This is a genomic window from Ruegeria sp. HKCCA5491 (genome assembly GCF_013034565.1).
Taxonomy (GTDB): domain Bacteria; phylum Pseudomonadota; class Alphaproteobacteria; order Rhodobacterales; family Rhodobacteraceae; genus Ruegeria.
Genome location: NZ_WQGG01000007.1, coordinates 171,287 through 222,755 on the forward strand (window position 1 = coordinate 171,287; position 51,469 = coordinate 222,755).

General features: G+C 56.2%; 48 protein-coding genes and 1 tRNA gene (1 of these 49 only partly in view). 32 read left to right on the top strand and 17 right to left on the bottom strand.

Annotated elements, in window-relative coordinates:
* The 12 genes from GOV88_RS11310 to GOV88_RS11360 form a co-directional block, all read left to right on the top strand.
* Nucleotides 1-149 carry the 3' portion of a CoxG family protein gene (locus GOV88_RS11310; RefSeq protein WP_171123979.1) on the top strand. Its footprint begins 304 nt before the window's first position, so the window shows 149 of its 453 coding nt (coding positions 305-453); the start codon falls outside the window, past its left edge; the stop codon is at nucleotides 147-149.
* A gap of 118 nt (nucleotides 150-267) precedes the next feature.
* Complete coding sequence (locus GOV88_RS11315) at nucleotides 268-1,263, top strand: hypothetical protein (protein WP_171240496.1); 996 nt, start codon at nucleotides 268-270, stop codon at nucleotides 1,261-1,263.
* Nucleotides 1,264-1,489: 226 nt separating this feature from the next.
* The gene (locus GOV88_RS11320) at nucleotides 1,490-2,689 is read left to right on the top strand and encodes an integrase arm-type DNA-binding domain-containing protein (protein WP_171240497.1); all 1,200 of its coding nucleotides are present in this window, start codon (nucleotides 1,490-1,492) and stop codon (nucleotides 2,687-2,689) included.
* Entirely contained in the window at nucleotides 2,686-3,102 is a 417-nt protein-coding gene (locus GOV88_RS11325) for a hypothetical protein (RefSeq protein ID WP_171240498.1), read from the top strand. The genes GOV88_RS11320 and GOV88_RS11325 overlap by 4 nt, the downstream gene beginning before the upstream one ends.
* Before the next feature lie 76 nt (nucleotides 3,103-3,178).
* Complete coding sequence (locus GOV88_RS11330) at nucleotides 3,179-3,370, top strand: AlpA family transcriptional regulator (protein WP_058275772.1); 192 nt, start codon at nucleotides 3,179-3,181, stop codon at nucleotides 3,368-3,370.
* Nucleotides 3,371-3,373: 3 nt separating this feature from the next.
* Nucleotides 3,374-3,535, top strand: a complete 162-nt coding sequence (locus GOV88_RS11335; RefSeq protein WP_171240499.1) for a hypothetical protein — start codon at nucleotides 3,374-3,376, stop codon at nucleotides 3,533-3,535.
* Nucleotides 3,532-4,143, top strand: coding sequence for a hypothetical protein (locus GOV88_RS11340; protein WP_254449220.1), 612 nt, complete (start codon nucleotides 3,532-3,534; stop codon nucleotides 4,141-4,143). The genes GOV88_RS11335 and GOV88_RS11340 overlap by 4 nt, the downstream gene beginning before the upstream one ends.
* 12 nt (nucleotides 4,144-4,155) lie before the next feature.
* The gene (locus GOV88_RS20495; RefSeq protein ID WP_256368393.1) at nucleotides 4,156-4,413 is read left to right on the top strand and encodes a toprim domain-containing protein; all 258 of its coding nucleotides are present in this window, start codon (nucleotides 4,156-4,158) and stop codon (nucleotides 4,411-4,413) included.
* On the top strand, nucleotides 4,400-5,872 hold the full coding sequence (locus GOV88_RS11345) for a YfjI family protein (RefSeq protein ID WP_171240500.1): 1,473 nt from the start codon (nucleotides 4,400-4,402) through the stop codon (nucleotides 5,870-5,872). The genes GOV88_RS20495 and GOV88_RS11345 overlap by 14 nt, the downstream gene beginning before the upstream one ends.
* Nucleotides 5,869-6,237, top strand: coding sequence for a hypothetical protein (locus GOV88_RS11350; RefSeq protein ID WP_171240501.1), 369 nt, complete (start codon nucleotides 5,869-5,871; stop codon nucleotides 6,235-6,237). The genes GOV88_RS11345 and GOV88_RS11350 overlap by 4 nt, the downstream gene beginning before the upstream one ends.
* Complete coding sequence (locus GOV88_RS11355; RefSeq protein WP_171240502.1) at nucleotides 6,225-6,728, top strand: hypothetical protein; 504 nt, start codon at nucleotides 6,225-6,227, stop codon at nucleotides 6,726-6,728. The genes GOV88_RS11350 and GOV88_RS11355 overlap by 13 nt, the downstream gene beginning before the upstream one ends.
* Nucleotides 6,729-6,981: 253 nt before the next feature.
* Nucleotides 6,982-7,317 carry a YegP family protein gene (locus GOV88_RS11360; RefSeq protein ID WP_171240503.1) on the top strand — a complete coding sequence of 112 codons (336 nt, stop codon included), beginning with the start codon at nucleotides 6,982-6,984 and terminating at the stop codon, nucleotides 7,315-7,317.
* 620 nt (nucleotides 7,318-7,937) lie between these two features.
* Here GOV88_RS11360 and GOV88_RS11365 read toward each other — a convergent pair.
* Entirely contained in the window at nucleotides 7,938-8,201 is a 264-nt protein-coding gene (locus GOV88_RS11365) for a hypothetical protein (RefSeq protein ID WP_170778357.1), read from the bottom strand.
* A 298-nt stretch (nucleotides 8,202-8,499) separates the two neighbouring features.
* Between GOV88_RS11365 and GOV88_RS11370 the strand changes: the two genes are divergently transcribed.
* A complete protein-coding gene (locus tag GOV88_RS11370; RefSeq protein ID WP_170385064.1) occupies nucleotides 8,500-8,793 on the top strand; it encodes a hypothetical protein in 294 nt (97 codons plus the stop codon).
* Between the two features lie 1,400 nt (nucleotides 8,794-10,193).
* Nucleotides 10,194-10,943, top strand: coding sequence for a hypothetical protein (locus tag GOV88_RS11375; RefSeq protein ID WP_254449222.1), 750 nt, complete (start codon nucleotides 10,194-10,196; stop codon nucleotides 10,941-10,943).
* A gap of 319 nt (nucleotides 10,944-11,262) precedes the next feature.
* Here the strand turns inward: GOV88_RS11375 and GOV88_RS11380 are convergent, their stop codons facing one another.
* From GOV88_RS11380 to GOV88_RS20355, 4 genes are all read right to left on the bottom strand, one after another.
* A complete protein-coding gene (locus tag GOV88_RS11380; RefSeq protein ID WP_170803829.1) occupies nucleotides 11,263-12,231 on the bottom strand; it encodes an SMP-30/gluconolactonase/LRE family protein in 969 nt (322 codons plus the stop codon).
* A 63-nt stretch (nucleotides 12,232-12,294) separates the two neighbouring features.
* Nucleotides 12,295-13,254 carry a glutaminase gene (locus GOV88_RS11385; RefSeq protein ID WP_171240504.1) on the bottom strand — a complete coding sequence of 320 codons (960 nt, stop codon included), beginning with the start codon at nucleotides 13,252-13,254 and terminating at the stop codon, nucleotides 12,295-12,297.
* The gene (locus GOV88_RS11390; protein ID WP_171240505.1) at nucleotides 13,232-14,671 is read right to left on the bottom strand and encodes a sodium:alanine symporter family protein; all 1,440 of its coding nucleotides are present in this window, start codon (nucleotides 14,669-14,671) and stop codon (nucleotides 13,232-13,234) included. Before GOV88_RS11390 ends, GOV88_RS11385 begins: the two co-directional genes overlap by 23 nt.
* 391 nt (nucleotides 14,672-15,062) lie before the next feature.
* The gene (locus GOV88_RS20355; RefSeq protein ID WP_217358918.1) at nucleotides 15,063-15,605 is read right to left on the bottom strand and encodes a murein L,D-transpeptidase catalytic domain family protein; all 543 of its coding nucleotides are present in this window, start codon (nucleotides 15,603-15,605) and stop codon (nucleotides 15,063-15,065) included.
* A gap of 683 nt (nucleotides 15,606-16,288) precedes the next feature.
* On the opposite strand from GOV88_RS20355, the gene GOV88_RS11400 reads away from it, so the two are divergent.
* The 3 genes from GOV88_RS11400 to GOV88_RS11410 all read left to right on the top strand — a co-directional run bounded on the left by GOV88_RS11400 (nucleotide 16,289) and on the right by GOV88_RS11410 (nucleotide 19,258).
* A complete protein-coding gene (locus GOV88_RS11400) occupies nucleotides 16,289-17,224 on the top strand; it encodes a serine hydrolase domain-containing protein (RefSeq protein ID WP_371808236.1) in 936 nt (311 codons plus the stop codon).
* A 507-nt stretch (nucleotides 17,225-17,731) separates the two neighbouring features.
* Nucleotides 17,732-18,841 carry an HlyD family secretion protein gene (locus GOV88_RS11405; RefSeq protein ID WP_171240507.1) on the top strand — a complete coding sequence of 370 codons (1,110 nt, stop codon included), beginning with the start codon at nucleotides 17,732-17,734 and terminating at the stop codon, nucleotides 18,839-18,841.
* A 159-nt stretch (nucleotides 18,842-19,000) separates the two neighbouring features.
* Nucleotides 19,001-19,258, top strand: coding sequence for a hypothetical protein (locus tag GOV88_RS11410; RefSeq protein WP_171240508.1), 258 nt, complete (start codon nucleotides 19,001-19,003; stop codon nucleotides 19,256-19,258).
* Between the two features lie 88 nt (nucleotides 19,259-19,346).
* On the opposite strand, the gene GOV88_RS11415 is transcribed toward GOV88_RS11410, so the two are convergent.
* A tRNA-Leu gene (locus GOV88_RS11415) sits at nucleotides 19,347-19,433 on the bottom strand.
* 197 nt (nucleotides 19,434-19,630) lie between these two features.
* On the opposite strand from GOV88_RS11415, the gene GOV88_RS11420 reads away from it, so the two are divergent.
* Entirely contained in the window at nucleotides 19,631-20,614 is a 984-nt protein-coding gene (locus tag GOV88_RS11420; protein ID WP_171240509.1) for a complex I NDUFA9 subunit family protein, read from the top strand.
* Here the strand turns inward: GOV88_RS11420 and GOV88_RS11425 are convergent, their stop codons facing one another.
* The gene (locus tag GOV88_RS11425) at nucleotides 20,615-21,418 is read right to left on the bottom strand and encodes an undecaprenyl-diphosphate phosphatase (protein ID WP_171240510.1); all 804 of its coding nucleotides are present in this window, start codon (nucleotides 21,416-21,418) and stop codon (nucleotides 20,615-20,617) included.
* A 230-nt stretch (nucleotides 21,419-21,648) separates the two neighbouring features.
* Here GOV88_RS11425 and GOV88_RS11430 point away from each other — a divergent pair, with 230 nt between their 5' ends.
* From GOV88_RS11430 to GOV88_RS11460, 7 genes are all read left to right on the top strand, one after another.
* Nucleotides 21,649-23,082: an NAD(P)-dependent oxidoreductase gene (locus tag GOV88_RS11430; protein WP_171240511.1), complete on the top strand. Its 1,434-nt coding sequence runs from the start codon at nucleotides 21,649-21,651 to the stop codon at nucleotides 23,080-23,082.
* 23 nt (nucleotides 23,083-23,105) lie between these two features.
* Nucleotides 23,106-23,540, top strand: coding sequence for a GFA family protein (locus tag GOV88_RS11435; protein ID WP_170786066.1), 435 nt, complete (start codon nucleotides 23,106-23,108; stop codon nucleotides 23,538-23,540).
* On the top strand, nucleotides 23,537-28,069 hold the full coding sequence (gltB, locus tag GOV88_RS11440; protein ID WP_171240512.1) for a glutamate synthase large subunit: 4,533 nt from the start codon (nucleotides 23,537-23,539) through the stop codon (nucleotides 28,067-28,069). The genes GOV88_RS11435 and gltB overlap by 4 nt, the downstream gene beginning before the upstream one ends.
* 111 nt (nucleotides 28,070-28,180) lie before the next feature.
* A complete protein-coding gene (mtgA, locus tag GOV88_RS11445) occupies nucleotides 28,181-28,915 on the top strand; it encodes a monofunctional biosynthetic peptidoglycan transglycosylase (RefSeq protein WP_171123648.1) in 735 nt (244 codons plus the stop codon).
* A 58-nt stretch (nucleotides 28,916-28,973) separates the two neighbouring features.
* The gene (locus GOV88_RS11450; RefSeq protein ID WP_171124273.1) at nucleotides 28,974-29,639 is read left to right on the top strand and encodes a glutathione S-transferase family protein; all 666 of its coding nucleotides are present in this window, start codon (nucleotides 28,974-28,976) and stop codon (nucleotides 29,637-29,639) included.
* Between the two features lie 72 nt (nucleotides 29,640-29,711).
* Entirely contained in the window at nucleotides 29,712-30,749 is a 1,038-nt protein-coding gene (gene queG, locus GOV88_RS11455; protein ID WP_171240513.1) for a tRNA epoxyqueuosine(34) reductase QueG, read from the top strand.
* Nucleotides 30,750-30,821: 72 nt separating this feature from the next.
* A complete protein-coding gene (locus GOV88_RS11460) occupies nucleotides 30,822-32,825 on the top strand; it encodes a hydantoinase/oxoprolinase family protein (RefSeq protein WP_171240514.1) in 2,004 nt (667 codons plus the stop codon).
* Nucleotides 32,826-32,846: 21 nt separating this feature from the next.
* On the opposite strand, the gene msrA is transcribed toward GOV88_RS11460, so the two are convergent.
* The 8 genes from msrA to GOV88_RS11500 form a co-directional block, all read right to left on the bottom strand.
* Complete coding sequence (gene msrA / locus GOV88_RS11465) at nucleotides 32,847-33,356, bottom strand: peptide-methionine (S)-S-oxide reductase MsrA (RefSeq protein WP_171240515.1); 510 nt, start codon at nucleotides 33,354-33,356, stop codon at nucleotides 32,847-32,849.
* Entirely contained in the window at nucleotides 33,353-33,802 is a 450-nt protein-coding gene (msrB, locus tag GOV88_RS11470) for a peptide-methionine (R)-S-oxide reductase MsrB (RefSeq protein ID WP_171212168.1), read from the bottom strand. The genes msrA and msrB overlap by 4 nt, the downstream gene beginning before the upstream one ends.
* Nucleotides 33,803-33,901: 99 nt before the next feature.
* Entirely contained in the window at nucleotides 33,902-34,780 is an 879-nt protein-coding gene (locus GOV88_RS11475) for a DMT family transporter (protein ID WP_171240516.1), read from the bottom strand.
* 181 nt (nucleotides 34,781-34,961) lie between these two features.
* Nucleotides 34,962-35,417: a hypothetical protein gene (locus GOV88_RS11480; RefSeq protein WP_171240517.1), complete on the bottom strand. Its 456-nt coding sequence runs from the start codon at nucleotides 35,415-35,417 to the stop codon at nucleotides 34,962-34,964.
* Between the two features lie 191 nt (nucleotides 35,418-35,608).
* Nucleotides 35,609-35,896: an HU family DNA-binding protein gene (locus GOV88_RS11485; protein ID WP_068341148.1), complete on the bottom strand. Its 288-nt coding sequence runs from the start codon at nucleotides 35,894-35,896 to the stop codon at nucleotides 35,609-35,611.
* A 130-nt stretch (nucleotides 35,897-36,026) separates the two neighbouring features.
* Nucleotides 36,027-37,490, bottom strand: coding sequence for an AMP nucleosidase (locus GOV88_RS11490; protein ID WP_171123954.1), 1,464 nt, complete (start codon nucleotides 37,488-37,490; stop codon nucleotides 36,027-36,029).
* A complete protein-coding gene (ade, locus tag GOV88_RS11495; protein ID WP_171240518.1) occupies nucleotides 37,487-39,289 on the bottom strand; it encodes an adenine deaminase in 1,803 nt (600 codons plus the stop codon). Before ade ends, GOV88_RS11490 begins: the two co-directional genes overlap by 4 nt.
* 142 nt (nucleotides 39,290-39,431) lie before the next feature.
* Nucleotides 39,432-40,307 (bottom strand): LysR substrate-binding domain-containing protein, encoded by an 876-nt coding sequence (locus GOV88_RS11500; protein ID WP_171123951.1) that lies wholly within the window; start codon nucleotides 40,305-40,307, stop codon nucleotides 39,432-39,434.
* 116 nt (nucleotides 40,308-40,423) lie between these two features.
* Here GOV88_RS11500 and GOV88_RS11505 point away from each other — a divergent pair, with 116 nt between their 5' ends.
* Both GOV88_RS11505 and GOV88_RS11510 read left to right on the top strand, forming a co-directional pair.
* Complete coding sequence (locus GOV88_RS11505) at nucleotides 40,424-41,179, top strand: class II aldolase and adducin N-terminal domain-containing protein (RefSeq protein ID WP_171240519.1); 756 nt, start codon at nucleotides 40,424-40,426, stop codon at nucleotides 41,177-41,179.
* Between the two features lie 13 nt (nucleotides 41,180-41,192).
* Complete coding sequence (locus tag GOV88_RS11510) at nucleotides 41,193-42,182, top strand: sterol desaturase family protein (protein WP_171240520.1); 990 nt, start codon at nucleotides 41,193-41,195, stop codon at nucleotides 42,180-42,182.
* Here the strand turns inward: GOV88_RS11510 and GOV88_RS11515 are convergent.
* Complete coding sequence (locus GOV88_RS11515; protein WP_171240521.1) at nucleotides 42,179-43,120, bottom strand: GlxA family transcriptional regulator; 942 nt, start codon at nucleotides 43,118-43,120, stop codon at nucleotides 42,179-42,181. The two genes, GOV88_RS11510 and GOV88_RS11515, sit on opposite strands and share 4 nt — an antisense overlap.
* Before the next feature lie 77 nt (nucleotides 43,121-43,197).
* On the opposite strand from GOV88_RS11515, the gene GOV88_RS11520 reads away from it, so the two are divergent.
* From GOV88_RS11520 to GOV88_RS11530, 3 genes are read left to right on the top strand one after another with little or no spacing between them, the layout of a single operon-like run.
* Complete coding sequence (locus GOV88_RS11520) at nucleotides 43,198-44,358, top strand: acyl-CoA dehydrogenase family protein (protein ID WP_171240522.1); 1,161 nt, start codon at nucleotides 43,198-43,200, stop codon at nucleotides 44,356-44,358.
* A complete protein-coding gene (locus GOV88_RS11525) occupies nucleotides 44,355-46,373 on the top strand; it encodes an acetate--CoA ligase family protein (RefSeq protein WP_171240523.1) in 2,019 nt (672 codons plus the stop codon). Before GOV88_RS11520 ends, GOV88_RS11525 begins: the two co-directional genes overlap by 4 nt.
* The gene (locus GOV88_RS11530) at nucleotides 46,370-47,149 is read left to right on the top strand and encodes a carnitinyl-CoA dehydratase (RefSeq protein ID WP_171240524.1); all 780 of its coding nucleotides are present in this window, start codon (nucleotides 46,370-46,372) and stop codon (nucleotides 47,147-47,149) included. The genes GOV88_RS11525 and GOV88_RS11530 overlap by 4 nt, the downstream gene beginning before the upstream one ends.
* Here the strand turns inward: GOV88_RS11530 and GOV88_RS11535 are convergent.
* Nucleotides 47,146-47,778, bottom strand: coding sequence for a class I SAM-dependent methyltransferase (locus tag GOV88_RS11535; RefSeq protein ID WP_171123617.1), 633 nt, complete (start codon nucleotides 47,776-47,778; stop codon nucleotides 47,146-47,148). The genes GOV88_RS11530 and GOV88_RS11535 overlap by 4 nt on opposite strands.
* 90 nt (nucleotides 47,779-47,868) lie before the next feature.
* Here GOV88_RS11535 and GOV88_RS11540 point away from each other — a divergent pair, with 90 nt between their 5' ends.
* Together GOV88_RS11540 and katG are read left to right on the top strand one after the other, a co-directional pair.
* On the top strand, nucleotides 47,869-48,714 hold the full coding sequence (locus tag GOV88_RS11540; RefSeq protein ID WP_171240525.1) for an SDR family oxidoreductase: 846 nt from the start codon (nucleotides 47,869-47,871) through the stop codon (nucleotides 48,712-48,714).
* A 232-nt stretch (nucleotides 48,715-48,946) separates the two neighbouring features.
* Nucleotides 48,947-51,148, top strand: a complete 2,202-nt coding sequence (gene katG / locus GOV88_RS11545; protein ID WP_171240526.1) for a catalase/peroxidase HPI — start codon at nucleotides 48,947-48,949, stop codon at nucleotides 51,146-51,148.
* Nucleotides 51,149-51,469: the final 321 nt, after the last annotated feature.

Genomic DNA, 51,469 nt, shown 5'->3' on the forward strand with positions numbered 1-51,469 from the left:
AAACTGTGCTGGCTTATACCGCCAAGGTCGATGTTGGTGGCAAGATCGCCCAGCTTGGCAGCCGGCTGATTGCTGGCACGGCCAAAAAGCTATCAGGCAAGTTCTTCACCAAGTTTGGTGAGGTCGTATCGGAACAGGCCGTTTCCTGACGGAATTGGGTTGGTCGGGTCAATTGCCCGGCCAATTCGGACGCAATTCAGTTGACCGTAGGCGCATTCGGCGCAATCACCGTAGTCATGGGCGTGATGCCTGTGGCAGGAGGCTTTGGTGAAAAACAGCGCGGTGCTGGAACAATTGGAAAACAGGATTGCAGTCCGCCCGAATGACTTGCAGGCGATCCGCCGTCTAGTCACACTTTTGGACATGTCAAATAGCGCGCAGGGTGTTTCCGGTGCATTTGGACGGGCCCAATCCAAGCTTGCATCTACACTGCCCAAAGACTGGCAACAGGCGTTTTTGGATCCGTCGGAATGTGCTCTGGCGTACAAAGGATGGCTAAATGTCCTGAAATCCGCAGGCATCAAACACGCGGTGCCGGTCGCTCAGGTATTTTCAGGTCAGGTCCTGAAGGTTCAGGGCAAAGTTCCTTATTGCGACGCGCGTTTGAAGTTCTTTGCAGAAACCAAGGTAATCCCGGCGTTGTGCCACGGTTGTTACAAGGTGCAGATTTTACCCGAATCGCTGGAAAAGATGATCCAGGCGTATCTGGTGCTGCTGAACCTCGACCTTCCCGGTGACAACACCAGAAAGTGCATGATTGAACTGCGCGACGGGATCAAATACCCGTACAAAGGCTACATCTATTGCAACAGCGCGGATGAGGCCAAAGCCTGTCTTGCCGCCTTTGAGGTCAAGTTGGCGGAGTTCGGTGTGTCTGGCCTTCATCAGAAGATCTCTCACGGCTGTTCGGAATACGGGCTTGAGTATCCGGCGTTCAAGTATTCGGAAGACGCAGAGCAGACCGAATTTGAAGCGCCGAAGGATTGGGCCGCAATCGAAGAACAGTACTTCAAGGGCACGAAGTTCCCCAAGCCGCAAATCAAAGCCTACACAAAGCCATTTATCAGTTTGCGTGACGTGTTCGTCTTTCGAACCTGGGCAAAATATGCCCAGTTGATCGGGGATGAAACGGTAACCCCCTACATCGCGCAGGGCGGTCCTGATTTACCAGCTCAGTTCGTGAAACGGGTCAAGGCGCAATCGGCGACACGAAACGCCGAACTGACAGAGCTTGCCGCGATGTCTCAAGGGGCGGCAGGCTGATCCAGAGAGGCCAAAAGCCGTCTAATACAGTGGGTTTTTCAAATTTCGGGGGATTTGGTGCCCAGGAGAGGCACATTATCTTTATATCAAGTCACAACATATAGTATCATCAAATTGCGCATTTTTGGGTAACAAACTGCATTACTTGTATTTCCTGATTGCATCCCGTCTCAATCATTGCCATCAAAGCGCAAGATGTATTGGGGGATAGATTGGGGGAAAGGTTTTGCGGTCTGTTAACAAGTTGACGAATGTAAGCCTGAAAAACCTGCCTGCCGGGAAGCATGAAGATGGCGCAGGTTTGCGGCTGGTGAAGCAACCCGCCGGATCGGGGCAATGGGTGTTTCGCTTCACGGTGCATGGTCGCCGCCGTGAGATGGGTCTGGGGCCTTATCCTGACATTTCCCTGAAAATTGCGCGTGAGATGGCGACAGAAGCGCGTCAGAAGGCGCGACAGGGTATTGATCCCATCGCCCATCGTGAGGCCGAACGGCGCGAAGCCGAACGCAACCTGCATCTTCTGGCAGATGTGGCGCGGGATGCGTATCAAGCGCGTCAGGCAGAACTGAAAGGCGACGGAAAGGCGGGCCGGTGGTTCTCACCTTTGGAAATCCATGTGCTGCCGAAGGTGGGCAAGCTTCCTGTTTCGCAGGTGGACCAAATCGCGGTGCGGGATGTACTGGCCCCGATCTGGCATGAGAAGGCCGAGACTGCCCGGAAAGCCGCCAACCGTCTCAACATCGTTCTGAAACACGCCGCAGCACTGGGTCTGACCGTTGACCTGCAAGCGGTGGACAAGGCGCGGCAGCTTCTTGGAATGCAACGCCACGAAGCCAAGAGGATCGAGGCGGTGGCATGGCAGGAGGTGCCCGCCTTCTATGCGACCCTTGGAGAAGGTGTGACCGAACTGGCCCTGCGCCTTCTGATCCTGACCGGCGTCAGGTCTGCCGCGATCCGCTTTGCAACCTCTGAGCAATTCGATCTCGATGCCGGTATCTGGACGATCCCGGCGGCGCATATGAAGGGCCGTAAGGGTGCGACTGATGATTTCCGGGTGCCCCTGACCGATGAGGCCATGAAGGTTGTGAGCCAAGCCCTGCGCCACGGTGGCGAGGTGATGTTTCCAGGACTTCGAGGCAAACCGATCAGTGACATGACCATGAGCAAGTTTATGAAAGACCGAGGCATGGTTGCGCGTCCGCATGGGTTCCGATCATCACTCAGGACATGGGCAGAAGAAACCGGCCAACCCTTCGAGGTGGCCGAGACTGCGCTGGGCCATATGATCGGCAACACTGTAGAGCGTGCCTATCAGCGATCCGACCTGATTGAACGTCGCCGCCCCTTCATGGCCGCATGGGCCGATCACGTCACCGGCAAGGGTGGTGGCGCAGATGTTGTGCCTTTGAATGAGGTGCGGGGATGAGTGAGGATCAAGTGCCCGAATGGTGGGGCGAAGTGATAGAGGTAGAAATTCGGTCAAAGACGGATGCTAAGCGCATAGTCAAACTTTGCCGAGAGGGTGAATTGCAAGAGACGTGGAAGCCGCAATGGTCAACTTATCTCACATACGATGGGCGCATAAGGCTGGCCGACTTTGAACGCGCCCAAGATGTTCTAATGGGGGTAGCCGATCCCGGTCCCGGTCACCCCCGCGTCTATGATCGCGACCGGATACGAGAACTGGCAATGGAAATTGCTGAGGAGTTGCCGAAGCCAATCAACCGAAGGGAAGTGTGTCGGCAATTAGTTGAGCGTTACAACGACCACCCTAGACTGAAGAACCCTGAAGCGGGTTGGCTTCAAGGGCTTGTCCGCGAACTTTTTCGAGAAAAGTGACCTAGCCAAAAATCGACAGCTATGTTTCCAACCTGCCAGCGTCACACCTGAGAAACAAATCTCAGGAGGTAACAAAATGCCAAAGTGGCTCAATGATCAACAGGTTTCGGAGCGTTACGGGTGGAGCAAGGCGACAACGTGGCGCAAGGCGAAGCAAGGTCTAATCCCCGGTCCGGTGAAGATCGGCGGTCAAACGCGTTGGAACGCTGACGAACTGGACGCCCACGACGCGACCTTAATCGCTACACGGGACGGGGAGGCGGCGTGACCCATGACCAACACATACGAAGCCCCGCGCGCTGGGCATAGCGCAACGGGGCAGGCTGTGTCTGTGGACAACGGACACCGTGAACTTAATGCGCAAACCTGCACATGGCAACGGATTGGAGAGGTGCTGGCCCGCATGGGGTTCACTTTCGAGGTGGCGTCATGAATGCCCGTGACCTGACCCTGAGCCTGTCCGGGCGCTGGCACGGCAGCTATGGTGTTACACCCTGTCCGGTCTGCCAGCCCGACGCGCGGCGCGATCAGTCTGCATTGACCCTCTCAGATAGCGATGATGGCCGACTGCTAGCCCATTGCAAGAAATCCGCTTGCACCTTCACGGCGATCTTGTCTGCGGCAGGAGTGACGACAGGTGACTATCGCCCGCCTGATCCTGCAACACTGGCCCAGCGAGACGCAGAGCGGCGTCAGGAGGGCCAGAAGCGGGCGGATCAGGCGCGCAGGTGCTGGGAGGAAACCGAACCCATAGAAGGTACCCCTGCTGAGAATTATCTGCGCGGCAGGGGAATCACATGCCCCTTGCCACCTTCGCTCAGGTATCATCCGGGGTGCTGGCATGGACCGACTGCAAAGCGGTTCCCAGCGATGGTTGCGCGGATCGACGGCGGCGACACCTTCGCGATCCACCGGACCTATCTGCACCGCGACAACACTGCCCTGACAGATAGCCGCAAGATGATGCTGGGCCGTGCGCGTGGCGGTGCTGTGCAGCTCTCTGACGGCCATTTCCGCTTGGCCGTGGCAGAGGGCATATAGACTGCCCTGAGCCTGTCCTGTGGCCTTCTTGAAGGCCCTGCGACGGTCTGGGCGACACTCAGCACAAGTGGAATGCGCGTGCTGACCCTGCCGAAACGAAAGGGCCGGCTGACGATTGCACCTGATGGCGATGAAGCGGGCAAATCGGCAGCACATGCACTGGCCGAGCGGGCTCATGCGCTGGGGTGGAAGGTGGATCTGCTGATCCCGCCCGAAGGTTACGATTGGAATGATGTTGTACAGGAGAATGTGCGCCATGACTGCGCCTGAACCCACACCATTTACGCCAGAGGGACCGCAACCCCTGATCCGCGAAACCGCTGACGCAGCACCTTATCCGGTACATGCACTGGGGCCGCTGAGAGGTCCGACAGAGGCCATCGCAAAGGTGACGGAAGCGCCACCTGCCATGTGTGCTGCAAGCGTTCTGGCTGCCTCTGCGCTGGCAGTGCAAGGGCTGCATGACGTGGAGACACTGGGCGGGCCGCGTCCTGTGTCCCTTTTTCTGCTGACCGTGGCGGAAAGCGGTGAACGTAAAAGCACCGCTGACAAGCTGGCGATGCAAGGTGTCCGCGCCTTCGAGGCCAAGCTGCGCCCGGAGTATGATGAAGCACTGGAAAGCTATCACCGGGAACATGCCATCTGGGAAAAGCGCAAAGCTGCTATCCTTCGCGGTGCTGGTGAAAATCAGGCCGCAACCCGTGCAGATCTGTGCGACCTTGGACCTGAGCCTGAGCCACCCCTGCGTCCGTCCATTGTGACCGGATCAGCAACGGTGGAGGGGATCGTGAAGCATCTGCCAGTACTGCGCTCGTCACTGGGGATCATGACTGATGAAGGTGGTTTGATGCTGGGTGGTCACGGCATGAAGTCTGAGAACAGATTGAACACCCTCGCGACCTTCACGGCCATGTGGGACGGATCGACACTGGACCGATGGCGGGCAGGTGATGGCATTGCCAGCTATGCAGGACGGCGGTTCTCATCGCACCTGATGATCCAGCCCAGCGCGGCAGAGGAATTCCTGGGCGACCCGCTGGCAAACGGTCAGGGGCTTCTTGCAAGGTTCCTGACCTGCCGCCCCGTCAGTCATATCGGGCACCGCCTGAGACTGACGCAGGACGCCGATGCAATGGCAGAGGTGGACCGCTTCGCAAAGCGGATCGAAGGGCTTCTGTCGCACCCTATGGCGTTTGCAGAGGGACGCAGGAATGAACTTGCGCCGCCGGTGCTGACGCTGGCCGAGGATGCCCGGGGTGTACTGACTGACTTTTCCCGTGAAATGGAACAGGCCCAAGCGCAGGGTGAGACCTTCGAAGATGTGCGCGCCTTCGCAAGCAAAACGGCGGAACATGCAGCGCGTCTGTCGGCGGTTTTTACGTTAATCTGCGAGGAAACTACGGCAACCGTCACCGGTGAGACGATGGCTGATGCAGTCGAATTGGCGCGGTTCTATGCCGATGAAGCAGCCCGTCTGCAAAACGCTGCGGTGACCCCGCCGCATATCGCTGATGCCGAACTGATGAAACGGTGGCTTCTGACTTCTTGGGCTGAGGAATTTGTGACTGCTGGCCTTGCCGCCCAGCGCGGGCCGAACAGCCTCAGGACGGCAGAGAAATGCAGAAAGGTGTTTGCCCTTCTTGAAAGCCACGGTTGGCTTGTTCGTGCAGATGGCGCGACGGTGGATGGCAAACAGCGTAAAGAAGCATGGCGGGTCGTGCGGTCATGAAGCGGTTTGAGTTTGCCCCCTATGAGACCCTTTGGCGTGTCCAGGCGAAGATCGAGGGCCGTAAACGCGAAAACGCAAGTGATACGTTGCTAACCGCTAATCCCGCGAAAGTCGCTAATCAGGAAGGGCACGAAGCGGATGGATTAGCAGGATTAGCGATTAGCAGCATACGGCAGGACAAAATCACCGACGCCGTGGATCACTTCGAAGAGCGCGCCGCGATCCGCGAATATGATGGAGGCCAGAACCGATCCGAAGCCAAGGCGGCAGCATTGATCGAAGCCGCTCGCGCCGCCTGTATCGTAGTGACCGATCTGCGGACAGCTATAGCCGCCAGACGTGAGGGAAAGGCATGGGAAAGGTAGAAAAACCCGCCAATCGCGGGATCGAGGTCAACCGCACCGGCGAAAACGAGATGCACGTAAACGTCCCTGATCCGCAGGTGCTTCTCGATCTGTTCGGCACCGGGGATCAGGGGGTTGCAGGTGCGCTATTGGTGCAAGCCCTAGGTGCCTGCGGCACTAAGCATGAACCACAGGCCCAGCAAGGCCGCGACTTCATGCTGGCGATGATCGAGGACATGGCCCCGCGTGACGCTGTGGAACGGATGCTGGCAGTGCAGATGGCCGCGACGCATGCTAGTCTCATGAGCATATCCAACAAGCTGAACAGTGTGGACAGTCTGCACCAGCATGAAATCTACGAGAGATCATTCAACCGGTTGGCTCGGACGTTTGCGGCGCAGGCCGAAGCCATGCGAAAGCATCGCAACGGTGGACAGTCAAAAGTGATCGTTGAACATGTGACCGTGAACGAAGGCGGGCAGGCGATTGTGGGCCAAGTGCAGAAAAGCTGACATTCGCGGAAATACATCTGTAGGACCGCTTTGAGCCCAAAGGAGACGTTCGATCGGTCTCGTTTCTCTCCCAGCAGTGAATGGCAGACCAAAACCCGGAGCGAGCAAGTTCAATAGTACACAAGAACAATTTGTGCCCGAAACCTCACGTTCGTTTTCTCCTTACCCAGACCGGTTGGAATAAGATTTTTCTTGCCATGTGAACGGCCGTTTCCGAAATTGACCTTCTAAAAGCTTTAGGGAGAAAGCTGTGATGGCTGAGAAATTTGAACTATTCACTGACAAGGCAGGAGAGTATCGTTTTCGACTGAAAGCAGGGAACGGCGAAATCATTCTTGCCAGCGAAGGTTATAAACAAAAAGCCAGCGCAGAAAATGGTATCAACTCTGTCAAGAAAAACGCCAACGACGATAGCCGCTACGAGCGCAAAGACACTTCTGCCGGAAAACCTATGTTCAACCTTAAAGCTTCGAACGGTCAGGTAATCGGAACAAGCGAGCAATACAGCAGCGCTTCAGCTAGGGACAAAGGTATTGAGTCTGTCAAAAAGAACGCGCCTCAGGCAAAGGTCGACGACCTAACAATCTGATAAGCGAGGCCCAAAAGAATTGCATCTGTATTGCTGGGAGAACTTGTCTTAAGGCGAAAAGAAGGCTTGTACTATACCAACGCCAGAGGCTGATTTGTCCGCATAGAGTACGTACGACCTCAAGCTACCATGAAACAAAGGCATGTTTGCAGGGCGATCCAGAGGCATTCCAGATTGATAGACTTGCCGGCATGAAAATCTTGAGAGTCCACCCTACATTTTTCCAATTGCCGTCACTATGCCCCGTTTGAGGCAAGGTAAGTGGACAACAAAAACAATTAAAGGCGGCTCAAAAGCCGCCAGTGTAATAAGAATAGAGGGGGCCAGGATTAACCCAACATTAACAAACTTCATAAAACAATACTAGAAATATGTTAATCGCCGCAGCATCTTTTGATTTCATACCAAAGTCTACATTCGTCAACGCCATTTACATCCAGCCAATTGTTGCCCCGATGTGGAGCAAAAGTGGAACAAATGTATGAGCAGATGGCCCCGCACTGAGTTTTCAGGATGATTGGGGGCAATCTTCGAGTGGCCGAACGAGCACGGCGTCGAACCACCTGATAATGTTTTGCCGACCGGAACGGAACTACGCGGACCGATCGGACACCTTTAGATCAGTTGGTCCCGGTTTCTTCAGCTTCAGCTTTGTGAAAAACCAAAAGCGTTACAAACAGTCCTCCGATCAACAGCATGTGACCGACTGCAGAAACTCCAAATACAAAATAGCTGCCGACCATCAGTGAGAAGATTGCGCTCCACATCCATGCCAGCAGTTGCATCAGCATGTGGGCAGTTGGCAAAGAATACTTTTTCAACGGGTTTTTGGTTTCATCCATCACCGAAGCCCAGGATGATTTTACGTCGAAACTTTTGGTCATGACTTATCTCCCTTCTTTAAGGGGTACGGGTCGAAATGCCCACCGGACCAAAAACAACTTCCCGGACGTTTGCGTCGGAGTGCTCAAATGAAAAAACACGCATGGAGGCGGGATGGAGTAAATCCCGAAAACATCCCGAATGTGGTGTGCGACTTTTTTAGAAGCAAGAATTACAATTTTGGATTCATCGCGAATGGTTTTTCAAGTTCTTTAAGTTTGTCCTCAAATGACGGCTCATTGATCCACTGAGTGATTAGCGGCGTATCTTCTACACACGTCACTGGGAGGAGAATTCAACATGACGAAGGTAGTTTACGCTGCTGTAGCTGTAGTGGTTGCAATGTCGGGTACAGCCGCGTTTGCTGGTGGCAATAGCGCCAATGCAAAAGCAATGACCGAAAACATCAAGACGTTCAACGGAAACACTGCTGCGGCACTGCGCCCCGGAAGTGGTACAGACTTTGAGCAGCTTCCGGGAAACACCGGTTGGGGCAACGCCGGCAGCTTTGCTACTGGGGCGGGTCTTGTCGGCGAAGGATTTACGTCCGGCGGACAAGTATCCAAATCGGGTAAGAGAAAGAACGATCGATAAATTGATAATGTGTTGCGCTGCTGGTAATAGCGGCGCAGCCTTGGCGATTTCGCCCGAGACACGGTGCTGTGTCGACTCCAAACCCCCACTAAACGTTCTTTGCCAATGGAACCGGACATCTCAGGTCCGGTCGGTCACCGTTGAAGACTACGAATGTCGGAAAACGCCCCGTGTGTACCAGCTTTCGTTTTATTGCCACTCCAACCAGCGTTCTATGGATTTCTGGCAAAAAAGTACCCTGCAATGAGGTGGTGCTAACCAGTCCACGTAGGGTTTCAGTGGGCAGCTGAACCCATTATCGATACGCGTCATGTCTAAAGCTGGAATGCGAAAAGAAACTGCACCCCGCACTGAGGCGAGGTGCAGTCACTCACGAGACGATTCCGGATGGGACTGCGGAATCATGATTCCGGATTGGACCTCGGAATCTTAAAGTATACGGCCTATTTAGGAGATCGGATCAGATTGCCCGTACTGCGGTTCAGGGCTGCGAACCAAAGTACGGGCATTGTCCAGTTGATAATGAACCAGACGTACCAATTACGGCTTAAGGTCTTTAGTGGATGAGAAACGTATTAAGGGAGCGTGCTGTTCATCCATCGTCGGCGTCGTTAAAGATACTTACCGCAACCGTCTCAAGATTGTGGGGACTAAATATATCTTCCTCGACCCAAGCCTTGGCGCTCGCTGGGATCGCAAGTGCAGCCGCTAACGCGAATGGTATTATTCTAAGCATAACCCGTGCCCTCACTATATTTGACCGTCATATAAGCCAGATGAGTTCAAGCGGCGTGCGAGTTGATGCCAATTTTTCAGACAGTTGGCAGCTTTCCGGCGCAAACCCTTAAACCCGTGCCACCAGCTGGATAGAGGGGACAAAATTGGCAGCACGGGCCGTTCCGCGAGTGATGTAATAGGAATACGTAAAAGCGGACAGCACAGACGTGCGGCGGACTGTCACTACCAAAACTAAGCCCCGCGCCGCCCGGGGATGGACGATAAACAGACAATAGACGGACGCGGGGCGGTAGTTAGAGGAGCTCAACCTACCAACACATTCCCTAGTCTAAGAACGTCACGCTTTTGTGACAGTTTAACGACAGTCTATTCACTCTTGGAGCTGGCCCAACCATGTCTGGAGCTACAAATTCGTGCATTGCCGCGCAGCGGCGAACGACCAGTTTGTCCGCACTGCGGTCACTGATGCGCTGCGCAGCGAAGGACTGTTCCGAGCCCTTAGCCGCCGTTCCGTCTTGCCGAGAATTTAAACCGAGGCAATACGTCATGAAACGATCAAAAACTTTGAACTCTGCTTTGAAAGCCTATTGTGCTTTTGATCTGATCTTACGGTCACTGCGTATCAAAAAATGTACATGTCGAGTTATTGCTGGGATGGCACTTTGATTGGCAACAAGCGAAGCTTTCGTAGCAAAATGGGGGAAGAGTCAATCGCCCTTATTCTTGGAAGCGCTCCAGACGCAATTCGCGCGGTTACTTGGCCGAAACGAGACAAGTGCAAAATTGTCAGCATAAACAATGCATGGAGAATTCGGGATGACTGGGACTATAGTGTTTATCCTGATGACTTTCCCACACAGTATAGACCTGACCGGAAGAGTCACGCCCAGAGGCTGATTGACTCATCAATTTATGTTCCGGCAAACAATCAGTTTGGTGGCGTTGTATATGCTGGTGCGACAATGGCATTCACGGCTGGATATTGGGCTCTCAGCGCACTGAAACCTACAGTCCTAGCCTACTTGGGCTGTGACATGGTCTACACGGGACGAAACACGCATTTCTATGGGCAAGGCAAACCTGATCCTCTTCGTGAAGACATCACTTTGTTATCTTTGGAAGCCAAATCAGCAAGGCTTATGACGATCGCTGCCCAACAGCACTGCGCGTGCGTCAATCTCTCGGAAGAATTGGAAAGTCGTCTGCTTTTCCCAAGAGTCAGCCTCACGGCGCTAAGCGGTGATTTGCAGCCAACCAACTATAGCGCGGAACTTTCACGCAAAGCCCTGAGCCTTGAAAACGAGGCTGGTTACTTGATCCAGGATGGTAAGTATTGGGAGCACTACGCCTCCTTTGATAAAGACATACTGGCGGAAATAGATCGACTGTGGCTGTCTGCCGTGGGAGTGTAATCGAGTCGTCAGTTCCCCTTTCAGCGAAGTGAACTTTGATTTTTCGACGTTAGCTCGCCATTGCAACAAAACTACACTGTTACCTAGTCACTTGATCTCCACCTCTGACACATAGCCGAAGTCGAAATAGATTTGCTGGCTGATAACTTTCTTTCGTATTTAGGTGACCGCTTGGTCCGCAAAGTAGACGTTAAAGCAAGTTGCAGCGAACGACCGCACCGAGCCCAAAGTTTTCACTTAAAAAGGGAGCCAGGAGATTTGAGAGCGCATTAGGTAAACCGCTATTTTTAATCGCGCAGAAGCACTTCTGAGAGTAGTGTTATCCTCCCGCCATGCCAGCTACGTTGACATAGAGGGCGTACACAGAATGGCTTGCTGCCATGAAAAGCCGGCTGTTGGCACGGCCTCCAAAGCAGAGATTGGCACATCGTTCAGGCAAAGCGATGCGACCTATAGGAGTTCCATCAGGGGCAAAGACCATCACTCCGTCCAGTTCGGCATCACCCATGCCCCAACCGCACCAGAGATTACCGTCCACATCCACGCGGAACCCGTCTGGCGTGCCAGAACCTGCATCGATTAGCACACGCTTGTTCTGGATCGAGGCACCATCCGTGTTCACGTCATAAGCCAGTATCTTTCGAGACGGTTCACCACGCGATTCAACAATGTAAAGCACGGTCTCTTCGGGGCTGAAGGCCAAGCCGTTTGGCCCTAGAATGTCATCGGCTACGACTTTCAGTTTTCCGGTGTCGAGGTCCAGTCGGTATACGTTCTGGCCTAACTCTGGTTCGGCGCGATGACCCTCATAATTGCCCGAGATGCCAAACGGTGGATCGGTGAACCAGACACTGCCGTCGGATTTGACGATCACATCGTTGGGCGAGTTGAGTAGCTTTCCGTCAAAGCTCTCGGCTAGCACAGTGATTGAGCCATCATATTCTGTACGCGTAACCCGTCGTCCACCGTGCTCGCACGTTATCAGGCGACCTTGCCTATCCCGGGTCTGACCATTGGCGAAATTCGACGGCTGGCGAAACGCCGAAGACTGTCCGGTAACCTCGTCCCAGCGCATGATCCGGTTATTTGGAATATCACTCCATAGCAGATAGCGCCCGTCACCGAACCACACTGGCCCTTCACACCAGCGACAACCAGTTGCCAATCGTTCTACGCCGGCCAACGGCAGCTTGTATTTATCAAACCGTGGATCGAGTGTCACAACGGAGGGATCTGGATACCGTTGGGATGGTTGCCAGCTATTTTCGAAGTCATTTTTGTCCGTCATAGATCATCCTCAGTGTGGCGCCTGCTCAAGCTATGTAACTGGTCTTGAATTGAACAGGGCACGCTATGCACTCGGTCCAAAGATCGACCACCCCGTGGCGCGCACCAGCTCTTGAAATGCTATAGTCGCCATATGGGAGTTGCCTTTTTGATCTAGCCCGGGGCTCCAGGCAACTACAGAAGCGATGCCAGGTACAATGCACAAGATTCCGCCACCAACACCGCTTTTCGCTGGAAGGCCAACACGGAAGGCGAACTCTCCCGAGGCATCGTAAGAACCACACATCATCATAAGTGCGGTTACTCTTTTGGCTCGTTGTGGGGACAATACTTTAGCGCCGGTGGCCGGATTTTGACCCGCCGCAGCAAGAAATCGACCAGCTAATGCTAACTGTTCACAATTCATGGCGATGCTACACTGGCGAAAGTACATAGACAGAACATCTTCTACGGATGCCTTTAGATTGCCTTCCGCCTGCATAAAATGCGCAAGAGCGCGGTTTCTGGACCCAGTTCGCATTTCAGACTCTGCAACTGACGCATCGACCTCGATCGAGTTGTCCTGCGATAGCTTTCGGCACAATGCCAAAAGGTCGTTGACTGCTTCATCAGAAGACCGGTCTTCGAGCAGAACATCGGCCACTATGATCGCACCCGGGTTGATAAACGGGTTCCTTGGGATTCCCCGTTCGTGTTCAAGCTGCACGATTGAATTGAATGGATCACCGGAAGGCTCTCGGCCGACTCTTTGCCACAAAGTGGCACCAACCTGTTGCAGCGCCAATGTGAGCGAGAACACTTTTGAGATGCTCTGAATTGAGAATAGCGTACCAGCGTCCCCAGCGGAAATTAGCGGGCCGTCGATTGGTGCAATGGCAATACCGAATTGGTTTAGATCAACTGTGGCGAGTTCTGGAATATATTGCGCCACTTTCCCCCTCTCGGACATGCCGGCAACGCGATCTGCGATATCGTCCAAGATTTCTTGAAGTCTTTCGCTCTCAATGCTTTTGGGTTTCGGCATGGATCTCCTCCGTCCAGACAGTGTGATCTACGCCCTTACCAAGCTCGGGAAATTTGCTTGCAACAAAGCGAGGTTCAAGGTTCTGTCGGCGTTGCGCGAAATAATCCACCGTTAGTTTGTAGACGGTGCCAGACAGCAGTACTATTGCCACCAAATTGATGGTTGCCATTATTCCCATGGCCGCATCCGCGAAATTAAAAACTGTGGCAACAGCTTGCACTGCGCCCCAAACAACCATTGCAAGGCAGCCCAAACGCAAGATGTAAATCGGCAGGTTCCCTTCCAATTTTAAGAACGTCATGGCGTTTTCAGCATAGGAGTAATTACCAAGTATGGATGTGAAGCCAAAAAAGACGATGGCAATCGCTATGAAGTGGCGACCGATTTCGCCGAGATGGACCGCCGCCGCGTCTTGGGTCAGTCGCATTCCGGTAGGTCCATCAATTTCGATTGCGCCTGACAGAAGAATTAGCAATGCAGTTGCCGTCGCGACCAAAATTGTATCCACAAAACACCCAAATGCCTGAACGAAACCTTGGCTGGACGGGTGGTGGGGCTCAGGTGTGGCAACCGCCGCAATGTTCGGTGCTGACCCCATCCCAGCTTCGTTGGAAAAAAGTCCCCGTTTTATGCCGTTAAGGGCAGCTGCCATGACGCCTCCTGTCACGCCACCAGCGGCTTCCTGAAGGCCAAATGCCACTGCAACAATCGACCACAACATAGAGGGTACTTCGGAAATGTTCAGGACTACCACAACACAGGCAAGCAAGAGGTAGAGACCCGCCATGAGCGGTACAACAATCTCTGCGAACTTCGCGATGGTTCTAATTCCACCGAATATGACCACCGCTGCGGCTGCGGCCAGCGCTATGCCAACGACCAATTTGTTCAACCCGAATGCGCCCTCGAAAGCTTCGGCGATCGAATTGGATTGGACCGCGACAAAAACCAAACCAAAGCTGACTATCAGGCAGATCGAAAAAATGACTCCGGCCCAAGGAGCATTCAAGGCCTTGGCCATGTAGAACGCTGGGCCTCCTCTGAATCTGCCGTTGGACGATGTGACTTTATAGAGTTGGGCCAAAGTACTTTCAGAATAAGCCGTGGCCATTCCAACCAATGCTACGATCCACATCCAAAAGATGGCGCCCGGACCTCCTAAGGTCAGGGCCACAGCTACACCAGCCAGGTTTCCAGTGCCGACACGTGAAGCCAAACTGACTGTCAGCGCTTGAAACGGAGTAATACCTCTTTTGTCCGTACTCTTCGAAGACGTGAGTACGCGCACCATTTCCCCAAAATGAAGAAACTGAAGTGCGCCAAGACGAATTGTAAAAAAGATACCCGTTCCAAGAAGTCCGTAAATTAATACGTAGTTCCAAAGAACCGTGTTTATGCCATTAACCAATACTTCCATAGCACGCCTCTTGATAATTCAAGCACTTCCCGGAAGACAAAAACAGTCTGCCTAGATTTTCATCATGCACAAAGATGCGAAAATTGTCAGGAATAAGCTGCGCAGTATCAATAAAAGGTTGACGTGGATAGCACTGAAATTGAGGCACAAGCCTATGGCTACGTATCTATTTGGTAATTCGCTCAGCAGTAGTTCACGCCAAGTGCTGCGAACGACAGGGTCGAACCCAAAGGGGCAAATGCTGCGCTTTATGCGACTGTCCCATTTGATTGGATTCTTCGGAAAGCGGCAAAGCGTTCGTACAATCCCAGTGCAGCCGACGGCTGCTACTAGCACAAAGCAGAAATGCTTGAAGCGCAGCGTGCTCTTAAGTTGTCCTGCGCTGTTTCAACTAGTTGCAGATAGGCAATTCTAGTGGCCGTTGTTTAGGCAAGGAAGCTCTCCAACTATTAATGATCGGTTGGAGGCTACTTTTGGGCCAGAACTTTGGTGCGCCTATTGCTTGCAAGCAAGCTGCGTTCCAATAAACTCCTGCTCGCGATAGTGATTTCCCCTTTTTTACAGCCTTGGCGACAGCATTGATATCCTTGGATTCCGGGTAGATATACAGGGTCGTCGGATTCCCTTCCACAAGTGCCAATATCTCTTTTGAGGCAGACTGTGACCAGGTTGTGCAACCATTGCTACGGCCACCAGTGTAGTTCACAAGTTTTCCGTAGGGGACATAGCCGTCGTTATCTGCATGAGTGCTTCGAGGATTTTTGAACCTACATTGCCACCTAAGGAAAACAGCGGGATGGCCTCCAATGGCGCGCTCCCGAGCATTGCTCGTTTCTCCTTCCCCATCAAACAAAAGAAAGGTGCGGTAGAACGGCTGCGTTTTGCCGGAATGACTGTAATAACCTTTGAAAGACGTGCGGGTTTCAGCCGTCACATAGGCACCTCCGGCGGTAAGTTTAGATCCTTCTGCATTGCTGAAGTTCTTCGCGCATTGCCGACCATTCGAAAAATTGGCGCCCCTTAGTTTTCGGCCATTTCCATAGCCGGACGAAACCGCTCGGAAGGAATTTTGTGACTCGCAGATGACGTAAAACCGCTTCGCGGGATTGCCGTTTCTTGCAGTGCTGGGGCGGGTTGCATCCTTGGCAAGGTAGCAGGGGTTCCTTACTTCGCCTCGTCGTACTTTCTCTATGTAAAGCGCTCGCGCCCTGTTCAAAACGATCGGTGCGATTTGGCCGTCACCCGTACCCACGTGTTTTTGTAACCACGCTGGGACATCTTGCGATATCGCTTCGACGCGGTCAGGGAGGACGCCCGCCGAGATGGCAATTGTAGTGGCAGTGAGTGTGAGACGGAGTGAATTCGGTAGCAACTGGAGATCTCCTGCTAGAATGTCCTCCCGGCCAGTCTAACACGGTTCTTATACTTCACGACGCCAGCCAAGTGTACCAACGAAGCTTAGTGTTGCCACAAATCCCCCACTACGTTTTTTGGGGGGGCTAACATTTTGCGCAATTAGGCTGCCATGTTGCGTAGAATTCTGGACATTCAGAGTTTAGCTTCCAAATAAATGCTATGACCACACGTCGAAAGTTCTTGTTCTCAACCGTAACCGCAATGGCTGCTCCATACATAGCGCGGGGACAAACGGTAGCGCTGAATAATGTGATAAGCGGTCTGCCGCAGTTGCGTTCACTTCAAATTCAACGCGGAGATGACGTTATTTTCGCCAAGACTCAACAGGGTGCAGGCCTAGACAGGCCTGCTAACATAAAGTCCTGTTCGAAAAGCATTGTGGCTCTGTTGCTTGGGACGGCGATCGATCGGCAGGAAATCCCATCTGTAGACGCCACACTGCGGGAGGTCGCTCCGCAGCTCTTGCCTGCTAATGCTACACCCGGCTCCGAAAGTATAACCATGGAGGACCTGGTGACGCTGCGAGCCGGTCTCGAAAGAACCTCTGGCAGTAACTATGGGGAATGGATCAGCTCTCCTAACTGGGTCGCGGATGTATTGACACGGCCGATGGTTGCTGAGCCAGGACGACAGATGCTCTATTCCACTGGATCAACTCATGTTCTTGGTGCAGCGTTGACCGAGGCTGCCGGCCAAAGTCTTTTGACACTCACGCGTGAGAGGCTGGGAATACCTCTTGGTATTGAGATACCTGCTTGGACGAGAGATCCACAGGGTTACTACCTAGGAGGCAATGAGATGGCAATAACTCCAAAGTCGATGTTGAAGATCGCGGTGTTGCTTCGGGACCGCGGGGCCTTTGCTGATAGGCAAATTATTCCTGAAAGCTGGGTCTTGGAATCGACCAAGCCATATGGCCGCTCGGCTTTCTCTGGGTTAGACTATGGGTATGGTTGGTTTCTGACCCCTTCGGGTTATGCTTTGGCGCGTGGGTACGGAGGGCAAATTTTCGCTGCTCATACTGACCGAAACCTAGCCGTAGCAATCACATCTGATCCTACTCGTCCTGCTCGTTCCGGAGGGTACTTTGGAGAATTGGTAAGATTATTGGACGGTCCAATTTTGAACGCCACCTAATTAGAACTTTCTATGGAAGTCGCCGAGTGCGCTACAAGGGTCAATATCCGCAACGGGCGCTTAGAGCATTAATGTCGTCGAGTTTCCTTGATTGAGCCCCATCTAGTTGAGAAAATCGACGCGGAATTTAATGGCCACGTCGACAACACGGTTATACCCAGATTGGATAGAGCTCGCCGGATTTCCTCCTCCAAGTTCGGCGAGCAATTGAAAAAACCTTTCCAGAAACAACTATAACCGAATGGCTCTCACAGCCGACATTAACCAGGGCTGTACGATCACAGATAAAAGTCAGCTTTGTCCGCACTGCGGTCACTGATGCACTGCGCAGCGAATGGCTGTTCCGAGCCCAAAGTGGATTTTCAAAATTCTTAACCCGTATGGACGACGAGCTGACTGTGGGCATTGGAAAATCGCATAGTATTGCGAGCGTGCTACGGCCTATCCCTAGATTTTTGTCGCTTCCTTAATGCTATAGTGAATTGGCTTGGTTTCGGAGGTTGGTTGATGCTCATCGTCTTAAGTCTTTACTTCGGCTTGATTTGGTTGGTGTTTTCTAAACTCCAATGGCTCCCGTGGAACGGGTTTTGGAAAACGGTTGTCTACGCTGGAGCAGCAGTGATTGCTCTTGTCGTAATAGGAGCTCTGAATCACACGACACCCACTGGTCCAGTTTCAGTTCAAGGGATTGAGACAAACATCGCACCTAACGTATCCGGAACTGTTGTCGAGGTGGCTGTCGAGGCCAATCAATCCGTTAACGAAGGTGATCTACTCTTTAAAATTGATCCTGAGGTTTTTGCTGCTGAAGTGTCACGTCTCGAGGCCTCTCTTGAAACGGCTAAGTCTTCGGCTGACCAGTTACTGACTGATCTCGCTGCAGCCGAGGCTGAAATCGAGTCTTTGAATGCCCAGCTTCTCTTTGGGCAGCAGAGGCGCGACGACATCATCCAATTGGAAGAGCGAGGCGCATCGACAACCTTTCAACTCCAAGAAGCCGTCGCTACGATTGATCAATTGACCGCGAATATCCGAGCAGCTGAAGCGCGCAAGAAGGGGCTGGAGCGTCGAATTTCCGCTACGATTGACGGCCGAGACGCCGCAGTTGTGGAAGCTGAAATGGCGCTCGAGCAGGCCAGATGGAGCCTTGAAGAGACAGAGGTTCATTCACCCGGAAATGGCGTAGTTTCTGCTGTTACACTACGGCCTGGAAACCGCGCCACTACGTTTCAAGGTGCGATAACATTTATTGATCCGTCGGATTTTGCAATTGTAGCCTCCCTTCCACAATCGAGCCGCCAAAACGTAAACATCGGAGACGAGATTAGGTTGGCACTGCGGACACAGCCTGGCACAGAGCTCTCTGGCATCATTGTTGCTTTACCGGTGGGATCCGCCGAGGGGACACTTGATCTGCGCGCGGGGCTTCCTTCAATACGAGAGCTGGCTGGTATTTCTAGCTACCCAGTGCTGATCGAGTTATCTGAGGTTTCCGATTTGGAAGATCTTCCTTTTGGTACATCAGGAACAGCATTGGTAATGACTGAAAAAGCAGGCGCAATCGGGGTTCTTGCCGAAATCCTATTCTGGGTAACCAAACAGTTGAATTATTTGTAGCCTTTGGACGTAGTTCAACTGAACCATTCCCTTTTTCATGTTCGGCTTCGTTCACTATGCGGAAGTTGTTCAACTATCTTGCCAATGGCCGCTTTTGGGTAAGACAATACTATTGCCAGCTATTTCTTGCTATCCCACAGATCGCACCAGGAGGGGGCAATGCCGAAACCTGACACTAACCCCATGTACCTTGTCGAATTGATGAATGCAGCGCCCAGATGCAGGGCTACATCTAAGCGCACGGGCGAGAGGTGCAAAGGCCCTGCGGTGCGCGGTTGGACCGTCTGCCGATTTCACGGTGCGGGCGGCGGCGGTCCGCACGGCGAGAGGCATGGGCAATACCGCCACGGCGGCAGGACACAGGATGCGCAGGCGATCCGCAAGCTGGCTATGCTGATGCACCGCACCCTGCAATAGCCGTGAAAAATTTGGGGGATAAATTGGGGGAAAGGTCAGCGTTGAATGCGTTTAAATTTTTAATATTAAACATTATTTTTTTTGAAAATGGTGCCCAGGAGAGGACTCGAACCTCCACGTCCATACGGACACTAGCACCTGAAGCTAGCGCGTCTACCAATTCCGCCACCTGGGCAGGTGTCGTGGAGGGGCGTTTAAGCCTACTGGCGGTGGGCGTCAACCAGATTCGGGAAGTTTTTTGAAAGTTTTTTGACGGACGCCCAAGGTCTGTGGAACAGGGCGCGGATATCCTGAATGCGCGGCGTTATTGCGCCTTGTTTGCTTGGGATTTGAGGGGTAGATCGTGTATGACCCATCAGCAGGAGCCCTCGCATGTCCAAACTGGTCACGATTTTTGGCGGATCCGGATTTGTTGGCCGATACGTCGCCCGGCGTATGGCGGGTGAAGGGTGGCGCGTCCGCGTGGCCGTGCGGCGCCCGAATGAGGCCATGTTCGTCAAAACTTATGGTGTTGTGGGGCAGGTCGAGCCCATATTGTGCAATATCCGCGATGACGCGTCGGTTGCTCTGGCGATGCAAGGCGCTGACGCTGTGGTCAACTGCGTGGGTGTGCTGAATGAGCTGGGCAAGAATGAGTTTGACGCAGTGCAGGCCGAAGGCGCCGAGCGCATTGCGCGGCTGGCAGCGCAGCAGGGTATAGCGCAGATGGTGCATATCTCTGCGATCGGCGCGGATGCGGTATCAGACAGCCAGTATTCGCGGACCAAGGCGCTGGGTGAAGCTGGGGTTCTGGAGCATATGCCGGGCGCGGTCATCCTGCGCCCTTCGGTCATATTCGGGACCGAAGATCAGTTCTTCAACCGCTTTGCCGGTATGACCCGGATAAATCCGTTCCTGCCTTTGGTGGGTGCTGAGACTAAATTCCAACCCGTTTTCGTGGACGACGTGGCCCAAGCCGCCGTGAAAGGTGTTCTGGGACGGGCTCCGGCTGGCGTGTACGAATTGGGTGGACCAGAGGTAAAGACGTTTCGTGCGTTGATGCAGCAGATGCTGGACGTGATTCACCGGCGCCGGGTCATAATTGGAATGCCGTTCTGGGTGGCGCGGATCATGGCCGGAGTGCTGGACATCGTGAAATTCGTGAGCTTCCAGCTTTTCCCCAACAACATCCTGACCCGTGATCAGCTTAAGAACCTGCGGCGCGACAATGTTGTGTCAGAAGGTGCGATGGGATTTGCCGATCTGGCGATTGAGCCATCGACTTTGGAATCGGTGTTGCCCGAATACCTGTGGAAGTTCCGCCCCTCGGGTCAGTATGACGACATTCAAAACTCGGCGAAGAACCTGAAGATCTGATCAGCTATAGGCGATGATCAGTAATGCTGCGCCCAGAATGACCCGGTAGATCACGTAGGGTGTGAAGCTGACGCTTCGCAACAGGCGCATCATCAGGGTCAGGGCGAGCAGCGCTGCAATGAAGGAAAAGAAGGCAGCGATAGCCCCGTCAATGGCCAGTTGCGCATCAGCTTCGCGGATCACATCGACCGACAGCAAAATCCCCGAAGCCAGAATTGTCGGGATCGACATCAGCATGGCGATCCGGGCACCGTCCTCTCTGGTATAGCCCAGATGCCGCGCGCCCGTGATGGTGATCCCTGACCGCGACGTGCCGGGTATAAGCGCCAATGCTTGCCAAAGGCCCATAATGGCCGCATCCCTGATGCCCCAGTCGCCGGCCTTTTTCGTCTGCGGCCCCTTCTGATCCATCCAGTAAAGTAACAGACCAAATCCCAGCATCGTCCACCCGATTACCGTCATTGATCGCAGCGATTGGCTGAGGCCCGTCTTGAACAGGATCGCACCGACGATGATTGTGGGAATCGTCGCGATGATAAGGCTCATAGCCAGACGCGCTTCGGCAGAATCGATACGCCCCATCAGGGCGCGCGGCAGGCCGGAGACCGCCTTCTTGACCTCGGACCAAAAATACAAAACCACAGCACCCAAGGTGCCGACATGGACAGCGACGTCTATGGCGAGACCCTGATCATCTAAACCCGTCAGGCTGGGCAAAAGGATCAGATGACCAGAAGATGAGATCGGCAGGAATTCAGTGATACCCTGAATTATTGCCGTGAGAATCAATTGAAAAAGGCTCATCGAATTGCCCGTGCCACCGTCACGTTTTTATTGTGCTCACTGGGTATAAGTGTGATGCGGAAAAGAAAAGAACACAATTAGGTCCGAATCGGAACTAAAAAGGTGAAGTTTTTTCACTCGGATGACTCCCAGCGGCAAAAATTTTGAAAATAGGTCAGTACAATTGACTTTTCATCCGATCTTGTATCTCTTAAAGAAGGTCGACCAAGCCAATTCATGGAGTCTGACCCGTGGCCAAGCAACCGATGCTGAAATTTGTGCAAGTCGATCGCGCCATGCCCGAAAAGCGTGCCGCGGACACGCGCAAGGAAGACTTTGACGAAATCTATGCCGAGTTTGCCTCAGCCAAGGCCGAAGAACAGGCCAGTCGCTGCAGCCAGTGCGGTGTGCCCTATTGCCAGTCGCATTGCCCACTGCACAACAACATCCCTGATTGGCTGCGCCTGACCGCGACGGGCCGTTTGGAAGAGGCGTATCAGACCAGTCAGGCAACCAACACCTTCCCCGAGATCTGTGGCCGGATCTGCCCGCAAGACCGTTTGTGCGAAGGCAATTGCGTGATCGAACAGTCGGGCCACGGTACCGTGACCATTGGCACGATCGAGAAATACATCACCGACACAGCGTGGGACAAAGGCTGGGTCAAGCCTGTTGTACCGGGTGCGGAGCGTAGCGAAAGCGTGGGTATCATCGGCGCGGGTCCGGGCGGACTGGCGGCGGCGGATATGCTGCGGCGTGCAGGTATTCAGGTGACGGTTTATGACCGTTACGACCGTGCAGGTGGCCTGCTGATGTACGGCATTCCCGGCTTTAAGCTGGAAAAAGACATCGTACAGCGCCGCAACAATTTGCTGGCCGACGGTGGCGTAACGTTTGAGCTGAATTGCGACGTCGATGCCGCAAAGTTCGAAGAAATCCGTGGTCAGCACGACGCGGTGATAATCTCAACCGGCGTTTACAAATCGCGCGACCTGTCCATGCCGGGCAGCGGTCTGGGTGGCATCGAAAAAGCCATCGACTTCCTGACTGCCTCAAACCGCAAGAGCTTTGGTGACGATGTCGAAGATTTCGACAATGGCCGCCTAAACGCCGCTGGCAAAAAGGTTGTCGTGATCGGCGGCGGGGATACCGCGATGGATTGCGTTCGCACCTCGATCCGTCAGGGTGCGACCTCGGTCAAATGTCTGTATCGCCGCGACCGCGCTAATATGCCCGGTTCGCAGCGTGAAACCCAAAATGCCGAGGAAGAAGGCGTGGTCTTTGAGTGGCTCAGCGCGCCCAAGGGCTTTGCCGGCGACGACGAAGTCACAGGCGTGATGGTGCAGAAGATGCGCTTGGGCCAGCCCGACGCAACCGGCCGTCAGGCCCCCGAGGTGATCGAAGGCGCGGACTATGTCGAAGACGCCGATTTGGTGATCAAGGCGCTTGGCTTTGAGCCCGAAGACCTGCCCAGCCTGTTCGGCCAGCCCGACCTGCCGGTGACACGCTGGGGTACCGTGAAGGCCGCCTTCCAGACCGGCGAGACCGAAATGGACGGCGTCTATGCCATCGGTGACATCGTGCGCGGGGCCTCTTTGGTCGTGTGGGCGATCCGCGACGGGCGCGATTGTGCCGATGCGATCATCGACCGGTTCAACGCCAAGGCTGCAGTCGCAGCCGAATAGACCCAGCGATCAGGAGCCTCGAAATGCCCGAGTTGCAAGGCCAATGCATGTGTGGCGCGGTCACGGTGACCGCTACGCCCGCGCGCGATGCGCTGGGCGCGTGCCATTGCGACCAATGCCGACGCTGGACAAGTTCGATGCTGGTTACTTTTCAGGCCGAAGAAGGCTACGCCGCGCTTGGGCCGGTCAAGACCTTCACCTCGTCCGATTGGGCCGAGCGCGCCTTCTGCGCCGACTGCGGCTCGGCACTGTGGTACCGGATCACGCTTCCCGGTGAGATGCACGGACACACGCAAATCGCCGCAGGCCTGTTCCCAGATACCGGCCACACGCTGAAACTGGAACTTTATTTCGACAAAAAGCCCGAAGGGTACGCGTTCGCAGGTGAACGCCAGCAAATGACCAAAGCCGAGGTCGAGGCCATGTACGCCCCCTCGGAAGAAGGAGACAGCCAATGACCAAATACGATGCCGATTGGGTGCACGCCGAAGAAGCCAAACGTCAGTGGATGGCCGAAAACGGTCTCTATTCCGAGGAGGAAGAACATTCATCCTGCGGCGTAGGCCTTGTCGTGTCTGTCGACGGTAAGCCGTCGCGTAAGGTTGTTGATGCAGGTATTGATGCGCTCAAGGCGATCTGGCACCGCGGCGCGGTGGACGCGGATGGCAAGACAGGCGACGGCGCGGGTATACATGTGCAGATACCCGTTCCGTTCTTCTATGACCAAATCCGCCGCACCGGGCACGAACCCAATCTGGATGAGCTGATCGCCGTGGGTCAGGTCTTCCTGCCCCGCACCGATTTTGGCGCGCAGGAAAGCTGTCGGACCATCGTGGAAACCGAAGTGCTGCGCATGGGCTATTACATCTATGGCTGGCGCCACGTGCCGGTTGATGTGACCTGTCTGGGAGAAAAAGCAAACGCGACCCGGCCCGAGATCGAGCAAATTCTGATCTCGAACTCCAAAGGCGTGGATGAAGAGACTTTTGAGCGTGAGCTGTACGTAATCCGCCGCCGGATCGAAAAGGCCGCCGCAGCTTCGGGCATCTCTGACCTTTACTTGGCTTCGCTTAGCTGTCGTTCGATTATCTACAAGGGCATGATGCTGGCCGAGCAGGTTGCGGTCTTCTACCCCGACCTGATGGACGAACGGTTTGAATCGGCTTTTGCGATTTATCACCAGCGTTATTCGACCAACACCTTCCCGCAATGGTGGCTGGCCCAACCCTTCCGTATGTTGGCCCATAATGGCGAGATCAACACGCTGAAGGGCAACGTCAACTGGATGAAAAGCCACGAGATCCGCATGGCCTCGGGCACCTTTGGTGACTATGCCGAGGATATCAAACCGATCATCGCTGGTGGGTCGTCGGATTCGGCTGCATTAGACTCGGTTTTCGAGGTTCTGGTGCGCGCGGGCCGCTCGGCCCCGATGGCGAAAACCATGTTGGTGCCGGAAAGCTGGTCCAAGCAAGCGGTTGAGCTGCCTCAGGCATGGCGCGACATGTACTCCTACTGCAACTCGGTGATGGAGCCGTGGGACGGCCCTGCTGCCTTGGCCATGACCGATGGCCGCTGGGTCTGTGCCGGTCTGGACCGGAACGGGTTGCGCCCGATGCGTTATGTGGTGACCGGTGACGGTCTGGTAATCGCAGGGTCCGAGGCCGGAATGGTGCCGATTGATGAAGCCAGCGTAACCGAAAAAGGCGCGCTGGGTCCGGGGCAGATGCTGGCCGTGGATATGAAAAAGGGCAAGCTGTTCCGCGACACTCAAATCAAGGACAAGCTGGCCCGTGCGCTGCCATTTGGCGAGTGGGTCGGCAAAATCAACGATCTGGATGAAACGCTGTCGGACGTGACCGAAAGCGCGAAGTTCAGCGGCGAAGAACTGCGCAAGCGCCAAATTGCTGCCGGTTATTCGGTTGAAGAACTGGAACAAATCCTTGCGCCCATGGCCGAGGATGGCAAAGAATCCATCGCCTCGATGGGCGACGACACTCCGTCTGCGGTTCTGTCCAAACAATACCGCCCACTCAGCCATTTTTTCCGTCAGAACTTTAGTCAGGTTACGAACCCACCCATCGACAGCTTGCGCGAATACCGGGTGATGTCGCTGAAAACTCGGTTCGGAAACCTGAAAAACGTGCTGGACGAAGACAGCAGCCAGACCGAGATCATCACTCTGGGCAGCCCCTTTGTGGGCAACGCCCAGTGGGACAAGCTGGCAGAAAGCTTTGGTTCGCCGCTGGCCGAGATCGACTGTAGCTTTGAACCAGGTCGGGGCGCACTGAATGCCGCTTTGGCCCGCATCAGAGCCGAAGCAGAAGAGGCCGTGCGCTCAGGCGCGGGGCATCTGGTGTTGTCCGACATGAACTCGGGCGAGGGTCGCGTGGCGATGCCGATGATCCTGGCGACAAGTGCCGTGCATTCGCATCTGACCCGTCAGGGGCTGCGGACCTTCTGTTCGTTGAACGTGCGCTCGGCCGAATGTGTCGATCCGCATTACTTTGCCGTACTGATCGGTTGCGGCGCGACCGTTGTGAACGCTTATCTGGCTGAAGATTCACTGGCCGACCGCATTGTTCGCGGCCTGCTGGACGGCACGCTGACTGAAAACGTTGCGCGCTATCGCGAGGCGATTGATCAGGGTCTGCTGAAGATCATGGCCAAGATGGGGATTTCGGTGATTTCGTCCTATCGCGGCGGCCTGAACTTTGAGGCCGTGGGCCTGAGTCGTGCCATGGTGGCCGAGTATTTCCCGGGCATGACCAGCCGGATTTCCGGCATCGGTGTCACGGGCATTCAGGCCAAGGCCGAGGAAATCCACGCCAAAGGCTGGGACAGCGGACTGGACGTTCTGCCCATCGGTGGTTTCTACAAATCGCGCAAATCGGGAGAAACCCACGCGTGGGAAGCGACCTCGATGCATATGATGCAGATGGCGTGTAACCGGGCATCCTATGAGCTGTGGAAGCAGTATTCCGCCAAGATGCAATCGAACCCTCCGATCCACCTACGCGATCTGATGGACTTCAAGCCGCTGGGCAAGCCGGTGCCGATTGAAGAGGTCGAATCGATCACGTCGATCCGCAAGCGTTTTGTCACGCCGGGCATGTCGCTGGGCGCGCTGTCGCCAGAGGCGCACAAGACGCTGAACGTGGCGATGAACCGGATCGGTGCGAAATCTGACTCGGGTGAAGGCGGCGAAGATCCGGCACATTTCGTGCCAGAGCCGAATGGCGACAACCCGTCGGCCAAGATCAAACAGGTGGCTTCGGGCCGCTTTGGCGTGACCGCCGAATACCTGAACCAGTGTGAAGAGCTTGAGATCAAGGTCGCCCAGGGTGCGAAACCGGGTGAAGGTGGTCAGTTGCCGGGTATGAAAGTGACTGACCTGATCGCGCGTCTGCGGCACTCGACCAAAGGCGTGACGCTGATCTCGCCACCGCCGCACCACGACATCTACTCGATCGAGGATCTGGCGCAGCTGATCTATGACCTGAAACAGATCAACCCGCGCTGTAAGGTGACGGTCAAGCTGGTGGCGTCCTCGGGCGTGGGCACGATTGCCGCCGGTGTGGCCAAGGCCAAAGCGGATATTATCCTTATTTCGGGTCACAACGGCGGCACGGGCGCCTCGCCCGCGACCAGCATCAAATATGCCGGTCTGCCGTGGGAAATGGGCCTGACCGAGGCGCATCAGGTTCTGGCAATGAACAACCTGCGCGACCGCGTGACCCTGCGGACCGACGGTGGTTTGCGCACCGGGCGCGATATTGTGATGGCCGCGATGATGGGGGCCGAGGAATACGGCATCGGCACCGCTGCCCTGATCGCGATGGGCTGTATTATGGTGCGCCAGTGCCAGTCGAACACCTGCCCGGTTGGTGTGTGTACGCAGGACGAATCCCTGCGTGCCAAGTTCACCGGCAACGCGGACAAAGTTGTCAACCTGATCACCTTCTATGCGCAAGAAGTACGCGAGCTGCTGGCCAGCCTTGGCGCGCGCTCGATTGACGAGATCATCGGTCGCGCCGATCTGCTGGCGCAGGTCAGCCGGGGTTCAGCGCATCTGGATGATCTGGACCTGAATCCGCTGCTGATCACCGTCGATGGCGCGCAGGATATCGTCTATAACCGCGGTAAGGATCGCAACGCAGTGCCCGATACGCTGGACGCTGAAATCGTGCGCGATGCCGCTCGGTTCCTGAAGGATGGTGAGAAGATGCAACTGTCTTACGCGGTGCAGAACACGCACCGGACAGTGGGTACGCGGGTTTCCAGCCATATCGTGCAGAATTTCGGGATGCGGAATACGTTCCAGGACGACCATCTGCACGTGAAACTGCAAGGCTCGGCCGGTCAGTCGCTGGGCGCCTTTGCCGCGCCTGGGCTCAAGCTGGAAGTGTCTGGCGACGCCAATGACTATGTCGGCAAGGGCCTGTCGGGCGGCATGATCGTTGTGCGCCCGCCGCAGGTCAGCCCGCTGAAGGCGGATGACAACACCATTATCGGCAACACGGTTCTGTACGGTGCCACCGACGGACACCTGTTTGCAGCAGGCCGCGCAGGCGAGCGTTTCGCGGTCCGCAACTCGGGTGCCAAAGTGGTGATTGAGGGCTGTGGCTCGAACGGGTGCGAATACATGACCGGCGGTGTGGCGGTGATTCTGGGCAGCATTGGTGCCAACTTCGGCGCGGGCATGACTGGCGGCATGGCCTACCTGTACGACCCCGACGGTAAGGCGCAGGCGCTGATGAACATGGAAACGCTGGTGACATGCCCGGTCACGGTGGACCATTGGGAAGACCAGCTCAAAACGCTGATCGAAACCCATCAGGCAGAAACCTTCAGCCGCAAGGCCGCCGATATTCTGCAGCATTGGGATGTGGAAAAGGCCAACTTCCTGCAGGTCTGCCCGAAGGAGATGCTGAACAATCTCAGCCATCCTCTGACCCACGAGGCGGAAGCGGTTCCGGCGGAATAATTCGCAAGCACAGACAAACGAAGCCCGCGCGCCCTGTCGGCGTGCGGGTTTTCTTTTGCTGGTGACGCCCCAGCCGTTTCAAACCGCGATCACTCGTCGTATAGCTGGGGCATGGCAAAGAAAGCAGTCCGCAAGAAAAGCGGTAAGAAAAAGAAGGCGTCCAAGGCCAAAACGCCGATCCTGATGCAGATTCGCCGCTGGGTTTTACGCGGTGCTTTGGGCTGTGTGGTGTTTGTGGTTGCGCTGGTAGCGCTGTATTCGGTGGTGAACCCGCCCGTGACACATACGATTTGGTCGGAATGGCGCAGGTTGGGCAAGGTTGAACGCGATTGGGTGCCGATCGAAGAGATCTCGCCCATTATGGCACGGTCGGTCGTGGCGGCCGAAGATGCGAATTTCTGCCTACATTGGGGCTTTGACGTCGAAGCGATCCGCGACGCGCTGGAGGATGGCGGATCGCGCGGGGCCTCGACCTTGTCGCAGCAGGTGGTCAAAAACGTGTTCCTGTGGCAGGGGCGTAGCTGGGTGCGCAAGGCGTTAGAGACTTCGATTACGCCGGTGGTCGAAATATTCTGGAGCAAACAGCGTATCCTTGAGGTTTACCTGAACGTGGCCGAGACCGGGAATGGAGTTTTCGGGGTCGAAGCAGCAGCCCAGCGCAATTTCAACATTCCAGCGTCAAAACTGTCCTCGGTGCAGGCCGCGCGGATTGCGGCAATCCTGCCGTCGCCGCGCAATCGGTCGGTGACCGATCCCTCGGTGCGTACACGCAGGCGGGCGGCCTCGATCCTAGATGGAGCGGCCACCATCCGCGCAGATGGTCGGGCGGATTGTTTCGAGGATTGAAAAACAAACCCTCTCGGCGCTAAAGCTGGAGGGTATTCACTGGTTCGATTGGAAGATCATGGCGCGTCTGTTTCACGTTCCCCTGTCCCCGTATTGCCGCAAGGTCCGGTTGTCGCTGGCAGAAAAGAAGATTGAGGTTGAACTGGTGGAAGAGAGATACTGGGAACAAGACCCGGATTTCCTGCGCCGTAACCCTGCGGGAAAAGTCCCGGTTCTTCGGCTGGATGGAAAGACCTTATCCGAGAGCACAGCCATCTGCGAGTATATCGAAGAGACCCGCCCAGAACCCGCGCTTTTACCGAAAACACCGGAAGACAGGTACGAGGTTCGGCGTCTGGTGGCGTGGTTTGATGACAAGTTTCATCAAGAGGTCACCTCGAAGCTATTGTATGAACGGGTGAACAAGAAAATCACTGGCGAGGGCTATCCGGACAGTAAGAACGTCAAGGAAGGTGCCAAGGCAATCAAGTACCATTTGGATTACATGGCCTGGCTGCTGGATCATCGTCGTTGGTTGGCCGGGGATCAGATGACGCTGGCGGATTTTGCAGCGGCTGCGCACCTTTCGGCGTTGGATTATATCTCGGACGTGGATTGGAATCGATCGGCGGCGGTGAAGGATTGGTATGCCAAGATCAAGTCGCGCCCTGCGTTCCGGTCGATACTGGCGGATCAGGTGCCGGGGTTTCGGCCTCCGCCTCATTACGCTGATCTGGATTTCTGATAGGGTAGCAGGGGGGCTGTCTGCCCCCCATCGCGCCGGGGCGCGATTCCCCCCGAGGATATTTTTAGCCAGATGAAGAGCGGATCGGGTTTGAAGGACAGGTTGGTGGCGCAGGCCCTGAACGAGGGGTTTGTGTCCTGCCGTGTGTGCCGTCCGTGGGACGTGCCAGCGGTGCCCGCGCGGCTGGAGGCGTTCTTGCAGGCCGGGTACCACGGACAGATGGGCTGGATGGCCGAGCGAACCCATTGGCGTGGTGATCCGGCGGCTTTGTGGCCCGACGCGCGATCGGTGATCATGCTGGCTGAGAGTTACACGCCGGACCATGATCCGACCGAGGTTTTACGGCACGCGGAACGCGGGGCGATCTCTGTTTATGCCCAGAACAAGGACTACCATGATTTGGTAAAAAAACGCCTCAAACGGTTAGCACGGTGGCTGATCGCCGAAGCCGGAGGAGAGGTGAAGGTGTTCGTCGATACCGCACCTGTGCCGGAAAAGGCGTTGGGCCATGCGGCCGGGTTGGGGTGGCAGGGGAAGCATACCAATCTGGTTAGCCGGGACTGGGGGAATTGGGCTTTTATAGGGTCTGTTTTTACTACTTTGGATCTTCCATCAGATATGTCGGAGGTTGATCATTGCGGATCATGTCGGGCTTGTCTGGACGTGTGCCCGACCGATGCCTTTCCGAGGCCTTACCAGTTGGATGCTCGGCGATGCATTTCTTATCTGACCATTGAACACAAGGGTCCGGTAGATGAAGAACTGCGAGGGAAAATGGGGAACCGGATTTACGGCTGCGACGATTGTCTGGCCGCGTGCCCCTGGAACAAGTTTGCCGTCGCTGCAAGTGATCTGAGATATGCGTCGCGTCCCGAGTTGAAGTCTCCGCCCCTGGCGGAACTGGCCGGTTTCGATGACGCGGCATTTCGCAAAAAGTTCTCGGGGTCGCCCATCAAGCGGATCGGGCGGGATCGCTTTGTGCGAAATGTTCTTTATGCGATCGGGAATTCCGGGCTGCCGGAACTGAGGCCGATTGCGGCGCGACTGGTCGACGATCCTGATCCGACGGTCGCCGATGCCGCGCGCTGGGCGGTGAAACAACTGGCTTGAGTGCCGCAAACGGGGTGGACGTGTCGCTGCGAACCGCTACACCGATCTTCAGCGAACAGTGAGGAGGTCCCGATGGCGTTGGCTTTGGGGGTGGATACAGGTGGAACTTATACGGATGCAGTCCTTGTTCGGGATGAAAAGGACGTAATAGCATCGGCCAAGTCCCTGACCACACGGACGGATTTGGCGATTGGTGTGGGCAAAGCTATTTCCACGGTGTTGCAGCGGGCGCAGGTATCGCCCGATCAGATCTCGTTGGCGTCGTTGTCGACGACGTTGGCCACAAATGCGCTGGTCGAAGGGCAGGGTGGGCGTGTCGCACTGGTGTATATCGGGTTCAAACAGGCGGATCTGGACAGGCACGGGCTGAAGGATGCCTTGAAGGGTGATCCGGCCGTTGTGTTAAACGGGGGTCACACGCATGCAGGCGCTGAGGCGGCCCCGCTGGATATTGAGGCGCTTTTATCCTTTTTAGACTCACATTCGGGCGTGTCAGGGTTTGCAGTGGCGGCGCAGTTTGCGACGCGCAACCCGGCTCACGAACTGGAAGCTGCCCGGATCATCGCAGAAAAGACAGGCGCGCCGGTTACGTGTTCGCATCATTTGTCTGCCAAGTTGAATGGCCCAAAACGCGCCGTGACCGCCGTGTTGAATGCTCGGCTGATTGGAATGATCGACCGGTTGATCGGGCGTGCGCAGGATCAACTGCTGGACCTTGGTATTTCGGCGCCGATGATGGTTGTGCGCGGTGATGGCGCCTTGATGAGCGCGGAACAGGCGCGGGACAGGCCGATCGAAACCATTCTGAGCGGGCCTGCCGCATCGATTGTAGGGGCAAGTTGGCTAACCGGGGCTGAAAACGCGTTGGTTTCGGACATCGGGGGCACGACCACGGACATGGCGTTGATCCGGGACGGAAAGCCGGCGATTGACCCGGCTGGCGCGCAGGTGGGCGGGTTTCGCACGATGGTCGAGGCCGTGGCCATGCGAACGCATGGGCTGGGCGGTGACAGTCAGGTGCACGTAAAGACTGAAGGCCTGGCAGGCGGTGTATTCCTTGGGCCGCGGCGGGTTTTGCCTGTCTCTCTGATAGCGGCAGAGCATCCCGAAATTGTTCATCCGGTACTTGACGCGCAACTCCGTGCGACAACGGTGGGAGAGCATGATACGCGCTTCGCGCGTCGCGTGCCTGGCCTTCCTGCCGAAGGACTGGGACCGCGGGAGGATGCGTTGTTGGACAGGCTCGGGGATCGGGTTGTGCCACTGTCCGAGTTGCTGAAAACCCGGATGGAGAGCGGTGCGCTGACGCGGCTGGTGGATCGCGGGATCGTTCAGGTCAGTGGCGTCACCCCGTCTGATGCGTCCCATGTGCTTGGGCGACTGACTTCGTGGGACAGTGAAGCGGCGCGTAAAGCGCTGGAGCTGGTGGCGCGCAAGCGTGTTGGTACCGGGGATGTCTTGGCCTCAACACCTGAAAAATTGGCCGAGATGATCGTGAGCCAGTTGACCGAGCAAACCGCACTGACTTTGTTAGAGACTGCTTTTGCGGAAGAAATTGAGGATTTTGGGCTGTCTGCCACAGATCTGGCCCACCATGTTCTGACGCAAAAAGGGCTGGATCGGCACCGCGGTTTGCTGGCACTGGATGCAGCCCTGAATGTGGATGTGATCGGCCTTGGGGCGTCGGCACCCAGCTACTACCCAGCGGTGGGCGAGCGGCTGCATTGCAATATGGTCCTGCCCGAACATACCGATGTAGCCAATGCGCTTGGGGCTGTTGTGGGCCGCCTGACCTTGCGCCGGTCGGGGACTGTAACGTCACCGTCAGAGGGGCGCTATAGGGTACATCTTGAGAGCGGGCCACAGGACTTTACCGAACCTGAAGAGGCATTGGAGCTTTTACAGACAGCCCTGAAAGATGAGGCCGAAGGCGAAGTCCGTCAGGCGGGTGCCGAAGACATCCGGGTGATTGTCAGCCGCGATATTAGGACCGCACGAATTGAGGCGCAGGATGTTTTTGTCGAAGCGACCGTAACGGTCGAGGCCAGCGGTCGCCCGAGGGTGGCGTCAGGTTAGCCCCAGGCTTGGGGCTATCCATTATTCGGCAGCATCGCGTTTGGGCAGAACCCAGTCAGGGCGCGGGAAATGGCAGGTATAGCCGTTGGGGATACGCTCAAGATAGTCCTGATGTTCCGGCTCGGCGTCCCAGAAATCGCCAACGGGTTCGACTTCGGTAACGACCTTGCCGGGCCAGATGCCACTGGCATTCACGTCGGCAATCGTATCCAGCGCGATCTGTTTCTGGGCATCATCCACATAATAGATTGCGGATCGGTAACTCATGCCGACGTCGTTGCCCTGCCGGTTGACGGTGGTCGGGTCGTGGATCTGGAAAAAGAACTCCAGCAGATCGCGATAGGTGATCTGCGTAGGGTCAAAGAAGATCTCAATCCCTTCGGCATGGGTTCCGTGATTGCGATAGGTGGCGTTTGGTACGTCACCGCCCGTGTATCCGACGCGGGTGCGCGATACGCCGGGCAATTTGCGGATCAGGTCCTGCATGCCCCAAAAGCAGCCACCGGCAAGAACGGCGCGTTGTTCGGTCATTGGATATCCTCCACATGGATCAGGTATTCTGCATAGCCTTCATCCTCCATGTCATCGCGATGGATAAACCGCAAGGAGGCCGAGTTGATGCAATAGCGCAGCCCGCCATGTTCGCGCGGGCCGTCTGGGAACACGTGCCCCAAGTGGCTGTCCCCGTGTTTCGAGCGGACCTCGGTCCGGATCATGCCCAGCGTGCGGTCGGTGAACTCTTCCACATGTTCGTGCACGATGGGCTTGGTAAAGCTGGGCCAGCCGCAACCGGATTCATATTTATGGGTCGAGGCAAACAGCGGCTCGCCCGAAACAATGTCGACATAAATCCCCGGTTCCTTGTTGTTCAGAAGCTTGCCAGTGCCCGGGCGTTCCGTCCCGCTGTTTTGCGTGACGTGGTATTCCTCGGGTGACAGGGCAGCAATCGCCTCGGGGTTTTTGGTGTATCGGGTCATTGGTCCTCGGGACGTGTGGAAACTGGTTTGACCTAATAAATGGGGTTTGAGCGGCGAAAGCAAAGGGGGTTTTGCCTTCCTCGCGCAGATGTGCGGGTATCAGCCGGGTTTCGGCGCAGGCTGTCGGGAAAGCTGAACGGCTAGAATTCCCAATGTGGTCACACCAACGCCGACCGCATCCAGTGGTCCAAGTTTCTCACCAAGTAAGATTGCGGCGATTGTGACGCCGAAGACCGGGTTGAGGAAATGAAACGTGGCAGCCCGTGTTGCTCCGATCCTGTCCAGCAACAGGAACCATATGAAGGTCGCCAGCAGGCCGGGGAAAAGGGTTGTATAGGTAAAGGCCAGCGCCAGTGGGACCGTCGGGTGGATATAGATGGTTTCAAACAGCGGTGCGGAGGCAAACAGAACTGTGGATCCCACCAGCATTTGCAGGCCAACAATCATCATGAAATTCCCGCCCGAGGTTGCCCCGCGTACTGCCAGCGTCGCAAAGGCCAGTGCCAGCGCCCCAATGCCACAAAGCATCACGCCGAACATGTCGACCCCAGCGCTGATGCGGCTGCTCATGATCAACGCGACGCCGGCGAACCCTGCAAACAGACCAGCCACCCCCATTGGACGCAACCTGTCGCCCAGAAACAGCCAACTGGCCAGCGCCACCAGAAGGGGCATGGTCGAAGCGATGATCGCTGCAACCGAGGCTTCGACAGTCTGCATGGCATAGAAATTCAGACCCAAATACAGGGCATTTTGGCAAATACCGAACAGGATGGTTGCGTACCACTGTGATCGGGTCAGCCGCCAGCTTTGGCCCATGGCCCATGCGATCGCAACCCCAATCAGACCAGAGATCAGAAACCGAAGGGCCAAAGAAAACAAAGGTGAGGCATCCGCCACGATAATGCGTGCCGAGGTAAAGGCCGACGACCAGATAAACGCAAATGTCAGCCCCATGGCCATGGCACGCAGATCCATCGCCACTCTCCTTCGTTGATTTCGGGCACTGTTCCTTAAATCGGTAAGGGTCGCAAGATGTTGGGGCCAATCCTCGACCGCCAAGTTCGTAATAATGCGCTGTCTTGGTCTAAATGCTTAGAAGATCAAGCCTATGATGCTGGGGTTCTCTTTCGACAAAACCCAAACACACCTAAGTTTTTCACTGTCTCTTGTTTGCGACGCAGGCAACAAAGCACCGAAATTTTGCATCTGGAAACTTGTGCGAGAAAAAAACGTGTGTCTTGCCCGGACCAGATTTCACAAATTGCATATCTCTGCTGGTTATTTGATGATTGCGAATTCTGGTCTCTGGCCCGTTTGCAATCAGGCTGGCCCAGCCCGGAGTAGTTGGCAACTCTGCGGTTTTACTCTCTCCGTCTTGATAAATACGACAGGCGATTAGTTGACCAAATGCGGTGTTCGGGATTTTGATTTCATAAGGATGCGCCATAATGCGAGGATAAGATTTGACTTCGAAATCGAAAATTTCCTCATATGTGATTTCTGCTTGCAAGCTGTAGGCGTTTGAACGGCTACATTCTGCAACTGCGGAAGAGGGAAGCACAGACAGCAGGCAAAACGACAGCGTGGCGCAGGAAAAAGCTCGGAATAGCATTTGTTGGTTTCATGGGTTCGGTTGTTGAAACTTAACCAAGAATAAGTCCGTACTTTGACAGCCTTTTGGCGCGACGAAATTAGAAAACACCTGTTGAAGCTGATACGAATTTCTTAATTGTGGAAATATGTGGGAAAAGAAAAAGGGCCCCCGAACGGCGGCCCTTGATCATTTCGCAGTGAAAGCTGGGTTCAGCCGTTTACGCTGTCCTTCAGAGCTTTCGCGATGGTCATCTTGACCACCTTGTCGGCCTCTTTCTTGAACTGCTCGCCGGTGGCGGGGTTGCGCACCATGCGCTCGGGGCGCTCGCGGCAGTAGATTTTGCCAACGCCGGGCAGGGTCACTGCGCCACCGGCGGATACTTCGCGGGTAATCAGGCCGGTGATGGCCTCAAGCGCGCTGTTGGCGGCTTTCTTGTCTGTCCCCATTTCCTCAGCGAGAGCAGCAACCAGCTGAGTCTTTGTCATAGGCTTTGCCATTTCTTGGTCTCCTTAACGTGCCCGATAAATAGGGCCTCACCGCGTAACTGTAACGGGATATTGTGGCCGAACACAACGAATAGTAGCGCCGAAAACCCTAAAAATATGGGGAAAACGTTGCTTTTTTGCTTCAGAGAAAGGCCGTTTCGTCGAAAGAACGCAATTTCCGGCTGTGCAGGCGCTCTAACGGCATGCCGCGCAGATGTTCCATTGCACGTATTCCGATCGCCAAATGGCGGCTGACCTGCGTGGTATAGAACGCCGAAGCCATACCCGGCAACTTCAATTCCCCGTGTAGCGGTTTGTCTGATACGCATAGCAAGGTGCCATAAGGGACGCGAAACCGATAGCCATTCGCCGCTATGGTGGCGCTTTCCATATCCAACGCGATGGCGCGTGACTGGCTGAGGCGTTGCACGGGTCCAGACTGGTCGCGCAACTCCCAGTTGCGGTTGTCGACCGAGGCGACGGTGCCCGTGCGCATGATCCGCTTCAGCTCATACCCCTCAAGTTCCGTGACCTCGGCGACGGCCTGTTCCAAGGCCACCTGAACCTCGGCCAGCGGAGGGATCGGCACCCAGACCGGCAGGTCATCGTCCAGTACCTTGTCTTCGCGCAGATAGGCATGCGCCAGAACAAAATCGCCCAACGCCTGCGTGTTGCGTAGACCAGCACAGTGACCGACCATCAGCCATGCATGAGGCCGCAGAACCGCGATATGATCAGTGGCGGTTTTGGCATTCGACGGCCCGACCCCGATATTGACCAGCGTAATGCCCGACCCATCCGCGCGCTTCAGGTGATAGGTCGGCATCTGCGGCAGCTTCAACGGTTGTTCCAGAGTTCCATCCGCCGTGGTGATCTGCACATTTCCGGTCGATACAAAGCTGATGTAGCCGCTATCGGGATCGGCCAGTTGTTCGCGCGCGTAGTTTTCGAACTCGGACACATAGAACTGGTAGTTGGTGAACAGCACGTGGTTCTGAAAATGGCTGGGATCGGTTGCCGTATAATGGGCCAGACGCGCCAGTGAATAATCGACTCGTTGGGCGGTAAACAAGGCCAGTGGACCATCTTCGTCTTCGTGATCGTGAACGCCATTTACAATGTCGTCATTCGTGGTGGTCAGGTCAGGAACATCAAAGACATCACGCAGCGTGAAACCGGCCGCACCCTGATGGGGAACAACCAGATCCGGATTGTTCGCCACCGCGAAATGAACCGGGATCGGCGTATCTGAGGCTCCGATCGTCACCGGTTGATCGTGGTTCTTGATCAGTAGCGCGATTTGCTGGGTCAGGTAGGACCGGAACAGATCAGGCCGCGTGACGGTGGTTGCGTGCATTCCGGGCTCGGAAACATGGCCAAAGCTCAGACGGCTGTCGACCTGCGCATAAGACGAGGTCTTGATCCGAATCTCCGGGTAAAAGGCCCTGTATCGTTCGGTCGGGGTGCCTTGTTCCATCGCCTGGGCAAAGCTGTCGCACAGAAAGCGCGTTGCTTGTTCGTACAGTTGTTCCAGCCGTTCAACGGCAGCAGCCGGATCGGTAAATTTCTCGGCGCTGGGCACGTCTGGTGTTTTTATTATTGTCATGCAAGTGGTTCCAGAAGGTCAATTTTTTCAAATGTACGCACGTCGATCAGGCCGAGGTCGGAAATCCGTAACTCGGGGATCACGACAAGGGCCAAAAGCGAGTGCTGCATATACGCATTGTTAAGGTCACAGCCGCAGGCCTGCATCGCCTCGACCATGCGTTCGGCCTTGGCTGCCACGTCAGATGCAGGACTGTCGGACATCAGTCCGGCAATGGGCAACTCGATCAAGGCCAGTTCCGCGCCGTCCCGGAAAATGGTGATCCCGCCCCCGACCTCGGCCAGTCGATTTGCGGCCAGGGCCATCTGCTCGCGGTCGGTTCCCACAACGATCATGTGGTGGCTGTCATGCGCCACGGTGGACGCCATGGCCATCTTACCCTGATAGCCGAACCCCGAGACAAAGGCGTTCGTGACCCCTCCGGTCGCGCGGTGGCGTTCGACAAGCGCGATCTGGCAAACCTCACCTTCGCCTTCCACCAACCCTTCGATGATCGGCAATTCGGCCTTGAGCGCCTTGGTCGGCGCCTGATTTTCAACCACTCCAATCACGTTGGCCTGTACGCGATTGGCTTCGGCGGGCGCTGTGATCTCAAAATCAGCAGCGGCGAGCGTATGCCCCAGATGGACGGTGTTCCGTGCGGTCTCGGGCCAGTCAAGATGTGGGCAATTCACCGTGATTGTTCCGCCCTCGGCCACAACCTGACCGCGGGCGATGACCGTTTCAATCGGCAGTTCGGTCAGGTCTGAGCTGAGAATGATATCGGCCCGCCGCCCCGGCGTGATCGAGCCGATTTCTCGTTCAAGTCCGAAATGGGTCGCTGTGTTGATCGTGGCCATTTGCAATGCGATCAACGGATCGCACCCGCAGGCGATCGCATGTCTCACGACCCGGTTCATATGACCATCATTGACCAATGTCCCAGAGTGACAATCATCCGTGCAAAGTATGAAGTTCCTTGGGTCCAGCCCTTTCTCGGTAACGGCCGTAATTTGGCTTTCCACGTCGAACCATGCCGACCCCAACCGCATCATGGATCGCATACCTTGTCGAACCCGCGCGATTGCGTCGGCTTCGCAGGTTCCTTCGTGATCGTCTGCCGGTCCGCCTGCCACGTATGCCGCAAAATCAGGCCCTAAATCAGGCGAAGCGTAGTGTCCGCCTACTGTTTTTCCCGCATTTTGCGTTGCTGCGATCTCGGCAAGCATCTTGGGGTCGCCATTGATCACACCCGGGAAGTTCATCATCTCGCCCAGTCCGATTATGCCGGGCCAGGACATCGCTTCGGAAACGTCCTGTGCGGTGATTTCGTATCCCGTTGTTTCAAGGCCGGGCGCAGACGGTGCGCAGGATGGCATCTGGGTGTAGATGTTCACGGGCTGCATCAACGCTTCGTCATGCATCATCCGCACGCCGTCTAACCCCAGCACGTTGGCGATTTCATGCGGGTCGGTGAACATGCTGGTGGTTCCATGTGGAATGACCGCGCGGGCGAACTCGGCTGGTGTCAGCATCCCCGATTCGATATGCATATGGGCATCGCACAAGCCGGGCAGCATGAAGCGACCGTTTGCTTTGATGATCCGGGTGTCTGGCCCGACGCAATGCGACGCATCTGGTCCCACAAAGGCAATGCGCCCGGATGCAATGGCAATATCGTGACCTGGCCGAACTTCGCGGCTGTGCACATTTACCCACGACCCGCCGCGGATAACCAGATCTGCGGCTTCGCGTCCTGCAGCGACAGCGATCAAACGGGGGGCGACTTCGGGCCAACTTGGGAAAGGTGTGTATTCCATGGCCCAACTTTCCTGAATGTTGGGAAAGGTTCAACCCCTGCTGAAGAGCTATCATGAAACCGTCACGCAGCGCGTCAGCGCTGCCCGGCCCAACCAAAGAAGATGCCCCCTGTGGGCATTGCCGATGGGCGGGAGCGTTCCATCATGTTTGAAGATCGCTTTCAATCTCGCGGCGCACCCAATCGGCAAAGGCCAATGCTCCGGGTGTTTCTTCGGCCTGAGGCGACAGCAGTAGATAATAAGCTTCGGGCATTGCCGCGTGATGATCGAAAGGCGCGATGAGTTTGCCCTCGTCAATTAACCTGCGGGCGATGGTGTCATGTGTCAGGCACAGCCCACCGCCTGCCATCGCCACCGAGAGGCTGACCAGATAGGTCGTCGAGTAAGTGATGGGCGGTTTTTTCCAAATTAGACCCTGTTCTTCGACCCAGCTCTCCCAATTCGACAGCAGGTTGGAGCAATCGAACAACGGATGTTGCTGCAAAGTTTCCAGCGTAACCTGATACCCCGGCGCGCAGACTGGATAATAATGATCGGTCCTTAATAACTCGGTGCGTACCGTATCTGAGGGACGCAGAGAGTACCGGATCTCGACCGCAGCGCCTTCGGCCATTTCCCTTGGTTCCCAAAGCTCTGTGAAGATATTCAACTGAACCTCCGGGTGCTTCGCCCGAAATCTCGGAAGTCTTGGGGCAAGCCAGTTCACGGCGAAAGATATGTTGCTTTGAACCTGTACTGCGTTCTGCTGCGTGCCGGTGACGGCCTGTGTGCCCCGAACCAGAGTTCGAAACGCATCTCGCACAACCGGCAGGTAAGTAATTCCGGCTTCCGTCAGTTCCAGTGCGCGGGGCCTACGCAAGAATAAGGGCTGACCCAGATACCCCTCCAGCGATTTGATTTGCTGACTGACCGCGCTTTGCGTCATGTTCAGGTCCCGCGCGGCACCGGTGAACGAAAGATGGCGTGCCGCGGCCTCGAACGTGCGCAGCCACCCCAGAGGAGGAAGAGATTTCTGCATTGGCATAACTCAAGCATAAGTTTGACTAATGCATTACTTGCGTTTTTTTCGTTGGTCAAACATCCCCGGCGAAGGCAGGCTTTTTGTAGTTCGAATTCACCCGACAGGAGCCTGACATGAGCGTCACCAATCTGCGGCCCAATATCGACCACTGGTCCGAGCGCGTGAACCTTGCCGCGACTTTCCGGTGGACGGAACGGTTGAACATGCATGAGGGCGTGGCCAACCATTTCAGCTTGGCGGTCAATCCGGAAGGAACGCAATTCCTGATGAACGCCAACCAGATGCATTTTGCGCGGGTCAAGGCGTCAAACCTGTTGCTTTTGGACGCGAATGATCCTGATGTGATGGCCCAACCCGGCGCTCCGGACCCGACAGCATGGGGTTTGCATGGGTCTATTCACCGGCGCTGCCCTCATGCGCGCTGTGTGATGCATGTACATTCCATTTTTGCGACAGTTCTCGCCTCGCTTGCTGACAGCACCCTGCCGCCGATCGACCAGAACACGGCAACCTTTTACGACCGATATGTGGTAGATGAGGAATTTGGCGGACTGGCCTTTGAAAGCGAAGGTGAGCGTTGCGCGGCCATGCTTTCAGACCCGAAAAAGAAGGTCATGATCATGGGTAATCACGGGGTGTTGGTCATCGGCAGCGACCCGGCAGATGCCTTTAATAGGCTCTATTATTTCGAACGGGCGGCCGAAACATATATTCGCGCGCTTCAGACCGGTCAGCCCTTGCGCGTGTTATCGGACGAGGTTGCCGAAAAGACCGCGCAAGAACTGGACGACTATCCCGATCAGGCCGAAGCACATCTGCGAGAGATCAAATCTCTGCTGGATGCCGAAGGCTCAGACTACGCCACATAAGCAGGAGGCCGCGATGACAAACGCGTCTCAGGACCCCGAAGCCGCCCGCTGGCACTACCATCCTGACGGGCCGGTGGGATTGAACCCATTGTTCAACTGGCCACCACGCCCCGCAGCCGTTTTGAAGTGGTACAGCGGCGCTTGGTTGCAGATCACGTCGCTGACGCTTTGCATGGTTCTGGCGGTGACGGCTTACGTGTTTTTCTTTCCTGCGTTGGAAACGATGCAGAGCTTCGCGCCCGGCTGGATGTTCCGCATCTGGTTGCTGAACATGGTGCCGCAGATCCTGGTCGCCGGCGGGCTTCATTGGTGGCTGTACATGCGCAAAGGGCAGGGCATGTACAAGAAATTCGATCGCCGGGACCTGACTCGCGACAACGGCAACTTCACATTCCGCAATCAGGTCTGGGATAACATCTGGTGGACGCTGGGCAGCGCGATGACGGTCGCCACCGTTTATCAATGGGTGATCTACTGGGCGATGGCGAACGGATATGTGCCGACCGTGACATGGGCCAGCGCGCCGGTCTGGTGCGTGGTGTGGATGCTGTTCATCCCGATGTGGTCAGGGCTGCATTTCTACTGGGTTCACCGGCTGGAACATCATCCGAAGCTTTATAAACACGTCCACGCGGTTCACCACCGCAACGTGAACATCGGGCCATGGTCGGGCATTTCGAACCACTGGTACGAGAACCTTTTGTACTTCACGACCTATTTCATTCACCTGATCGTGCCGTCGCACCCGCTGCACCTGCTGTTTCATACCTATTTCCAGCAGATCAGCCCGGTGCTGTCGCATTCGGGGTTCGAAAAACTCAGGGCAGGCGAGACGGATGCTGCCCGTGCCGGGGATTTCTTTCACCAACTCCACCACCGGTATTTTGAATGCAACTATGGAACGTCCGAGATCCCATTCGATAAGTGGTTTGGCACGTATCACGATGGATCGGCTGACGCGACGACCCGAACGCGTGCCTTCAAGAAACAGATGTATACCTAACCGGCCCGCAACGTGCGTGGCGTAACGCCGAATTCGGCCCGGAATGCACGGGTCAGCGCGCTGGGATCGTCATAGCCTGACCGCAAGGCGACCTCTGTAATCGTCAGGTCGGTTTCGGTGACAAGCTTGCGCGCAAGGTTCAGGCGCAGGCGGCGGTAAACTTGCGCTGGGCCCGCGCCCAGTTCCGCGTGCATCCGAACGGACAGAGCTTTGTGTGATCGTCCAACGCGGCGGGCGATTTCGGTGATAGCCAGCGGCGTTTCCAGATTCTCCTGCATCAATGCCAGCGCCTTGTTCACGTATCCGCTGGTCGCACCCGCGCCACCGGAATGCGAGCGCGCGGAATCGCGGGTCATGAAAAGCTGCGCCACCTCCAGTGCCAGGGCTTGCCCGTGATCCTGCCCGACCAGGTGCAGGACCAGATCAAAGGCGGCCATAGCACCTGAGCAGGTGATGCGCTTGCGGTCGATGATGTAACGCTCGCGCCTTGTGTCGATGTCGGGGAACCGCTCGGTAAAGCTGTTCAGTTCTTCCCAGTGGATCGTGGCGCGGTGAGCGTCCAGCAACCCCGCAAGCGCCAGCAGCCAGCTTCCGGTGTCCAATCCGGCCAGTTTCGCATAGCGACCAGCAGAAGCGCGCAACCCGGCCAAGGTGCGCCATCCGCCATGCGCCCGGAACCCGTAAGAGGGCATGACGAACAGAATATCCCCGCGGGCATCTTGAAGCGTTTGGTGCGGTGCGACCTGCAAACCTGAAGAAGACGTCACGGGCGTGCGGTCCAGTGACAGAAAGTTCCAATCATACAGTTTTTGACCTGCTATCGTGTTTGCCGCACGCAGGGGCTCGACCGTGTTGGCGAGGCAGTGATTTGAAAACCCGTCGAACAGAAGCACCCCGAATTGCTGCGGCGCAGAGGGGGATTTGATCCATTTCTGCATGCTTCATGACTATTTCTGCACGACAGAAAGATCAACCCGCGTCAGGATATGTTCAGATTCAGACGTGGAGACTCCAAATGCAATACGGCCTGTCCGACGAACAAGAGATGATCGTATCGACCGTTCGCAGTTTCGTCGAAAATGAGATTTACCCGCATGAAGACATGGTTGAGCGCACGGGCGAGGTTCCGCAGGAGATCGCTAACGAGATCAAGCGCAAGACGATCGAGCTGGGGTTTTATGCCTGCAATTTTCCCGAAAGCGTCGGCTGCGCTGGCCTGAACCATTTGGAATTCGCACTGGTCGAGCGTGAACTGGGTCGCGGGTCGATGGCCTTGAACCATTTCTTCGGACGCCCGCAGAACATTCTGATGGCGTGCGAAGGCGATCAGGTCGAGCGGTATCTGATGCCCGCCGTGCGTGGTGAAAAGATGGATGCGCTGGCGATGACCGAACCGGGCGCGGGCTCGGACGTGCGGGGGATGAAGTGCGCTGCTGTGAGGGACGGTGGTGATTGGGTGGTCAATGGCACCAAACATTTCATCTCGGGCGCAGAACACGCGGATTTCATCATCGTCTTCATCGCAACCGGCGAGGATCAAACACCCAAAGGCCCCAAGAAGCGCATCACCGCCTTTTTGGTGGATCGCGGCACTCCGGGTTTCACGATTCGTGACGGATATAAGTCGGTCAGCCACCGCGGCTATAAGAACATGGTGCTGGATTTCGACGATTGCCGCCTGCCGGATGCGCAGGTTTTGGGCGAGGTCGATGGCGGGTTTGAGGTGATGAACACATGGCTCTATGCAACGCGGATCACCGTCGCCGCCATGTCGGTTGGGCGTGCGCGCCGGGCATTCGACTATGCGTTGGATTATGCTGCAACGCGTGAACAGTTCGGCCAGAAGATCGGTAAGTTTCAGGGCGTGTCTTTCCAGATCGCCGACATGATCACCGAGATTGACGCCGCCGACCTGCTGACCCTTGCTGCCGCGGATCGGTTGGATCAGGGATTGCCGGCCAACCGTGAGATCGCCTCGGCCAAGTTAAACGCCTCGGAAATGCTGGCGCGGGTGACGGATGCGGCGATTCAGGTGCATGGCGGCATGGGTCTTATGGATGACTACCCGCTGGAACGGTTTTGGCGCGACGCCCGTGTTGAACGCATCTGGGACGGCACCAGCGAGATCCAACGCCACATCATCAGCCGCGATCTGCTGCGGGCGCTTGGCGCATGACCGCAGCGCTGACCCGTGCGCTGAACCCTGAATCCATTGCTGTGATCGGGGGTGGGGCGTGGTGTGCCTCGGTCATTCAGCAGGCGCGAAAGTTCGGGTTCAAGGGCGATATCTGGTCCGTTCATCCCAAGGCGGCTGAGGTTGCTGGGGAAAAGGCGTTCGGTTCACTGGAGGTGCTGCCCTCATCGCCTGATCTGGCATTCGTGGGGATCAACAGGCACGCCACAATTCAAACGGTTAAGGTTCTGTCCGCGATGGGCGCGGGGGGCGCGGTCTGTTTCGCCTCGGGCTTTACTGAGGCGCAGGCCGAAGATGACGCAGGAACGGACCTTCAGGAGCAGTTGATCGCAGCGGCTGGGGATATGCCGATCCTTGGCCCCAACTGCTATGGGTTTGTGAACGGCTTGGATCGTGTGGCCGTATGGCCCGACCAACATGGAATGCGGCCTGTGGATCGTGGTGTTGCGATCCTGACGCAAAGTTCGAACATCGCCATCAACATGACGATGCAGCGCCGTGCCCTGCCGTTGGCTTTCATGCTGACCTGCGGAAATCAGGCCCAGACGCATCAGGCCGATATTGCCCTGGCTCTGTTGGACGATGATCGCATTACTGCCATTGGCGTGCATATCGAAGGTTTCGGCGATCTGCGCAAATGGGAGGCTTTGGCCAGAAAAGCGCGGGTTCGGGGTGTACCGATTGTTGCGCTCAAGATGGGTCGCTCTGCCCATGCGCAGGCGGCGACGATCTCGCATACGGCGTCCTTGGCTGGTGGCGATGCCGGTGCGCAAGCTTTTTTGGACCGGTTGGGAATTGCACGGCTGGATGACATTCCGAGCTTTTTGGAGTGCCTCAAGCTGCTGCATGTAGCCGGACGACTGGATAGCAACGGCTTGGGCACCATTAGCTGTTCCGGAGGAGAGGCCAGCCTTGCCGCAGATATGGCCACAAGCCGGGATGTGCATTTTCCGCCGCTGTCTTCGACGCAACGGGCCGAATTGCGGGATGCCTTGGGGCCGATGGTGGCATTGGCCAATCCGCTGGATTATCATACCTATATCTGGCGCGACGCGGCGGCCATGACGCGGGCATGGGCCGCCATGATGAGTCCAGAGCAGGGTTTGACCATGGCAATCGTCGACTATCCACACACGGACTCGACAGATTGGGATTGTGCAACGCAGGCTGCTTTGAATTGCGTGGCGCGTTCGGGTCGTCCATTTGCCGTGACAGCAACTTTGCCGGAATTGATGCCTGAGGACGTTGCCCAACGGCTGCTGGACGGAGGGGTGGTGCCGTTTGCAGGGTTGCACGAGGCACTGGCGGCCGTTGAAGCCGCCTCGCGATCATTCGACGCCCAAGCGGATTCTGTTCTGATGCCATCCTCTGCTGAAACGAACATTGTTCTGACCGAGGCAGAGGCGAAATTGGCCCTTGAGGAATACGGTGTACGAGTGCCGAAAAGCGTCGTGGCGCAGCCTGAAGTGGCACGGCGGTCTGTAGAAAAACTGGTCGGTCCATTTGCGGTCAAAGGTATCGGTCTGGCGCATAAATCCGACCAAGGGGCCGTTCGGTTGAATGTGAACCTTGAGGATGTGGTCCGCGCCGCGTCCGAGATTGGAACGGCGGAAATTCTGATCGAAGAAATGGCGCCAAGCGGGGTTGCCGAACTGCTGATCGGCGTGACGCGCGATCCGGCCCATGGCTATGTACTGACGTTGGGCGCAGGTGGGGTTTTAACGGAAATTCTGAGGGACTCGGTGTCTTTGTTGATCCCGTCGTCCCGTCAGGCGGTTCACAAGGCGCTGAACCGACTGGCCTGTGCGCCCTTGCTGGCGGGCTACCGCGGCAAATCCGCAGCGGACATGCAGGCAATTCTGGATACGATAGATGCCGTGCAAGCCTATGTCATTGCTAATGCAGCCCATGTCAGCGAAGTTGAAATCAATCCGCTCATTTGCGGCCCCGATGGGGCGGTTGCGGTGGATGCCCTGATCCGAAAGGCAAGCTCATGAATCCGGTCAAAACCAAGCGCGAGGGCGCGATCCTGCAGGTCACTCTGGACCGGCCAAAGGCAAATGCGATTGATCTCGCCACCAGCCGCGTGATGGGGGATGTGTTTCGCGACTTTCGCGACGACCCGGATTTGCGGGTCGCCATTATTACAGGGGGTGGAGACAAGTTCTTTTGCCCCGGTTGGGACTTGAAAGCAGCAGCGGACGGCGATGCGGTAGACGGTGATTACGGCGTCGGCGGCTTTGGCGGCCTTCAAGAGCTGCGCGATATGAACAAACCGGTCATCGCGGCCGTCAATGGCATTGCGTGTGGGGGTGGGCTGGAATTGGCCCTGAGCGCGGACATGATCATCGCCGCCGATCACGCAAGCTTCGCGCTGCCGGAAATCCGTTCGGGTACGGTGGCGGATGCCGCCAGCGTCAAGCTGCCCAAGCGCATCCCTTACCATGTCGCGATGGAACTTCTGCTGACCGGGCGCTGGTTCAACCCGGAAGAAGCAAAGAAATGGGGCCTGATCAATGAGATCGTGCCGTCCGATCAGTTGATGGATCGCGCTTGGGAGATGGCGCGCCTTTTGGCCAGCGGTCCCCCGCTTGTTTATGCGGCGATCAAAGAGATCGTGCGAGAGGCCGAGGATTCCAAGTTCCAGGATGTCATGAACCGGATTACAAGGCGGCAGTTGCCAACCGTGGATACGCTCTATGGGTCTGAGGATAATCTGGAAGGGGCGCGTGCTTTTGCTGAAAAGCGCGATCCGGTCTGGAAAGGACGTTAGACGCGCTCGAACAGGGCGATCAGGGCTGTGTCGTCCTTGTTTGGACCAACTGCCAGATCGCCATAAATGGGGACTTCGGACAGAGTCAGGTTCTGTATCTGACCCTGCGCCATCTTGTGCAAGGCTTCCGCGAAACCCAATTTCTCATAGTGCTGCGCATTGATGGACAGTGCGAACTGCGCCCCATGCCGGGCGACGCGTAGCAATGCAGGAAGAGCTTCTGGCCCAAGGTGGCCGTGGGTGAACGTGCCGGATGATACAACGCCGGAGTAGCTTTCGCGCGGCACGGGGATACCTTTGTTCAGATCAGCTTCGATCGCATCGCGGTAGATATCCTTGCGCATGGCGCGGTCCAGCATTTCGGCGCTGATATCTGTGGCGTCTATGGGACCCACGCCCAAACCGGCAAGAACGGCACCGCACAACCCGGTGCCTGCGCCGACATCCAGAACCGGACCCTGGCCTCCGGCGCTGACAAAAGCCCGAGCGGTGTGGACATGCAGTTGATAGTCCTCGCGCGCGGCGAACCCTTCGTCGTAATCGCCGGCCCATTCCGCATAGAGCCGCTTGTGATCCTCTGGAGACTCCAGCGCATAGGCGGCGTGCAGGTCGGGTGTTTTGGTACTCATGCCTAAAAGAAAGGCGCATTGAGGGATTCGAATCAAGTATCTCGGCACCCAAGCTTGCATCTGCCGAGATTGCAGATCATCAAGGGCGGCATGACAGGCACTCTTTTTTCGTTTGGTCACGGTTATTCGGCACAGGAAGTTTCCCGGCTGTTGAAGCCGAAGGGCTGGCGGGTTCTGGGCACCACGCGGGACCCTGCGCAGTCACCGGCTCTGAAGGCATCCGGGGCCGAACCTGTTGTCTGGCCTGGACAGACACCCGACCTGAACGGGGTCACGCATTTGCTGATCTCGACAGCACCAAATGCGCAGGGCGATCCTGTTCTGGCGGCCCTGCGGGATGAGATCGCAGCGTGCGCTTCGCAGTTCAAATGGGTTGGGTATCTATCCACCACAGCGGTTTATGGCGATCATCAGGGTGATTGGGTTGATGAAATGACCCCACCTGCACCAACGGCCGAACGCGGCAGGTGGAGGGTGCGGGCCGAGTCTCAATGGCAGGACATTCCGGGTCTACCGACCCATATCTTCCGTCTGGCTGGTATTTACGGACCGGGCCGCGGCCCGTTTTCCAAGCTCAAACGCGTTGGGATGCGTCGCATTATCAAACCCGGGCAAGTCTTTTCCCGTATCCACGTCGCAGATATTGCGCAGGTGCTTGTGGCTTCGATGGCGGCCCCAAATCCCGGCGCAATCTACAATGTTTGCGATGACGAACCCGTTCCGCCGCAGGATGTGATCGCCTATGCAGCCGAGCTGCAATGCTTGCCCCTTCCCCCAGCCGTGCCGTTTGATGAGGCTGATCTGACTCCGATGGCCCGCAGCTTTTACAACGAAAACAAGCGTGTCAGAAATGACAGGATCAAGGATGAGCTTGGCGTGACCCTGCGCTATCCGAATTACCGGGTAGGGCTGAAGTCTTTGATGCAGGATGAATGAATTATGATAATTTTTAGTTATCACAATCATCCATAAACAAAACTTAAATGCATTGCTGGTCTTTGTTAGAACGGTTCTCGACAAGACCAAAGAGTCGCTCTTGCCTATCCCGCCTGCGCGAATTTTCACCGTGCGTTTAGGGTAGATAAAAACGTCATCTATATGTGTTCTTGATCGACCGAGTTTTTAACCGCGCAAGATTGCCGGAATTTAGCCAGGATTGGAGATCGACATGGACGGAAGTGATAACCCCAAGGCAGGCGGATGCCCTGTAATGCATGGCGCCGGAACCCGCTCGAACCGGGATTGGTGGCCGAACCAGTTGAACCTCTCGATTCTGCACCAGAACGCGCCAGCCTCGAACCCGCTGGGTGCCGATTTCGATTATGCAGAGGCGTTCAAGAAGCTGGACATGAAAGCGTTGAAGGAAGACCTCTATGCGCTGATGACGGATTCGCAGGATTGGTGGCCTGCTGACTATGGTCACTATGGCGGGTTGTTCATTCGTATGGCATGGCACAGCGCCGGGACATACCGGACCGCAGATGGCCGTGGCGGGGCGTCGACCGGGAACCAGCGGTTTGCGCCGCTGAACAGCTGGCCGGATAACGGCAACCTTGATAAAGCGCGCCGCCTGCTGTGGCCGATCAAACAGAAATACGGCAACCAGATTTCCTGGGCCGACCTGATGATCCTGGCGGGCAATTGCGCCATCGAATCCATGGGCGGCAAGACCTTTGGCTTTGCCGGCGGCCGCGAAGATATCTGGGCCCCCGAGGAAGATATCTATTGGGGGACCGAGACTGAATGGCTGGCCCCCACCGACAACCCGCACAGCCGCTATTCAGGCGAACGTGATCTGAAAAACCCGCTGGCCGCCGTGCAGATGGGCTTGATCTATGTAAACCCCGAAGGCCCGGATGGAGAGCCGAATGTCTTGGCCTCGGGCCGCGACATCCGCGAGACATTTGGCCGGATGGCGATGAATGATGAAGAAACTGTTGCCTTGGTCGCCGGTGGTCATACCTTTGGCAAGGCGCATGGCGCGGGCGATCCTGATCTGGTGGGACCCGAACCCGAAGCCGCCCCGATCGAGGAAATGGGCTTTGGCTGGATCAACAAATTCGGTTCGGGAAAGGGTGACGACACCACTACCTCGGGCATCGAAGGCGCGTGGACCGCGAACCCGATCAAATGGGACAATGGATATTTCGACCTGCTGTTCGGCTATGACTGGAACCTGACCAAAAGCCCCTCGGGTGCATATATCTGGGAGCCGGTGAACGTCAAAGAAGAAGACATGGCCCCGGCTGCTCACGACCCGTCCAAGAAGGTCAAGACCATGATGACCACCGCTGATATGGCGATGCGCATGGATCCGATCTATGGCCCGATCTCGAAACGCTTCCACGAAAGCCCGGACGAGTTCGCTGATGCCTTCGCCCGTGCCTGGTTCAAGCTGACCCACCGCGATATGGGCCCGCGTTCGAACTATATCGGCGAAGAAGCCCCCACTGAGGAGCTGATCTGGCAGGATAACGTGCCTGCGGTCGATCACGATCTGGTGGATGATGCGGATGTGGCCGACCTGAAAGCCAAGATTGCTGCGACTGGGCTGTCGGTGTCCGAGCTGGTCTCGACCGCGTGGGCCTCGGCCTCGACCTTCCGTGGGTCGGACAAGCGTGGCGGCGCCAATGGTGCGCGTATCCGTCTTGCGCCGCAGAAAGACTGGGACGTCAACGAGCCCATGAAGCTGTCCAATACATTGGCCACGCTTGAGGGCGTTCAGGCCGCGTACAACGATGCACAGTCGGGCAGCAAGAAGGTCTCGCTGGCGGATGTGATCGTTCTGGCCGGTGCCGTGGGCATCGAACAGGCGGCCAAAGCTGGTGGTCAGGATGTTGAGGTTCCGTTTACTCCGGGTCGTACTGACGCGTCGCAGGACCAGACGGATGTCGACAGCTTTGCCGTGATGGAGCCCGCAGCGGATGGGTTCCGCAACTACCAAAAAACCGACTATACTGTTTCACCCGAGGAACTGTTGGTTGACCGAGCGCAACTGCTGAACTTGTCTGCGCCCGAGATGACCGCGCTTGTCGGTGGTCTGCGTGTGATGGGTGCCAATTTCGGTGACAGCAAGCACGGTGTGTTCACGGATCGGGTTGGTACGCTCAGCACCGACTTTTTCACCAACCTGCTGGACATGGGCATCGAATGGAAGCCCGCAGGCAAGGGTGTCTATGAGGGTCGCGATCGCAGTAGCGGTGAGGTCAAGTGGACCGGTACCCGTGTCGATCTGGTTTTTGGCTCGAACTCGCAACTGCGAGCGCTGGCCGAAGTCTATGGTCAGGCAGATGCAGGCGGGAAATTTGTCTGCGACTTTGTCTCGGCCTGGAACAAGGTGATGAACGCAGACCGCTTCGATCTGAAATAATCCTGTAGCCTTTGAAGTGTCATGCGCCGTCCGAGTCTCTTCGGGCGGCGTTTTCATTGGTCCGACTCCCTGCGGCATACCAAGCTTTGGGTACGATTCCGTTGAGGTGCAATTCAAACCCTCTTAATCAATGCGCAATAAATGGGGTTTGCGGGGATAAGTTTGACGGTAACCTGTTGTTTTTATTAAGATGAGCAGGTTTCCGCAGAGAAATATGAAGTTTTTTCAAAATGGGGGTTGCAGGTCCCAGACCTAATCCGTAAATACCCCTTCACCGGCGCTGCTGAGGCGGTGCTGACGGATCGGAGAGACGGTCGGACG

What these genes read in the sequence shown, in the direction of transcription:
- GOV88_RS11325 (WP_171240498.1), top strand. Translation starts at nt 2,686, where the DNA reads ATGAGTGAGGATCAAGTGCCCGAATGGTGGGGCGAAGTGATAGAGGTA.
- GOV88_RS11330 (WP_058275772.1), top strand. Translation starts at nt 3,179, where the DNA reads ATGCCAAAGTGGCTCAATGATCAACAGGTTTCGGAGCGTTACGGGTGG.
- GOV88_RS11335 (WP_171240499.1), top strand. Translation starts at nt 3,374, where the DNA reads ATGACCAACACATACGAAGCCCCGCGCGCTGGGCATAGCGCAACGGGG.
- GOV88_RS11340 (WP_254449220.1), top strand. Translation starts at nt 3,532, where the DNA reads ATGAATGCCCGTGACCTGACCCTGAGCCTGTCCGGGCGCTGGCACGGC.
- GOV88_RS11345 (WP_171240500.1), top strand. Translation starts at nt 4,400, where the DNA reads ATGACTGCGCCTGAACCCACACCATTTACGCCAGAGGGACCGCAACCC.
- GOV88_RS11350 (WP_171240501.1), top strand. Translation starts at nt 5,869, where the DNA reads ATGAAGCGGTTTGAGTTTGCCCCCTATGAGACCCTTTGGCGTGTCCAG.
- GOV88_RS11355 (WP_171240502.1), top strand. Translation starts at nt 6,225, where the DNA reads ATGGGAAAGGTAGAAAAACCCGCCAATCGCGGGATCGAGGTCAACCGC.
- GOV88_RS11360 (WP_171240503.1), top strand. Translation starts at nt 6,982, where the DNA reads ATGGCTGAGAAATTTGAACTATTCACTGACAAGGCAGGAGAGTATCGT.
- GOV88_RS11365 (WP_170778357.1), bottom strand. Translation starts at nt 8,201, where the DNA reads ATGACCAAAAGTTTCGACGTAAAATCATCCTGGGCTTCGGTGATGGAT.
- GOV88_RS11370 (WP_170385064.1), top strand. Translation starts at nt 8,500, where the DNA reads ATGACGAAGGTAGTTTACGCTGCTGTAGCTGTAGTGGTTGCAATGTCG.
- GOV88_RS11380 (WP_170803829.1), bottom strand. Translation starts at nt 12,231, where the DNA reads ATGACGGACAAAAATGACTTCGAAAATAGCTGGCAACCATCCCAACGG.
- GOV88_RS11385 (WP_171240504.1), bottom strand. Translation starts at nt 13,254, where the DNA reads ATGCCGAAACCCAAAAGCATTGAGAGCGAAAGACTTCAAGAAATCTTG.
- GOV88_RS11390 (WP_171240505.1), bottom strand. Translation starts at nt 14,671, where the DNA reads ATGGAAGTATTGGTTAATGGCATAAACACGGTTCTTTGGAACTACGTA.
- GOV88_RS11400 (WP_371808236.1), top strand. Translation starts at nt 16,289, where the DNA reads ATGGCTGCTCCATACATAGCGCGGGGACAAACGGTAGCGCTGAATAAT.
- GOV88_RS11405 (WP_171240507.1), top strand. Translation starts at nt 17,732, where the DNA reads ATGCTCATCGTCTTAAGTCTTTACTTCGGCTTGATTTGGTTGGTGTTT.
- GOV88_RS11410 (WP_171240508.1), top strand. Translation starts at nt 19,001, where the DNA reads ATGCCGAAACCTGACACTAACCCCATGTACCTTGTCGAATTGATGAAT.
- GOV88_RS11420 (WP_171240509.1), top strand. Translation starts at nt 19,631, where the DNA reads ATGTCCAAACTGGTCACGATTTTTGGCGGATCCGGATTTGTTGGCCGA.
- GOV88_RS11425 (WP_171240510.1), bottom strand. Translation starts at nt 21,418, where the DNA reads ATGAGCCTTTTTCAATTGATTCTCACGGCAATAATTCAGGGTATCACT.
- GOV88_RS11435 (WP_170786066.1), top strand. Translation starts at nt 23,106, where the DNA reads ATGCCCGAGTTGCAAGGCCAATGCATGTGTGGCGCGGTCACGGTGACC.
- gltB (WP_171240512.1), top strand. Translation starts at nt 23,537, where the DNA reads ATGACCAAATACGATGCCGATTGGGTGCACGCCGAAGAAGCCAAACGT.
- mtgA (WP_171123648.1), top strand. Translation starts at nt 28,181, where the DNA reads ATGGCAAAGAAAGCAGTCCGCAAGAAAAGCGGTAAGAAAAAGAAGGCG.
- GOV88_RS11450 (WP_171124273.1), top strand. Translation starts at nt 28,974, where the DNA reads ATGGCGCGTCTGTTTCACGTTCCCCTGTCCCCGTATTGCCGCAAGGTC.
- queG (WP_171240513.1), top strand. Translation starts at nt 29,712, where the DNA reads ATGAAGAGCGGATCGGGTTTGAAGGACAGGTTGGTGGCGCAGGCCCTG.
- GOV88_RS11460 (WP_171240514.1), top strand. Translation starts at nt 30,822, where the DNA reads ATGGCGTTGGCTTTGGGGGTGGATACAGGTGGAACTTATACGGATGCA.
- msrA (WP_171240515.1), bottom strand. Translation starts at nt 33,356, where the DNA reads ATGACCGAACAACGCGCCGTTCTTGCCGGTGGCTGCTTTTGGGGCATG.
- msrB (WP_171212168.1), bottom strand. Translation starts at nt 33,802, where the DNA reads ATGACCCGATACACCAAAAACCCCGAGGCGATTGCTGCCCTGTCACCC.
- GOV88_RS11475 (WP_171240516.1), bottom strand. Translation starts at nt 34,780, where the DNA reads ATGGATCTGCGTGCCATGGCCATGGGGCTGACATTTGCGTTTATCTGG.
- GOV88_RS11480 (WP_171240517.1), bottom strand. Translation starts at nt 35,417, where the DNA reads ATGCTATTCCGAGCTTTTTCCTGCGCCACGCTGTCGTTTTGCCTGCTG.
- GOV88_RS11485 (WP_068341148.1), bottom strand. Translation starts at nt 35,896, where the DNA reads ATGGCAAAGCCTATGACAAAGACTCAGCTGGTTGCTGCTCTCGCTGAG.
- GOV88_RS11490 (WP_171123954.1), bottom strand. Translation starts at nt 37,490, where the DNA reads ATGACAATAATAAAAACACCAGACGTGCCCAGCGCCGAGAAATTTACC.
- ade (WP_171240518.1), bottom strand. Translation starts at nt 39,289, where the DNA reads ATGGAATACACACCTTTCCCAAGTTGGCCCGAAGTCGCCCCCCGTTTG.
- GOV88_RS11500 (WP_171123951.1), bottom strand. Translation starts at nt 40,307, where the DNA reads ATGCAGAAATCTCTTCCTCCTCTGGGGTGGCTGCGCACGTTCGAGGCC.
- GOV88_RS11505 (WP_171240519.1), top strand. Translation starts at nt 40,424, where the DNA reads ATGAGCGTCACCAATCTGCGGCCCAATATCGACCACTGGTCCGAGCGC.
- GOV88_RS11510 (WP_171240520.1), top strand. Translation starts at nt 41,193, where the DNA reads ATGACAAACGCGTCTCAGGACCCCGAAGCCGCCCGCTGGCACTACCAT.
- GOV88_RS11515 (WP_171240521.1), bottom strand. Translation starts at nt 43,120, where the DNA reads ATGCAGAAATGGATCAAATCCCCCTCTGCGCCGCAGCAATTCGGGGTG.
- GOV88_RS11520 (WP_171240522.1), top strand. Translation starts at nt 43,198, where the DNA reads ATGCAATACGGCCTGTCCGACGAACAAGAGATGATCGTATCGACCGTT.
- GOV88_RS11525 (WP_171240523.1), top strand. Translation starts at nt 44,355, where the DNA reads ATGACCGCAGCGCTGACCCGTGCGCTGAACCCTGAATCCATTGCTGTG.
- GOV88_RS11530 (WP_171240524.1), top strand. Translation starts at nt 46,370, where the DNA reads ATGAATCCGGTCAAAACCAAGCGCGAGGGCGCGATCCTGCAGGTCACT.
- GOV88_RS11535 (WP_171123617.1), bottom strand. Translation starts at nt 47,778, where the DNA reads ATGAGTACCAAAACACCCGACCTGCACGCCGCCTATGCGCTGGAGTCT.
- GOV88_RS11540 (WP_171240525.1), top strand. Translation starts at nt 47,869, where the DNA reads ATGACAGGCACTCTTTTTTCGTTTGGTCACGGTTATTCGGCACAGGAA.
- katG (WP_171240526.1), top strand. Translation starts at nt 48,947, where the DNA reads ATGGACGGAAGTGATAACCCCAAGGCAGGCGGATGCCCTGTAATGCAT.